Annotated in this window: 48 protein-coding genes; 18 read left to right on the forward strand and 30 right to left on the reverse strand. The window is 66.3% G+C overall.

Annotated elements, in window-relative coordinates:
• Window positions 1-253: 253 nt before the first annotated feature.
• Both cysN and cysD read right to left on the reverse strand, forming a co-directional pair.
• A complete protein-coding gene (gene cysN / locus GGR13_RS00010; protein WP_183211423.1) occupies window positions 254-2,098 on the reverse strand; it encodes a sulfate adenylyltransferase subunit CysN in 1,845 nt (614 codons plus the stop codon).
• Window positions 2,098-3,021, reverse strand: a complete 924-nt coding sequence (gene cysD / locus GGR13_RS00015) for a sulfate adenylyltransferase subunit CysD (RefSeq protein ID WP_221230361.1) — start codon at window positions 3,019-3,021, stop codon at window positions 2,098-2,100. The genes cysN and cysD overlap by 1 nt, the downstream gene beginning before the upstream one ends.
• A 145-nt stretch (window positions 3,022-3,166) precedes the next feature.
• Between cysD and GGR13_RS00020 the strand changes: the two genes are divergently transcribed.
• The gene (locus tag GGR13_RS00020; RefSeq protein WP_183211424.1) at window positions 3,167-4,471 is read left to right on the forward strand and encodes a UDP-glucose dehydrogenase family protein; all 1,305 of its coding nucleotides are present in this window, start codon (window positions 3,167-3,169) and stop codon (window positions 4,469-4,471) included.
• 66 nt (window positions 4,472-4,537) lie between these two features.
• Here the strand turns inward: GGR13_RS00020 and GGR13_RS00025 are convergent, their stop codons facing one another.
• Entirely contained in the window at window positions 4,538-5,212 is a 675-nt protein-coding gene (locus tag GGR13_RS00025; protein WP_183211425.1) for a YiaD family glycine zipper/OmpA-like lipoprotein, read from the reverse strand.
• Between the two features lie 246 nt (window positions 5,213-5,458).
• Between GGR13_RS00025 and GGR13_RS00030 the strand changes: the two genes are divergently transcribed.
• Entirely contained in the window at window positions 5,459-6,370 is a 912-nt protein-coding gene (locus GGR13_RS00030; RefSeq protein WP_183212234.1) for an isopenicillin N synthase family dioxygenase, read from the forward strand.
• Window positions 6,371-6,446: 76 nt separating this feature from the next.
• Here the strand turns inward: GGR13_RS00030 and GGR13_RS00035 are convergent, their stop codons facing one another.
• From GGR13_RS00035 to GGR13_RS00060, 6 genes are all read right to left on the reverse strand, one after another.
• Window positions 6,447-8,330, reverse strand: a complete 1,884-nt coding sequence (locus GGR13_RS00035) for a TadE/TadG family type IV pilus assembly protein (RefSeq protein WP_183211426.1) — start codon at window positions 8,328-8,330, stop codon at window positions 6,447-6,449.
• A gap of 107 nt (window positions 8,331-8,437) precedes the next feature.
• On the reverse strand, window positions 8,438-9,157 hold the full coding sequence (mtgA, locus tag GGR13_RS00040) for a monofunctional biosynthetic peptidoglycan transglycosylase (protein ID WP_183211427.1): 720 nt from the start codon (window positions 9,155-9,157) through the stop codon (window positions 8,438-8,440).
• 32 nt (window positions 9,158-9,189) lie between these two features.
• Window positions 9,190-10,167, reverse strand: a complete 978-nt coding sequence (locus GGR13_RS00045) for a WD40 repeat domain-containing protein (RefSeq protein WP_183211428.1) — start codon at window positions 10,165-10,167, stop codon at window positions 9,190-9,192.
• Window positions 10,164-10,574, reverse strand: a complete 411-nt coding sequence (locus tag GGR13_RS00050) for a PIN domain-containing protein (RefSeq protein ID WP_183211429.1) — start codon at window positions 10,572-10,574, stop codon at window positions 10,164-10,166. Before GGR13_RS00050 ends, GGR13_RS00045 begins: the two co-directional genes overlap by 4 nt.
• Entirely contained in the window at window positions 10,571-10,843 is a 273-nt protein-coding gene (locus tag GGR13_RS00055) for an AbrB/MazE/SpoVT family DNA-binding domain-containing protein (protein ID WP_183211430.1), read from the reverse strand. Before GGR13_RS00055 ends, GGR13_RS00050 begins: the two co-directional genes overlap by 4 nt.
• 43 nt (window positions 10,844-10,886) lie before the next feature.
• Window positions 10,887-12,020 (reverse strand): CobW family GTP-binding protein, encoded by a 1,134-nt coding sequence (locus GGR13_RS00060; protein ID WP_183211431.1) that lies wholly within the window; start codon window positions 12,018-12,020, stop codon window positions 10,887-10,889.
• A 153-nt stretch (window positions 12,021-12,173) separates the two neighbouring features.
• Between GGR13_RS00060 and tolQ the strand changes: the two genes are divergently transcribed.
• Genes tolQ through GGR13_RS00075 form a run of 3 tightly spaced genes read left to right on the forward strand, consistent with a single transcriptional unit; the run spans window position 12,174 to window position 14,278 of the window.
• Window positions 12,174-12,902, forward strand: a complete 729-nt coding sequence (gene tolQ / locus GGR13_RS00065) for a protein TolQ (RefSeq protein WP_183211432.1) — start codon at window positions 12,174-12,176, stop codon at window positions 12,900-12,902.
• Between the two features lie 3 nt (window positions 12,903-12,905).
• The gene (locus GGR13_RS00070) at window positions 12,906-13,373 is read left to right on the forward strand and encodes an ExbD/TolR family protein (protein WP_183211433.1); all 468 of its coding nucleotides are present in this window, start codon (window positions 12,906-12,908) and stop codon (window positions 13,371-13,373) included.
• A 2-nt stretch (window positions 13,374-13,375) separates the two neighbouring features.
• Window positions 13,376-14,278 (forward strand): hypothetical protein, encoded by a 903-nt coding sequence (locus tag GGR13_RS00075; protein WP_183211434.1) that lies wholly within the window; start codon window positions 13,376-13,378, stop codon window positions 14,276-14,278.
• A 150-nt stretch (window positions 14,279-14,428) separates the two neighbouring features.
• Here GGR13_RS00075 and glpK read toward each other — a convergent pair whose 3' ends face one another.
• Together glpK and GGR13_RS00085 are read right to left on the reverse strand one after the other, a co-directional pair.
• On the reverse strand, window positions 14,429-15,928 hold the full coding sequence (gene glpK / locus GGR13_RS00080; protein ID WP_183211435.1) for a glycerol kinase GlpK: 1,500 nt from the start codon (window positions 15,926-15,928) through the stop codon (window positions 14,429-14,431).
• Window positions 15,915-17,750, reverse strand: a complete 1,836-nt coding sequence (locus GGR13_RS00085) for a monovalent cation:proton antiporter-2 (CPA2) family protein (RefSeq protein WP_183211436.1) — start codon at window positions 17,748-17,750, stop codon at window positions 15,915-15,917. Before GGR13_RS00085 ends, glpK begins: the two co-directional genes overlap by 14 nt.
• Before the next feature lie 141 nt (window positions 17,751-17,891).
• Here GGR13_RS00085 and GGR13_RS00090 point away from each other — a divergent pair, with 141 nt between their 5' ends.
• Window positions 17,892-19,778, forward strand: coding sequence for a M20/M25/M40 family metallo-hydrolase (locus GGR13_RS00090; protein ID WP_183211437.1), 1,887 nt, complete (start codon window positions 17,892-17,894; stop codon window positions 19,776-19,778).
• Window positions 19,779-19,855: 77 nt separating this feature from the next.
• On the forward strand, window positions 19,856-20,578 hold the full coding sequence (locus tag GGR13_RS00095) for a DUF1223 domain-containing protein (RefSeq protein WP_183211438.1): 723 nt from the start codon (window positions 19,856-19,858) through the stop codon (window positions 20,576-20,578).
• 69 nt (window positions 20,579-20,647) lie between these two features.
• On the opposite strand, the gene GGR13_RS00100 is transcribed toward GGR13_RS00095, so the two are convergent.
• Window positions 20,648-21,052 (reverse strand): hypothetical protein, encoded by a 405-nt coding sequence (locus GGR13_RS00100; RefSeq protein WP_183211439.1) that lies wholly within the window; start codon window positions 21,050-21,052, stop codon window positions 20,648-20,650.
• A 309-nt stretch (window positions 21,053-21,361) separates the two neighbouring features.
• On the opposite strand from GGR13_RS00100, the gene recA reads away from it, so the two are divergent.
• Window positions 21,362-22,444: a recombinase RecA gene (gene recA / locus GGR13_RS00105; RefSeq protein WP_183212235.1), complete on the forward strand. Its 1,083-nt coding sequence runs from the start codon at window positions 21,362-21,364 to the stop codon at window positions 22,442-22,444.
• 235 nt (window positions 22,445-22,679) lie between these two features.
• Here the strand turns inward: recA and GGR13_RS00110 are convergent, their stop codons facing one another.
• Both GGR13_RS00110 and GGR13_RS00115 read right to left on the reverse strand, forming a co-directional pair.
• Complete coding sequence (locus tag GGR13_RS00110) at window positions 22,680-23,864, reverse strand: FAD-binding domain-containing protein (protein ID WP_221230363.1); 1,185 nt, start codon at window positions 23,862-23,864, stop codon at window positions 22,680-22,682.
• A complete protein-coding gene (locus GGR13_RS00115) occupies window positions 23,861-24,226 on the reverse strand; it encodes a thiol-disulfide oxidoreductase DCC family protein (RefSeq protein WP_183211440.1) in 366 nt (121 codons plus the stop codon). Before GGR13_RS00115 ends, GGR13_RS00110 begins: the two co-directional genes overlap by 4 nt.
• Before the next feature lie 117 nt (window positions 24,227-24,343).
• On the opposite strand from GGR13_RS00115, the gene GGR13_RS00120 reads away from it, so the two are divergent.
• Together GGR13_RS00120 and alaS are read left to right on the forward strand one after the other, a co-directional pair.
• A complete protein-coding gene (locus tag GGR13_RS00120) occupies window positions 24,344-24,529 on the forward strand; it encodes a hypothetical protein (protein ID WP_183211441.1) in 186 nt (61 codons plus the stop codon).
• A 105-nt stretch (window positions 24,530-24,634) separates the two neighbouring features.
• A complete protein-coding gene (alaS, locus tag GGR13_RS00125; RefSeq protein ID WP_183211442.1) occupies window positions 24,635-27,280 on the forward strand; it encodes an alanine--tRNA ligase in 2,646 nt (881 codons plus the stop codon).
• A gap of 302 nt (window positions 27,281-27,582) precedes the next feature.
• Here alaS and GGR13_RS00130 read toward each other — a convergent pair whose 3' ends face one another.
• From GGR13_RS00130 to GGR13_RS00145, 4 genes are all read right to left on the reverse strand, one after another.
• Window positions 27,583-28,224: an IPTL-CTERM sorting domain-containing protein gene (locus GGR13_RS00130; protein WP_183211443.1), complete on the reverse strand. Its 642-nt coding sequence runs from the start codon at window positions 28,222-28,224 to the stop codon at window positions 27,583-27,585.
• A gap of 480 nt (window positions 28,225-28,704) precedes the next feature.
• Window positions 28,705-32,280, reverse strand: coding sequence for a M1 family aminopeptidase (locus GGR13_RS00135; protein ID WP_183211444.1), 3,576 nt, complete (start codon window positions 32,278-32,280; stop codon window positions 28,705-28,707).
• Window positions 32,281-32,296: 16 nt separating this feature from the next.
• Window positions 32,297-33,178 (reverse strand): ABC transporter ATP-binding protein, encoded by an 882-nt coding sequence (locus GGR13_RS00140; RefSeq protein ID WP_183211445.1) that lies wholly within the window; start codon window positions 33,176-33,178, stop codon window positions 32,297-32,299.
• 66 nt (window positions 33,179-33,244) lie between these two features.
• Window positions 33,245-33,652: a hypothetical protein gene (locus tag GGR13_RS00145; RefSeq protein WP_183211446.1), complete on the reverse strand. Its 408-nt coding sequence runs from the start codon at window positions 33,650-33,652 to the stop codon at window positions 33,245-33,247.
• A gap of 153 nt (window positions 33,653-33,805) precedes the next feature.
• Here GGR13_RS00145 and GGR13_RS00150 point away from each other — a divergent pair, with 153 nt between their 5' ends.
• On the forward strand, window positions 33,806-35,545 hold the full coding sequence (locus tag GGR13_RS00150) for a type I secretion system permease/ATPase (protein ID WP_183211447.1): 1,740 nt from the start codon (window positions 33,806-33,808) through the stop codon (window positions 35,543-35,545).
• Entirely contained in the window at window positions 35,542-36,888 is a 1,347-nt protein-coding gene (locus GGR13_RS00155; protein WP_183211448.1) for an HlyD family type I secretion periplasmic adaptor subunit, read from the forward strand. Before GGR13_RS00150 ends, GGR13_RS00155 begins: the two co-directional genes overlap by 4 nt.
• 244 nt (window positions 36,889-37,132) lie before the next feature.
• Here the strand turns inward: GGR13_RS00155 and GGR13_RS00160 are convergent, their stop codons facing one another.
• Complete coding sequence (locus tag GGR13_RS00160) at window positions 37,133-39,268, reverse strand: malate synthase G (protein WP_183211449.1); 2,136 nt, start codon at window positions 39,266-39,268, stop codon at window positions 37,133-37,135.
• Between the two features lie 83 nt (window positions 39,269-39,351).
• Complete coding sequence (locus GGR13_RS00165) at window positions 39,352-40,320, reverse strand: SDR family NAD(P)-dependent oxidoreductase (RefSeq protein ID WP_183211450.1); 969 nt, start codon at window positions 40,318-40,320, stop codon at window positions 39,352-39,354.
• 107 nt (window positions 40,321-40,427) lie between these two features.
• Between GGR13_RS00165 and GGR13_RS00170 the strand changes: the two genes are divergently transcribed.
• Window positions 40,428-41,090 carry a DUF1345 domain-containing protein gene (locus GGR13_RS00170; protein ID WP_183211451.1) on the forward strand — a complete coding sequence of 221 codons (663 nt, stop codon included), beginning with the start codon at window positions 40,428-40,430 and terminating at the stop codon, window positions 41,088-41,090.
• 302 nt (window positions 41,091-41,392) lie between these two features.
• On the forward strand, window positions 41,393-42,913 hold the full coding sequence (locus tag GGR13_RS00175; RefSeq protein ID WP_183211452.1) for a DEAD/DEAH box helicase: 1,521 nt from the start codon (window positions 41,393-41,395) through the stop codon (window positions 42,911-42,913).
• Window positions 42,914-42,967: 54 nt separating this feature from the next.
• Here GGR13_RS00175 and GGR13_RS00180 read toward each other — a convergent pair whose 3' ends face one another.
• Window positions 42,968-43,399 (reverse strand): SufE family protein, encoded by a 432-nt coding sequence (locus GGR13_RS00180; RefSeq protein ID WP_183211453.1) that lies wholly within the window; start codon window positions 43,397-43,399, stop codon window positions 42,968-42,970.
• A 162-nt stretch (window positions 43,400-43,561) separates the two neighbouring features.
• Between GGR13_RS00180 and GGR13_RS00185 the strand changes: the two genes are divergently transcribed.
• Window positions 43,562-45,241, forward strand: a complete 1,680-nt coding sequence (locus tag GGR13_RS00185; RefSeq protein WP_246347618.1) for a sensor histidine kinase — start codon at window positions 43,562-43,564, stop codon at window positions 45,239-45,241.
• Here GGR13_RS00185 and GGR13_RS00190 read toward each other — a convergent pair whose 3' ends face one another.
• Together GGR13_RS00190 and GGR13_RS00195 are read right to left on the reverse strand one after the other, a co-directional pair.
• Window positions 45,242-46,909, reverse strand: coding sequence for an EAL domain-containing protein (locus tag GGR13_RS00190; protein WP_183211454.1), 1,668 nt, complete (start codon window positions 46,907-46,909; stop codon window positions 45,242-45,244). It lies immediately after the preceding gene.
• An 18-nt stretch (window positions 46,910-46,927) separates the two neighbouring features.
• On the reverse strand, window positions 46,928-47,530 hold the full coding sequence (locus tag GGR13_RS00195; protein ID WP_183212238.1) for a GNAT family N-acetyltransferase: 603 nt from the start codon (window positions 47,528-47,530) through the stop codon (window positions 46,928-46,930).
• Between the two features lie 106 nt (window positions 47,531-47,636).
• Between GGR13_RS00195 and pgsA the strand changes: the two genes are divergently transcribed.
• Window positions 47,637-48,269, forward strand: a complete 633-nt coding sequence (pgsA, locus tag GGR13_RS00200) for a CDP-diacylglycerol--glycerol-3-phosphate 3-phosphatidyltransferase (protein WP_425486056.1) — start codon at window positions 47,637-47,639, stop codon at window positions 48,267-48,269.
• Window positions 48,270-48,454: 185 nt separating this feature from the next.
• Here pgsA and GGR13_RS00205 read toward each other — a convergent pair whose 3' ends face one another.
• Entirely contained in the window at window positions 48,455-48,991 is a 537-nt protein-coding gene (locus GGR13_RS00205) for a GNAT family N-acetyltransferase (protein ID WP_183211455.1), read from the reverse strand.
• Entirely contained in the window at window positions 48,988-51,051 is a 2,064-nt protein-coding gene (locus GGR13_RS00210) for a S46 family peptidase (RefSeq protein ID WP_183211456.1), read from the reverse strand. Before GGR13_RS00210 ends, GGR13_RS00205 begins: the two co-directional genes overlap by 4 nt.
• 48 nt (window positions 51,052-51,099) lie before the next feature.
• Here GGR13_RS00210 and GGR13_RS00215 point away from each other — a divergent pair, with 48 nt between their 5' ends.
• The gene (locus GGR13_RS00215; protein WP_183211457.1) at window positions 51,100-51,696 is read left to right on the forward strand and encodes a DNA-3-methyladenine glycosylase I; all 597 of its coding nucleotides are present in this window, start codon (window positions 51,100-51,102) and stop codon (window positions 51,694-51,696) included.
• 59 nt (window positions 51,697-51,755) lie between these two features.
• Here the strand turns inward: GGR13_RS00215 and GGR13_RS00220 are convergent, their stop codons facing one another.
• Window positions 51,756-52,838, reverse strand: coding sequence for a serine hydrolase (locus GGR13_RS00220; RefSeq protein WP_183211458.1), 1,083 nt, complete (start codon window positions 52,836-52,838; stop codon window positions 51,756-51,758).
• 260 nt (window positions 52,839-53,098) lie between these two features.
• Between GGR13_RS00220 and GGR13_RS00225 the strand changes: the two genes are divergently transcribed.
• Window positions 53,099-53,464, forward strand: coding sequence for a hypothetical protein (locus GGR13_RS00225; protein WP_183211459.1), 366 nt, complete (start codon window positions 53,099-53,101; stop codon window positions 53,462-53,464).
• 92 nt (window positions 53,465-53,556) lie between these two features.
• Here GGR13_RS00225 and GGR13_RS00230 read toward each other — a convergent pair whose 3' ends face one another.
• The 4 genes from GGR13_RS00230 to GGR13_RS00245 form a co-directional block, all read right to left on the reverse strand.
• Complete coding sequence (locus GGR13_RS00230; protein WP_183211460.1) at window positions 53,557-54,213, reverse strand: hypothetical protein; 657 nt, start codon at window positions 54,211-54,213, stop codon at window positions 53,557-53,559.
• 181 nt (window positions 54,214-54,394) lie between these two features.
• Window positions 54,395-55,492 carry a serine hydrolase domain-containing protein gene (locus GGR13_RS00235; protein WP_183211461.1) on the reverse strand — a complete coding sequence of 366 codons (1,098 nt, stop codon included), beginning with the start codon at window positions 55,490-55,492 and terminating at the stop codon, window positions 54,395-54,397.
• 65 nt (window positions 55,493-55,557) lie between these two features.
• Window positions 55,558-55,950, reverse strand: coding sequence for a helix-turn-helix domain-containing protein (locus tag GGR13_RS00240; protein ID WP_183211462.1), 393 nt, complete (start codon window positions 55,948-55,950; stop codon window positions 55,558-55,560).
• A gap of 850 nt (window positions 55,951-56,800) precedes the next feature.
• Window positions 56,801-57,664 (reverse strand): LytTR family DNA-binding domain-containing protein, encoded by an 864-nt coding sequence (locus GGR13_RS00245; protein ID WP_183211463.1) that lies wholly within the window; start codon window positions 57,662-57,664, stop codon window positions 56,801-56,803.
• Window positions 57,665-57,671 lie beyond the last annotated feature (7 nt).

Genomic DNA, 57,671 nt, shown 5'->3' on the forward strand with positions numbered 1-57,671 from the left:
GACGCCCTGGTCGCTCAAGGCGTCGCCGGCGGCGTGATCTCGCTGGACGGCCGTGGTGAAACCCAGCTGGCCCGCGCCACCGCCGATGGCGTCCGTGAGCCCCTGAACCGTCGCGCCACGATCAACATCAACTTCTAAGTCCCAAGGGCCAGGGGGACCGGACATCCGGTTCCCCTCGCCTGCGGACTTCGAAATCTGATCCGATCAACCGCCGCCCAGGCTTCCAGCCCGGGCGGCGGTTTTCGTTTAAGGGTCAATCCGCCCTGAGACGTCCGGCCGCACGCAGATGCTCGACGATCTGGCGCGCGGCATCCTCTACCGAGGTCAGGTCCCCACGAATGTGAATGTCCGGATGGGTCGGGGCCTCATAGGGGCTGTCGATGCCGGTGAAATTCGTCAGGGCCCCGCTGCGGGCCTTGGCATACAGACCCTTGACGTCCCGCGCCTCGACCACCGCCAGCGGCGTATCGATGAAGCCTTCGAAGAACTCGCCATCGACCATGCGCTCGCGCGCCATCTGGCGATCGGCCCGGAAGGGCGAGATCAGGGAGACCAGCACGATCAGGCCAGCATCGGTCATCAGCCGCGCCGTCTCTGCGGCGCGACGGATGTTCTCGACCCGGTCGGCATCGGTGAACCCGAGGTCGCGGCTCAGCCCGTGCCGCAGATTGTCCCCATCGATCAGGATAGTATGCCGCCCCTCGGCCGTCAGCAGGGCCTCGACGGCATTGGCGATGGTCGATTTACCGGCACCGGACAGGCCGGTGAACCAGACCACGGCCGGCTTCTGCCCCTTGACCCCGGCCCGCTCGGCCCGATCGACCGTCAGCGCCTGACGATGGATGTTCTGGGATCTGCGCAGGGCAAAGCGGATCATCCCGGCCCCGACCGTCGCCAGGCTCTCGCGGTCGATCAGGATGAACCCGCCCAGAGTCCGGTCCTGATGATAGGGGGCAAAGGCGATGTCCTGTCCCAGCGACAAGTGGCAGACCCCGATCGCATTGGACGCGAGAGTCCGCGCCGCCAGCTTTTCGAGGGTGTTCACATTCACTTCGTGACGGATGTCCGTGATGCGGGCCGAGACCGTCCGGGCACCGATCTTCAGGTCATAGGCGCGACCCGGCAGAAGCGGCGCATCCGCCATCCACACGATGGTGGCCTCGAACTGATCAGCGGCCTCCAGCGGCCGGTCGGCAGCGCTGATCACGTCTCCACGCGCCACATCGACGTGGTCGCTGAGCGCCAGGGTCACAGACTGCCCGGCCACCGCCCGATCGAGATCGCCGTCGAAGGTCGCGATCCGCGCAATACGCGACGTCTGGCCGGACGGCGAAATCCGCACGGCGTCGCCCGGGTGGATGGCCCCCGACACGATCTGGCCCGCATAGCCCCGGAAATCGAGGTCCGGCCGAATGACGGACTGGACCGGCATGTGGAATCCAGCCCCGGTCGTCTCGTGGGCGACATCGACGCTTTCGAGGACGGAAAGCAGACTGTCGCCCCGGTACCAGGGCGCGCTCTCTCCAAGGGTCACGATATTGTCGCCCGTCACACCGGACACGGGCACGGCAATGACCGTCGTCAGGCCGATCGTTTCGGCGAACGCCCGATAGTCCGATACGATGCGCTCGAACGTGGACTGGGACCATTCCACGAGGTCCATCTTGGTCACGGCCAGCACGACCGTCTTCAGGCCCAGCAGAGAGACCAGATAGGAATGCCGGCGCGTCTGGGTCAGCACGCCCTTTCGGGCATCCACCAGCACGATGGCCAGATCCGCCGTCGAGGCCCCCGTGACCATGTTGCGGGTGTACTGCTCGTGGCCCGGCGTGTCGGCGACGATGAATTTGCGGCGGGGCGTCGAGAAATATCGATAGGCCACATCGATGGTGATGCCCTGTTCGCGTTCCGAGGTGAGGCCATCGACCAGCAAGGCGAAGTCCGTGCCACCGCCGGCATTGCCGAGGCTGGCCGAGTCCCGGGTCATGGCCGCAATCTGGTCGTCGGGCACGGCGCCCGCATCGTGCAGCAGACGTCCGATCAGCGTCGACTTGCCATCGTCGACCGAGCCGCAGGTGATGAAACGCAGCTGGTCCATCAGAAATAGCCCTCGGTCTTCTTCTTCTCCATCGAGCCCACCTGATCGGCGTCGATCAGCCGCCCCTGTCGCTCTGACGATCGCGACCCGCGCATCTCTGCGATGATGGCGTCCAGCGTCGTCGCCTCGCTCTCGACCGCACCGGACAGGGGATAGCAGCCGAGGGTCCGGAACCGGACCATCAGAGTCCGGGGCACCTCGCCGGGGTTCAGAGGCATACGGTCATCGTCGACCATGATGAGGGTGCCGGATCGCTCGACGACCGGTCGCGGGGCCGCAAAGTAAAGTGGCACGACCGGAATGTCCTCGGCCGCGATGTAGTCCCAGACATCGGCCTCGGTCCAGTTCGACATCGGGAAGACTCGCAGGCTCTCGCCGGCCGCCACGCGCGCATTGTACAGGCTCCAGAGTTCTGGTCGCTGGCGGCGGGGATCCCAGCGGTGCCCCGCTGCCCGAAACGAGAACACCCGCTCCTTGGCCCGGCTCGCCTCCTCGTCACGACGCGCCCCGCCGATCGCGGCATCGAAGCCGTGCAGGTCCAGCGCCTGACGCAGGCCCTGCGTTTTCCAGACGTCGGTGTGGACGGCCGATCCGTGCTCGAAGGGATTGATCCCCCGGGCGATGCCCTCGGGATTGGTGTGGACGATCAGTTCCATTCCGCTTTCGACCGCCATCCGGTCACGCAGCGCATACATGTCGCGGAATTTCCACGTGGTATCGATGTGCATCAGCGGAAACGGCGGCGGCGCCGGATAGAAGGCCTTGCGAGCCAGATGCAGCAGCACGGCCGAGTCCTTACCGATCGAATACAGAAGGACAGGCTTCGCGCATTCCGCCGCCATCTCTCGAAAGATGTGCAGACTCTCCGCCTCGAGGCGCTGCAGATGGCTCAGGCGATCGGGCGTGGACGGTGCGGCATTCATGCCGCTCCGTCGCATGGCCACGCGGCCTTTCACAAGAGAGGGGTGCTTCGCCCACGGTTTAGCTTTGAACGTCACGTCCGGCACCGGACTGGCCAAAGAGGCACGCGGCGGCTAATCCGGCGCTTCGCTTGCAAGAGGATCACCCATGCGCGTCGCCATGATCGGAACCGGCTATGTCGGCCTGGTATCCGGGGCCTGTTTCGCCGATTTCGGCCATGAGGTGACCTGCGTCGACAAGGACGCCGACAAGATCGCGCGCCTGCATGACGGCATCATGCCGATCTACGAGCCCGGCCTCGAGGATCTGGTCGCCGCCAATGTCCGCGACGGGCGCCTCAGCTTCGCGACCGAAAGCCAGGAGGCCGTGGCCGCAGCCGATGCTGTCTTCATCGCCGTCGGCACACCGTCGCGGCGCGGCGATGGCCATGCCGACCTGTCCTATGTCTATGCCGTCGCGGAAGAGATCGCGGGCATGCTGGACGGCTTCACGGTCGTCGTGACGAAATCCACCGTGCCCGTCGGCACCGGGGACGAGATCGAGCGGATCATCCGCGCCCTGCGTCCCGACGCCGATTTCGCGGTCGTCTCCAATCCCGAGTTCCTGCGCGAGGGTGCGGCCATCAGCGATTTCAAGCGGCCGGACCGTGTCGTGGTCGGGACCGAGGACGAACGCGCGCGGGTCGTCATGACCGAGCTTTACCGCCCCCTGAACCTGAACGAGACGCCGATCCTGTTCACGGGCCGGCGGACGTCCGAACTGATCAAATATGCGGCCAATGCCTTCCTCGCGCTGAAGATCACCTTCATCAACGAGATGGCCGATCTGTGCGAAGCCGTCGGCGCCGATGTGCAGCAGGTCGCGCGCGGCATCGGTCTGGACAAGAGGATCGGCTCGAAATTCCTGCACGCCGGGCCCGGCTACGGCGGGTCGTGCTTCCCGAAGGATACCCTGGCCCTGGTCCGCACCGCCTCGGACGCCGGATCGCCGGTCCGCCTGGTCGAGACGACCGTGTCCATCAACGACGCGCGCAAGAAGGCCATGGCCGATCGGGTGGTCAAGGCGCTGGACGGGGACCTGACCGGCAAGACCGTCGCCCTGCTGGGCCTGACGTTCAAGCCCAACACCGATGACATGCGAGATGCCCCGTCGCTCGATGTGGCGCCGGCGCTGATGGCGGCCGGGGCCACGGTTCAGGCCTTCGACCCCGAGGGCATGAAGGAAGCGGCGCATCTGCTACCCGGCGTGGTGTTCAAGGACGGACCCTATGATGCGGTCGCCGGGGCCGATGTCGTCGTCATCCTGACCGAGTGGGACCAGTTCCGGGCCCTGGATCTGGATCGGGTCAAGCTGCTGCTGAAGCGGCCGGTGATGGTCGATCTGCGCAACGTCTATCGCCCGGACGACATGCGCGCCCGCGGGTTCCGCTACGCCTCGATCGGCCGCGCCTGAAGGCACGGAAAAGGGCGGCACCGGAATGCCGCCCTTCGTCGTCTGGTCGGGTGTCGCTCGACCCGATCAGCCCGTGAACGGACGGATCAGGATTTCGACGCGACGGTTCTGGGCGCGGCCCTCCACCGTGGCGTTGGAGGCGACCGGCTCGTTGGCACTGCGCCCGGCGACGAACAGGCGTTCACGGATGACGCCCTCACGGATCAGGGCGTCCGCAACGGATATGGCCCGGCGCTCGGACAGCGGCTGGTTGATCGCATCCCCACCGGACGAGTCGGTGTGGCCGACGATGTCGACGACCGAACGATCGTACTGACGCAGCACCCCGGCAACATCCGCCAGCGTCGCCTCGAAGCGCGGTTCGATGTTCGACTGGTTGGTCGCGAAGGTCACGTCCGACGGCATCCGAAGGACCAGATTGTCGCCCTGACGGGCGACGCCAACACCCGAACCCGACAGTTCGGCTTCCATGGCCCGCTGCTGACGGTCCATGTAGGAGCCGACGGCGGCACCGCCGAGCGCACCGACACCCGCACCGATGAGGGCGTTGCGACGACCCTGCTCACCGTTCGAGGTGTTGGTCAGATAGCCCAGAAGCGCACCACCCAGACCACCGGCAATCGCACCTGTGGCGGTGTTGTTGCGGGTCGGAGTGGACGAATAGGGGTCGTAAGTCTGGCAGGCGCTGACACCCAGCATTGCGGCGAGGGCGACACCGGTGATGGCGGAATTCTTGCGCATGGTCGTGAATCCTTTGGTCGTGTTTGGTCCCGAGCGCGGAACGTAGGTCAATGGTGAAGGTTCCGATATGACCCGGACCTGAACGAACATGGATCGTTGCGTTCAGCCGCCGATATGCCCAATTCTCTGCCTAGGCGGATATGAAAGCCGCTCGAGTATTCCAAGGACGCATTCCCAGTGACCGACACCCTGACGACCTCACCTTCCCAGACGCCAGCCGCTGCAGGCGGGATCACACCGGTCTCGATGGTGCGCTACGAGAGCGACTTCCAGGGATTCAGCGATGATCTGGGCCGGTCCTTCACGCGGTACGGCTTTGCCGTTGTCTCTGATCACGGGCTCGATGAAGCGGTGATCACGGCCGCCATCGACGACGCCAAGGCCTTCTTCGCCCTGCCGGAAGACGTCAAGCGTGCCTATCATCAACCGGGAACCGGCGGTGCGCGTGGTCTGACGCCCTTTGGCACCGAGGCAGCAAAGGACGCCAAGGCCGTCGATCTCAAGGAGTTCTGGCACACCGGACGCGAACTGCCCGCCGGACATGCCTACGGCCGCTACATGCGGGCCAACCTCTGGCCGACTGAAGTTCCCGGGTTTCAGGATCACCTGTACGGGATGTTCGAGGCGCTCGACGCGCTGGGTCGACGGATCCTGAAGGCCATCGCCCGCTACATGGATCTCGGCGACGACTATTTCGAGGACAAGGTCGAACTGGGCAACAGTGTCCTGAGGATGCTGCACTACCCGCCCGTTCCGGCCGACGCTCCGGGCGTCCGGGCCGGAGCCCACGAGGATATCAACGTCATCACCCTGCTGCTGGGGGCCGAAGAGGCCGGCCTTCAGCTCAAGGACGCCAACGGGGAATGGCTGGACATTGCTCCCCCGCCCGGCGCTCTGGTCGTCAACATCGGCGACATGCTGCAGCGGCTGACCAATCACGTGCTGCCGTCCACCACGCACCGGGTGGTCAATCCGGCACCGGAGCGGCGCGGCTTTGCGCGCTACTCGACGCCGTTCTTCCTGCATTTCAACCCGGACTTCGTGATCCGGACACTGCCGTCGACGATCACACCGGACAATCCCGACCGCTACGCCGGACGCGACATCATGGCCGAGGACTTCCTGACCGAGCGCCTCAAGGAAATCCGCCTGCTCTGAAGCAGGCCTCGGGCCGATCCGGGATCGATGAAGGGGCCGACACAGGTGTGTCGGCCCCTTTCTTCGTTCGAAGCGCCTATTTCGAGATCCGCAACCGGGTGATGTCGCGACCGATGGCGGCAAAATCGTCGGCAAGATCCGAACCGCTCGTCGAGATGAAGGCGTTGCTGGGCGATGATGCGCAGTCGCGAAGCGCCAGGGCGGCGGCTCCATCTGCGGCGATCTGGAAGCCAACCGTATAGATGATGATCCCGCGCGCCTTCATGGCCGTACACAGGGCTGCCGTCTGCACATACGGCGTTCCGTTGGTAGCGTTGCAGCTTTGAATCCGGTCGTTCCCGCCGAAGGACGCATTGGTCGCAAGGACGCCAGAGCAGTAGTTGGTGTTGAACTCGCCGTCGGTCATCATGATCACGGTCTTGATGGTCTGAACCGTCGAATAGGGGTTTGCCGCGTTGCTGCTCCACAGGCTGTTGAAGCTCGGCGACAAGGCGTACCAGCCCCATGCAAGGCCGATGTGTCCGGCCGTCGAGCCTGCAGCCTCGAGATCGTAGATGAGGTCCGTCAGGGTCGACTTGACGCTGGTCAGCGGCTGGATCTGGGCATCCGGGCATAGGTTGGTGCCCGCCGGGTTAGAGTAGAGCCGGCCGGTGCGGGACGTCGCGGGCGAGGCATCGGTATAGGCCTCGGATCCAATCCTTTCGGTCGAGCAGGTCGTGATCGGGAAGGTCTTGTACAGGCTGCTCTGCGTCGAGCGGAAGTAGCGCGTCGGACAGCCGTTCCGGCCACAGATGACCGAACCACCGGACGTATAGGCGGGATAACTTGCCCCGTTCACGCCGATCGAGAAGGTGTTGGTGGTCACATTTCCAATCTGGAACCAGGTATTGTTGATGTTGGTCATGCCACCGACACCGCTGATAAAGGCCCCCTGACGAAAACCGTTGTCTGGGTCGTTCACGGCCAGACCGTGATTGTTGGACGTGATCACGATCGAGCAGTCCGACACCCGGCATTTGGTCACGGTGCCACCGCTGGTATAGGCCGTGTAGCTCGTTCCGTTGGTGCTTCGCAGCTGGAAGGTGTTCGCTGTCTTGTTCGCGACGCGGAAGGCCTTGTCATTGATCTGGCTCATCCCGCCGACACCCCGGACCCAGACATAGTCGTCGTTGGCAAAACCGTGCGCGGTGGCGGTGATCACGACGGGATTGGCCCGCGTCGCGCCTGTGATCGTCTTGGCCGTGCCGACAGCCCAGGAGGCATCGGTGATCGGAGTTGCGCCGAGGGTCGAGCCGCGCGCCGCGGTCGCGTCCGAGCCCAGATTGACCCCTACCGAATAGGGGATGATGGCCATACGCGTCGTGTAGGGAGTCTGGACGTCCTGGACGACAAGCTCGACGAGGTCAGCGGACGCTGTCTTCAGGGCGGCGAGACGCGACCCCGCCATCGACCCCGTCACGTCCAGGACCAGCGAGACCTCGATGTTCTTGGACGACCGGTTGACCTCGGAATGGGAGGCCACAGGCAAGGTGTCATCGAGGATCTGTCCATAGGGCGGCAGGACGATGTTCGCGACCAGAGCCCTCACATCGACCGTCGCATCGGCAATCACGACGCTGTCATTGTCGAGGGTAAACGTCACCAGGTCTTCGCGCAGGGTGATCTGGGGATAGGCGGCGAGATTGGCTCTCAGCGCGGCGAGCCCAACGCGCGTGAGGTCCTCATCCGTCACATACTGTGACCGCGCGGCTGCCAGGCCTGCGGCATCCAGCGCATCCTGCAGATTCGCCCGGACCGTCGAGGCGCGGTGGAGGTCGACACCGCCGACGGTCAGCATGATCAGACACGGCATGACGATCGCAAAGATGATCGCCACATTGCCCCGGCGCGAAGCGGCAAAGCGCTGCCCGAAACGAACGAAGGCCTGCCCGATCTCGAGAGTCCGCCAGAACGTCGCCATACTTTTCCATGCCTACAAATGCGGGCCGCACGACCCGCAATGGCAAAGGCTACGGGCTCACGGTTAGGGAAGCCCGAAAGGAAACAGTTAACCGGCGTTAGCCACGGTCAGCCTGTGACGCAGCGGGCAAGACCCTCGTTGGCCACGACGCGCGCGGCCGCCTGCACGCGTCCGGCCCGGCGACGAACGTAGGGACCCGGGCTTGAGGCATTGTACCGCCTCGGGCTGGGCAGGATGGCCGCCAGCCGCGCGGCTTCCCGGGGGGTCAGGTCGGCGGCGGACTTGTCGAACCAGTGCCGGGAGGCGGCCTCGGCGCCGTAGACGCCGGGAGCCCATTCCGCGACATTCAGATAGACCTCGACGATCCGGCGCTTGGTCCAGACGGCCTCGATCAGGACCGTATATCCGGCCTCGAAACCCTTTCGAACCCAGTCGCGGCCTGGCCAGAGGAAGACATTCTTGGCGGTCTGCTGGCTGATGGTTGAGCCACCGCGCACCCGCCCGCCCTGTTTGTTGGCCTCGAGCGCCTGCTCGATGGCCTTGAAGTCGAATCCGCCATGGGAACAGAAGGTCGAGTCCTCGGACGCGATCACGGCCCGGACGAGGCTGGGCGAAATGGCATCGAGATTGCGCCAGCGGTAATCGAGGCCCTGCCCCTTGATCGCCTGCTGCGCCATCAGGATCGTCATGGGGGGCGGCACCACCGCGTGGACCAGAACACCGACGATGGGCACGGCCGCGAGGATCAGCAACACCAGGAGGAACAGCCGACCCCGCCGCTTGCGCGGGCGTGCGGCGGGTGCGGGATCGGGAGACGGCCTGGCCATGGGTCAGGATTAGGCAGCGGAAGCCCTTGTGGTCAATCCAGCCCGACGACCCCGGCCATGCCGTCGTCATCGGCCCAGGCGACCCGGCGGCCGTCCGGGCTCAGCGCAAGGGCGGCGATCGGCGCACCCTTTTCGGCCTTGAGGAAATTCAGTCCCTGCCCCGCCGGATCGGCCAGCCAGACGCGGCCGTCGTTCAGCCCCGCGGCGAGCACGCCATGGGCCGGGCGGGCTGCGACCAGGGCGATCAGACTGCCCTCGTCATAACCGATCTCCGTCGCCTCACGGCCCATCGGGCCATTGGCCCCGATGAAAGGCCACAGCACCGCCCCCTGCGCACCCGACGTCGCCAGCAACTGGCCCTTGTTCAGGAAGGCCATGGACCGGACCTTGGACGGATAGCCGCCCATGCGCAGGTTCTTGGCATCCTTCAGCCGCCAGCCATGCAGTTGCTGGTCCTGCATGGTGGTCACCACAAAGGCTCCGTCCGGGCTGAAAAGAACCCCCGTGTGCGACCCCGCCCAGGCCAGTTTCGTCGGCTTCTGGTCCTTGATCCGCGCCAGCCAGAGCGCGGCCCCGCCATAGGTCGAGGTGGCAATGCGGCGACCCTTGGGATCGAAGGCCACGCCGGAAACGGTGCGCTCGTGCTGGAAGTCCCGGCGGAAATCGGCATCGGTGGCATCGATGACCGACAGGGTCCGGCCGTGGGAAAAGGCGATCAGCCGGGTCTCGGGCGAGGCATCAATGGCGTCAATCCATTGGCCGCGCTCGGACGTCGCCAGAAGGCCGGCCTGATCGCGGCGGCTCCAGATCACCTTGCCGTCGTCCCCGCCCGTGACGATCCCGTCGCCGGACGGATGGGGCGTGGCGCAGAGGATGGCGCCCTCATGGACCTCGCTGAAGACACCGTCCTCGAACCGGACCGAACCATCGCCGAGGGTGAAGACCGCGCCGGTGTCATCGAACAGGGCCGCTGTAACCTGGGCGTCGAAGGTGAAGGTCGTCGACGTCATGTGTCCGTTGTCCCGGCCAGTCGGGCGTTCTGGCCCAGGGTTTTCAATCTTTTCACAGCCCCACGATCGAAAGACACGAGAAGCTCTGCATCCTGGTCCCGGGCCTGGAACGCAATCACGCCGTCGGCAAAATCCCCTCCCGCATCCATGATCTCGAGGCCCGCTTCCACGGCCCCGCGATCAAACTCTGCCTTGTCGACCTCGATCAGTATCCGAAGCTTCTCAGCGATCTCTGCCCTTGGGACCTTGTAACGTCTTCCCAGCACCCAGACGAACTCGCACAGGGCCGTAATCGAAAGGATCAGCCTCTCGGCGCCTTCGAGTTCAAGCCGAGCGATCTCGGACTGGGCAGGGTCGTCTGTAACGAAGAAACGAATGAGGACGTTGGTGTCGAACGCCGTCCTCACTCGTCTTCGAGTCCCGCCATGCCTGCGGCCGCCCCGGCATCGGCAATGGCGTCATTCAATTCCTCGATCGTGAGGACTGGCTGCCCCGGGCGCTTCAGGGAGCCATACAGCTCGGAGATATCGCGGCTGCGCCGGGGCGCGACCAGCTCGACACGTCCCCCGGGACGCATATCCACCTCGACCTTGTCGCCGGGACGCAGGCCAAGGTGGCGCATCACTTCGCTGCGAAGCGTGAGCTGGTTCTTGGCCGTGACTGTCAACAAGGTCATCGCTGTTCTCCCGGGACGAGTGTAAGGCAAATATGCCTTACCTTCAAGCCGCACAGGCCTCGAACCCGGCCCTCAGCTGGGCCTCGTCCAGTTCGCGGCCGATGAAGACGGCGCGGCTCCAGCGGCGTTCGTCGGGGCCCCAGGAGCGCTGGAGGTCCCCTTCGAGGATCATGTGCACGGCCTGGAAGACCAGGCGACGGTCCTCGCCCTGGACGTCGATGATGCCCTTGGCGCGCAGGATGTTCTGCCCCTGCTGACCCAGGAGCTGGTCGAGCCAGGCGGTGAATTTCACGCCGTTCATCGGCCGGTCGAGGCTGAGCGAGATGCCCTTGATGTCGTCGGCGTGGTCATGGCCCCGCGGTCCGATTCCAGGCTCCGAAACGGTGTCTGGATTGTCTGGATTGCCGTGATCGTGGTGGTGGTGATCGTGGCTGTGACCATGGTCATGGTGGTCATGGTGGTCATGGCCGCAGTGTTCGTCGTGAACGTGACCGGCCTCGCCGTGTGCCGGGTTGGCGAACTCGGGATGGATGTCGAGGATGCGCTCCAGATCAAAGCCGCCCAGCCCCAGCACCTGGTCCAGCGGCACGTTCGCCCGTTCGGCGCGGGTGATGGGGGCCAGAGGGTTCAGCGCGCGCAGCCGCCGTTCGACCGCGACCAGTTCGGCCTCGGTCGCCAGGTCGGTCTTGTTCAGGATGATGCGGTCGGCGAAGGCGACCTGCTCGCGGGCTTCCCGACTATCGTCCAGCCGGGCCATGACATGTCGGGCATCGACCAGGGTGGTCACGCTGTCGAGCCGGGTCTTGGCCTTGACGTCGTCGTCGACGAAGAAGGTCTGGGCCACGGGACCGGGATCGGCCAGGCCGGTCGTTTCGACGATGATGGCATCGAAGGCCGGCTTGCCGGGACGCTGGCGCTTCATCAGACCGGCGACGACGCGGATCAGGTCGCCCCGCACCGTGCAGCAGACGCAGCCGTTGTTCATCTCGAACACGTCCTCGTCGGCGCCGACGACCAGGTCGTTGTCGATGCCGATCTCGCCGAACTCGTTGACGATCACGGCGTACCGCTTGCCGTGATCCTCGGTCAGGATCCGGTTCAGCAATGTGGTCTTCCCCGCACCCAGATAGCCGGTGAGGACGGTGACGGGGATCTTGGCGGCAACAGTATCGGTCATGGGCCGCTAGATGGCGGCTCGACGGTGCAAAGTGAAGGGCTGGCAGGCGTGACGGACGCGCATTCCGCCGCTAGACCCACCTCACGCCATACAAACGCCGCGACCGCTCGTTCGAACGGGAGGTAAGCTGCTCTGCCCAAAGGATTCGCCTGAATGACCATCGCCGCCCACACATCGATGATGGACCCGGTCGCCCTGTTCATGGCCGCGGACTGGGTGGTCAAGAGCGTGATGATCGGACTGGTCATCGCGTCGCTGTGGTCCTGGGCCGTGATCATCGACAAGGCCGTCCGCTTCACCGCCATGAACCGCGAGGCGGACCGGTTCGAGGCCGCGATCAGTTCGGGCCGATCGCTTGAAGAGGTCGCCCAGGCCGCGGGCCCCAACCCGGTCCACGCCCTGCCCCGGATGCTGGTCCTCGCGCTGCAGGACTGGCGCGAGACGCGGCGGTCGGGACCGCTGACCGATACCCAGAGCCAGCTGCTGGTCTCGCGCATCGATCGTTCGCTGGACTCCATCATCGCCCGGGAAGGCCAGCGGATCGAGGAGGGTCTGGGTGTGCTGTCCGTGGTGGCGACGTCGTCGCCCTTCATCGGCCTGTTCGGCACGGTCTGGGGGATCATGAATGCCTTCGGCGCGATCGCCAGCGCCGGCAACACCAATCTGACCACTGTGGCCCCGGCCATTGCCGAGGCCCTGTTCGCCACGGCCATCGGCCTGATCGCGGCCATTCCGGCCTATATGGCCTATAACAAATTCTCGATCGACGCGGGCAAGTTCACCGGGCGGCTGGAGAGTTTTGCCGATGACCTGCAGGCGGCCGTCGCACGGCGGCTCGGCACTCCGACGACGCCCGCCGCGCCTGCCAGCCGGGAGCCCTGAGCCATGGCGATGGGTGGAGGCGGCGGAGGCGGTCATGTGCGAGGCCGTCGGCGGGCGCGCAAGCGACCGCTGAGCGAGATCAATGTCACGCCACTGGTGGACGTCATGCTGGTGCTGCTGATCATCTTCATGATCTCGGCTCCGCTACTGACCGTCGGCGTCCCGGTCGAACTGCCCAAGACCGATGCCAGCGCGATCGAGACCGACAACGAACCGATCACCGTGTCGATCGACCAGGCCGGGGCCATCTTCCTGGACCAGGACGAGGTCGCCTATGACGCCCTGATCGCGCGGGTGACAACCGTCGCCAGCGGAGGACGCGGGGCCGCCACCGAACGGGCCGTGTTCGTTCGCGCCGACGGCCGGGCTCCCTATCAGGCCGTGGCGCGGGTGATGGCGCGGCTGTCGGCGGGCGGCTTCACCAAGCTGAACCTGATCACCGACACGGCTGCGACGGATACGGCAGGCTGATCGTGAAACGTCCCAGCCCGGCCATCCTCGGATCGATCGCGCTGCATGCCGGCGTGGTCGGGATCGCCCTGGTGTCCTGGCCACGGACCGAGCCGGAAATCCCGCCCTCGATCGCATCCGTGCCGGTCACGATTGTTTCCAGTGTGGAGATCGCGGCAGCCCCTGCGGACAATCCCTCGGAAGAGGTCGTCGAGGACGACGCCGCCACCGCGCCGGTGAGTGCGCCGGAAGCACAGCCCGAGCCGACGCCTGCCCCGCCCGCACCGACCCCGGTGCCTCCAAGACCGACGCCGCCGCCACCGACGCCACGGCCGGTGACCAAGGCTCCGGCCCCGAGACCCGCTCCGACCCCAGCCCCTGCGCCGAAGAAGGCGACGCCGACCCCGCCTCGTCCGGCACCGACGCCCCCTCGTGCCGCGCCGACCCCGGCTCCGACACCGCCGCGCGCAACCCCGCCCCGGACGACGCCTGCGCCTGCGCGCCCGGCAGCGAAGAGCGACGCACCGCCGCTGGATCTCGACGCCCTCGCCGGCCCCAGCCGCCCGTCGACCAATCGCGGCCCCCGCCCCGCGACCGGTCAGCAGGGTGCCGGCCGGGCACCCCAGGCGACGGGCCCCGAAATCCAGGCCATCCTGCGTCAGGTCATTCCAAACTGGACCGTCAACTGCGACATTCCCGGTGCCCGGGAGCTCCGCGTCCGCGTGAGCCTGACGCTTTCAGCGGATGGGCGTATCACCGACGGACCGACGCTTATCTCTCCGCAATCTAGCCCGGTCTACAGGGCGACGGCCGACAATGCCCTGCGCGCCATTCGGCAGACGGCCCCCTTCAATGTACCGGCAGGCTTCGAAGGCGCAGTCTTCAATCCGACCTTTAATGTTGAAACTGCCTGCGCAAACCAGTGAGCGCATTAGGCATTCCCGCTCCGCTCATCCCGGCGAAAGCCGGGACCCAGTGCTTTCGCAGGGCAAGGTGCATGGGATGAGGTCAACACGGACCGGTATCTACCGATCGCCCAAAGGACTGGGTCCCGGCTTTCGCCGGGATGAGCGGAACTAAATGGGTCGGAAGGCCCGGGTGGCTTCCACCGCAGATTTCCAGCCGGACAGATCCCGAGTTCTCGCCGCTGTATCCATTTTGGGGTGGCATGTGACGCTCGGCTTCCAGAGCGCGGCGATGTCATCGAGCGACTGGAACAGGCCCGACCCCAGCCCCGCGAGACAGGCTGCGCCAAAGGCCGTGGTCTCGGTCAGGACGGGGCGGACCACCTCCACGTCCAGCACATCGGACAGCCGCTGTAGGAACAGGGCATTGTCGGCCATCCCGCCGTCGACCTTCAGCCTTCCGCAGGCGATGCCGTCTGCGGCCATGGCATCCAGCAGGTCGCGGGTCTGGTAGACGGCGCTGTCCAGACCGGCGCGCGCGATCTCGGCACGGCCACTGGCCCGTGACAGACCCACCAGCGAGCCCCGGGCGTCCGGGTCCCACCAGGGAGCCCCCAGCCCCGTGAAGGCCGGGACCAGATAGACCCCGCCGGTATCCGTCACCGAGGCGGCCAGCGCCTCGACCTCCGACGATTTCGAGAACAGCCCCAGCCCGTCGCGCAGCCACTGGATCGTCGAGCCCGCCGACAGGATCGACCCCTCCAGGCCATAGGTGACCTGGCCGTCCAGCTGGTAGGCGATGGTCGACAGCAGCCGGTTCGACGACCGGACCAGTTCGGTGCCCGTGTTCTGGATCAGGAAGGCCCCGGTGCCATAGGTGCTCTTGACGTCGCCAGGCTGGAAGACGGCCTGTCCGATCGTGGCGGCCTGCTGATCCCCTGCCACGCCCCGGATGGGCAGGGCCTCGCCCAGCAGTCCCGGCTCCGTGGTGCCGAAGTCGGCGGCGCAGTCCAGCACCTCGGGCAGCATGGCCATGGGAACGTTGAACAGGGCACACAGGCCTGCGTCCCAGCGGCCGTGCCGCATGTCATACAGGGCCGTGCGGCTGGCATTGGTGGCATCGGTGACGTGGCGCGCGCCGCCAGTCAGCCGCCAGATCAGGAAGGTGTCGATCGTCCCCGCCAGCAGATGTCCGGCGGCCGCAGCCTGACGTGCGCCGGCGACGTGATCGAGGATCCAGGCCAGTTTGGTGGCCGAGAAATAGGGATCGAGGCGCAGGCCGGTCTTCTCGATCACCTCCGCCTCATGCCCCGCCTCGGTCAGGGCGCGGCAGACGTCGGCCGTGCGGCGGTCCTGCCAGACGATGGCATTGTGGATCGGCGCGCCCGTCCGGCGATCCCAGACGACCGTCGTCTCGCGCTGGTTGGTCAGGCCGATGGCGGCGATCGCGCGGCCCTTGGCCCGACAGGCAGAGACCGTGTTGCGCGCGGTCGACAGGGTGGTGGCCCAGATCACCTCGGCGTCGTGCTCGACCCAGCCGGACTGCGGATAGATCTGCTTGAACGCCTGCTGGTCCGAGGCGATCGCTTCGCCCGCCAGGGTAAAGGCGATGGCGCGACTGGAACTGGTGCCCTGGTCGATGGCGAGAAGAACGGGATCAGACGCGGTCACGGGTCTCCTCCAGCACGTCGGCGGCCTCCTCGTTCAGCGGGCGGCTCTCGCGACGCGGTTTGACATAGGGGGCCGGCTGCGGCGTGACCATGTTCCCGCGCATCAGGTTGCGACCGGCCTGGAGGCCGCCGGACACCTGCAGCGTCAGCCGCTCCTCGTCGCGCCGGCGCACGTCCTCGATGGTCTCGCGGGCGTCGGCAGCGTTGAAGCCGAGGTCGACCAGCACCTGTTCACCGAAGACCAGCGCGCTCTCGAAGGTCTCGCGGATATGGTATTCGACGCCCGCCTCGATCAGCCGGATCGAATGCCCCCGGTCATAGGCGCGGACGAAGAGCTTGGTCAGCGGGAACTCGGACTTCATCAGCTCGACGATGCGGTCGGCCACCTCAGGCTTGTCCACGCAGACCAGTACCGTCTCGGCATCCGCTGCACCCGAGGCCCGCAGCACGTCCAGCCGCGAGCCGTCACCGTAATAGACCTTGAACCCGAAATTGCCGGCGGCCTGGATCATCTCGACGTCGTTCTCGATGATCGAGACGTCGACGTCGCGGGCCAGAAGCGGCTGGGCCACGACCTGGGCAAAGCGACCGAAGCCGATGATCAGCACCCGCTCGCGCAGGTTCCGGGCATGATCGACGCCCTCCATCGACACATCCTCGCGGGGCTTGAACCGGTCGGCCAGCAGCATCCGCAGCGGCGTCAGGGCCATCGACACGATGACCACCGCCGACAGGATGGCCCCCATGCGGGGCTCGAACAGGCCAGCTGTCAGAGCCGCGCCATACAGGACGAAGGCGAATTCGCCGCCCTCGCCCATCAGGGCCGCACGTTTCAGCGCCTCGCCATGGGCGGCCTTGATCCGGGCAATGCCATAGACCCCGGCCATCTTGGCTCCCATGAAGGCGGCGACCCCGCCCAGCACGAGCGGCCAGTCGGCAATGACCACCTGCAGGTCCAGCGACATGCCGACGCTGAGGAAGAACAGCCCCAGCAGGATGCCGCGGAAGGGCTCGACGTCGGCCTCCAGCTGGTGCCGGAAGGTCGACTCCGACAGCAGGACGCCGGCGAGGAAGGCCCCCATGGCCATCGACAGCCCGCCCAGGTCCATGGCCCAGGCCGCGCCGAGGACGACCAGCAGGGCCCCGGCCGTCATGACCTCGCGTCCGCCATACTGGGCCAGGATGCGGAAGACCGGGTTCAGCACCCATTTGCCGATCGCATACACCGCCGCCACCGCGGCAACCGCGAACCCGACCGTCAGCCAGATTGGCTGGGGATCCTCGATCGCGGTTCCATAGATGCCGCCAAGCACGGCCACGAGCGCCAGGAGGGGCACGATGGCCAGGTCCTCGAACAGCAGGATGGAGACGACCCGCTGGCCATCGGTCTCGTTGTTCTCGTTCCGCTCCTCCAGCAGTTGCATGACGATCGCCGTGGAGGACAGGGCAAAGCCGGCACCGGCAATGACCGCCGCCGGACCGGGCAGGCCGAACAGCAGGGCGACGCCTGTCAGCAGGGCTCCGCAGGTCACGACCTGCAGCAGGCCAAGGCCGAAGATCTCGCGGCGCAGGCTCCACAGCCGGGCGGGCCGCATCTCCAGCCCGATGATGAACAGGAACATGACGACGCCCAGTTCGGCGACATGCAGCACCGACTCGGCATCCTCGATCACGCCAAGGCCGAACGGGCCGATCACCAGTCCCGCCGCCAGATAGCCGAGCACGGCCCCCAGGCCGAACCGCTTGAACAGCGGCACAGCCACGACGGCAGCGGCCAGCAGGGCCACCGCGTGCCCCAGACCCATCCCAATCGGCTCTGCCATGACCGTCCCCCTGATCGTTCGTCCGGATAGTGGCGATTAAGGCGCGCGATTGCGAGGCCTCGGCTGACGGGGCGAGCCGGGAAACGCGTGACTCCGGCGCAAAGGCTTATAAGCTCCGCCCAGGTACATCGGGGGATCACCATGCGGCTCGGCCTGTTCTTCGGTTCGCTGATCCTTGCGCTGCTGATCGGCGTGCTGGCGCTGCAGGTGCCGGCCCCGCGCGGGGCCGATGCGGCACCGGAGGCCTTTTCGACCGAGCGGGCCATGGCCGACATCCGCCAGATCGCCCGCGCACCCCACCCGGTCGGCGACCCCGAACATGCCCGCGTCCAGGCCTATCTGGTGCAGCGGATGACGCAGCTGGGGCTGGCCCCGACGCTGCAGTCCGGCCCCCTGTCGCCCGAGGCGGTCGCGCGGCTGGCCCGGTGGCGCGACGCCCCGCCGGTTCCTGGCGAGCGGGCCGTGAATATCGTCGGCATTCTGGCCGGTCGCGATCCGGCTGCACCCGCCGTCATGATGATGGCCCACTATGACAGCGCCTGGGGCTCGCCCGGGGCCGCCGATGACGCGACCGGAGTCGCCGCCATTCTGGAAGCTGTCCGCGCCATCAAGGCCCGCGGACCGCTCGAGCGGACACTGGTTGTGCTGATCACCGATGCCGAGGAGCTGAATCTGGACGGCGCACGCCTGTTCTTCAGCGAGCATCCGATGCGCGACCGGATCGGCATGGTCGTCAATCTGGAGGCAAGGGGCGGCGGGGGCCGGGCCACCATGTTCGAGACGGGCATCGACAATGCCGGGACCATCCCCCTGTTTGCCCGGGCCATGCGCCGTGCCGACGGCGGGACGACGTCGACCTCGCTGGCCGGCTATGTCTATGCCCTGACGCCCAACGGTACCGACTTCACCATTCCGCGCGAGCGCGGCATCGGCGGGGTCAATTTCGCCTTCATCGGCCGCCCCTCCCAGTACCATTCCCCCACCTCCACCCCCGAGGCGCTGGACCCCGGCAGCGTCCAGTCGATCGGATCGCAGGCGCTGGAGGTCACCGACACCCTGCTGCGCGTGCAGACACTGCCCGAGGCCGGGCCGAACCGGGTCTATGCGGACATCCTCGGCCGGGTCGTGATCGGCCATGCCACAGGCACGGGCTGGCTGCTGGTGGGGCTGACGGTCCTTCTGGCCGGGTTCGCCGTCTGGCGCTCGGGGACGGCCAGCCGGTCCGGACTGGCCGACATGGGACGCGGGATGCTGGGCGGGCTTTGGCTGGTCGCCAGCGGACTGGTGCTGATCCAGGCGGTGCGGGTGCTGGCCGGGCCGCTGACCCGGCGGGTCGACTCGGCGGATGCCTATTACACCCTGTTGCGGCGGCTGCCGTGGATGGAGGGGGCGACGATCCTCGCCGTCGTCGCGGTGGCGCTGGTCCTGCTGGCAGGCCGGGAGGGAATCGGTCGCCGGGTCGTGGCGGGCGTGATCGCAGGGGCCGCGCTTCTGGCCATGGTGCTGGGCGGGTTCGATGCCGTCGTGCTGGTCGCTGCCGTGATCGCCATCGGCCTGACCCTGTGGTCACAGGGCACGGCCCGCACCCCCTGGGGTCAGTGGCTGGGGCTGGTCGCCCTGATTGGCCTGCTGGCGCTTGCGGGTCAGGCCCTGGCCCCGGAGGCCGGGTTCCTGTTCGTGTGGATGGCGCTGCTGGCCGCCTTCGCTGCTGCGCTGACGGCCGTGGTCGATTCCCGGATGGAGCGGCCGGTCGCCCTGGTCCCGGCGGCGATCGCGACCGTCATCGGCGGGGCCTGGCTGGTCGGTCTGGCGCACGGCGTCTTCCTCGGCATCGGCATGGACTTTCCGGGGGCCCTGATCGTCATCGGCCTGCTGGTTCTGCTGCTCGCGCGCCCCCTTGGCCCGCGCGGCCAGCCCCGGGCCCTGGCGGCCGGGGCCGCGGCCTGCCTGATCCTGGCGTGCGGCCTGTCCGTCAGCGGCCGGATCGCCGAGCCCATGCCGGTCCCGGCCCCGGGTGGCCCGAGCTGACCCCGTCCGCACCGGCCGCGTAACCGCACGGGCACATTCGACGAAGGCTGCTCCGTCACGTTCGGAGAGACCGACCCATGATCCGCCTGATCGTCCTGCTATCGGCCCTGGCCGTCGCCATCGGGGTGTCCGCCTCGATCCGGCTGCCACCAGCCACGCCAGCGCCCGCCGCGGCCCGCAGCGACCTGACCGTTGTCGAGCTGTTCACCAGCCAGGGCTGCTCGTCCTGCCCGCCGGCCAACGCCAATCTGGGCATCCTGGCCCAGCGTCAGGACATCCTCGCCCTCAGCTGGGGCGTGACCTACTGGGACCAGCTGGGGTGGAAGGACACCTTTGCCTCGGACGCCTACACCCGCCGGCAGCGCGACTATCAGCGCGGCCTGGGCACCGACAACGTCTGGACACCCCAGGTCGTGGTCGACGGCCGCCGCCATGTCGTCGGCCAGCGGATGGCCCAGATCGAGGCCCTGATTGCCCGGCATGACCCCTTCACCGGTCCTCAGATCGTCATCCGCAATGGCGGCGTCGGCCTGGCCGGAGGCCGCGCCCCGGTCGCCCCCGCCGACGTCTGGCTGGTGCGTTATGAGCCGCGCCCGATCGAGGTGCCGGTGGCCCGCGGAGAGAACGGCGGCAGCACCCTGCCCCACGCCAATGTGGTGCGCGAGCTCGTGCGGCTGGGCGACTGGTCCGGCACGACCCGAGGCTTCCGCCTGCCTGCGGCTGCACGTCCCGACCTGAAGACGGCCGTCCTGATCCAGGCCCCGAACGGCGGGCCCATCCTCAACGCCGCGCGCGGCTGACAAGGACGGGTCCAGCCATGCCGGAGCCGCTGGCGCGGCCGTGATCGTCCGGCTGCCGCCCCGCCGCGTTCAGGAAACAGGGTTTGCCAGGGCGATCTGCAGACCGGCGCAGTCCTTCCGGCGCGAGGCCGCGACAAGTGCTTCGTATTCACCTCGCATGCGCGCCAGATCATCAACGTTGTTGCCTCGCATCAGGAAGAACAGCGCTGGCCAGAACACCACCAGCCCCACGCCCGCAGACCAGATGTCTTCATTGGCCCGCCGTCGCTGGTCTCCCGTCAGAGTGTGAACCTCACGGCTGATGGTTCGAAGATCCTCTTCAATCCCGGCACAGCTATAGCTCGCATACTGGGCGGGCGAGATGTATTGCGAACGAACGTAGTCAGGGTTCGATGCACACCCGGACACCATAAGAGCAGCGACAAGACCTATAGTAAAAGCTTTATTCATACTGATCCCTTCCCAATACAGCATTCACGCTATCCCTACATGAGCCGTACAGGTTAAGTCCGACTTTTCTCTCGTCCTTAACTTGTTTGGTGACGAGCCTCCTAACCAAACGTCGTTCTTTGACGCGGCGGTATCGTGCGTTATCGCAGTCGATACGACAAAAACGGTCGCATCCTCTGCCTGGCACTGAAGGTCCGGGGGAGAACATCTTGTGAACGAGAACAAACCATGCACATAGTGCGTCTCACAGGGAGCGGGTCACAGCCATTTGGCTGAAGGCGGGCCTCTCCTTCCGGTACCGAAACAGGAATCATGGCAAAGGAGAGTGGCAAGGTGGCAGCACAGGCGAATCTGAAATTGGTAGGCAAGGACGACGGCGACAAGCAGCGCGCCCTGGAAGCCGCGATCGCGCAGATCGATCGCGCTTTCGGCAAGGGTTCCGTCATGAAGCTCGGCAAGGGCGGGGTGGCGGACATCATTCCGTCGGTCTCGACCGGCTCGCTGGGTCTGGACATGGCCCTGGGCATCGGCGGCCTGCCGCGCGGACGGGTGATCGAGGTGTTCGGTCCCGAAAGCTCGGGCAAGACGACACTGGCCCTGCACACCGTGGCCGAGATCCAGAAGGCCGGCGGGACTGCCGCCTTCGTCGACGCCGAACATGCGCTGGATCCCGGCTATGCCCAGAAGCTGGGCGTCAATCTTGACGACCTTCTGGTGTCGCAGCCCGATACGGGCGAGCAGGCGCTGGAGATCGTCGACACCCTGGTGCGGTCCGGGGCCGTGGACATTGTGGTGGTCGACTCGGTCGCCGCCCTGACGCCGCGCGCCGAGATCGAGGGCGAGATGGGCGACAGCCTGCCCGGCCTGCAGGCCCGCCTGATGAGCCAGGCGCTGCGCAAGCTGACGGCCTCGATCTCCAAGTCCAACTGCATCGTCCTGTTCATCAACCAGATCCGTCACAAGATCGGCGTGATGTACGGCTCGCCCGAGACGACGACGGGCGGCAATGCGCTGAAATTCTATGCCTCGGTTCGCCTCGACATCCGCCGCACCGGCGCGATCAAGGACCGCGATGAAGTCGTCGGCAACACCACCCGCGTCAAGGTCGTCAAGAACAAGGTGGCCCCGCCGTTCCGCGAGGTGATCTTCGACATCATGTACGGTGAAGGCATCTCGAAACTGGGCGAGATCATCGACCTGGGCGTCAAGGCCGGGATCATCGAGAAGTCCGGCTCCTGGTTCAGCTATGACTCGACCCGCATCGGCCAGGGCCGCGAGAATGTGCGCAACTTCCTGAAGGCCAACCCCGACATGGCCGATGCCATCGAGGACAAGGTCCGCAAGTCCACCGCCAAGATCGCCGACGAGCTTCTGGGCACGCCTGAGCCCGACGAAGGTCAGGACCTCGAGGGCTGATCGACAATCCTCCCCCGGAGCGAAGCGAACGGGGGAGGGGGACCGCGAAGCGGTGGAGGGGCAATCCCCGCCATGGTCGCTGCCCCCTCCCCCCCTGCGGCTCGGCTGGGGAACACAGACACTCCGTCTGGCTGGTCCCTGCGACCCGCCGCCGACCCCGCAGGGTTCGGGCCGGATGGAGTTGGACCGCCCGGGGCAACCCGGGCGGTCTTTTTTCGTCAGGACAGCCGCAACATCAGACGGGCAGACCCAGGGTCCGCAGCGCGCTCTCCGACCTTTCGCGGAAGGGGAAGAAGCCGCGACTGGCCAGTGGCCAGAGTCCGTCGTCCCAGGGCCGCCGTACCATGACCAGATCCAGCCCGGCCGCCGTGATCACGGGCCCGGCCCGGGTCAGCTCTGAGGCTGTGGGCCCGACCGGCACATAGGGCGTGACGATACCGCGCGCGCCGGCCGCGGTTGCCGCCTCGACAAGCGCCTCACCGGTCAGGCCCGCCAGCCTCTGGGCCGGATGGCCGTACCGAACCCCTGCCCGCTGCTCGGCATCGGCCATCGCCCCGGCCAGAAAGGCCTGCGGATGTTCGCCCAGCCGTTCGGCCCCGGGCTCCAGCGCCGAGACGACACCCCGGATCTCCCATGGGCCGATGGTGTCCCCGGGCGTCAGGTCCTCGGGCGTGATCAGCAGCAGATAGGGCCCGTCCGGCGTCTCGCGGCGAGCGGGCGGCAGGGGACCAGCCGCCGGGACCGGGATCTCCTGAAGGGCCCGCGCCTCGGTCGCCAGCCCCTTGGGCCGGAACCGGCCCTCGGTGAAGCGCGAGATGTTCTCGGCCGTCGCCAGATAGGTCTTGCCGGCCGTCTGCAGCCCCGCGACCCAGCGCCAGGACAGGGTGTTCGAGGCCGGATCGGCATCCAGCAGGTGACGCAGAAAGAAATCCGCCCCCAGCGACCAGGGCAGGCCCAGGGTGAAGATCCAGATCGAAGCGAACCACATCCGGGCGTGATTGTGCAGCCAGCCCGTCTCGACCAGTTCCCGCGCCCAGTCGTCGAAGCCTTCGATACCGGTCCGGCCCTCCTCTGCCGCGCGCACGGCCTCGGCCATCGGATCATGCTGCGCCCGCTCGATCTCGAACCGGGTCCAGACCTCGGGCCGCATTTCGAGCCAGCCCTTCCAGTAGGTACGCCACAGCACCTCCTGGATGAATTTGTCGGCCCCGCGTGCGCCATGGGCCTCGATTGCGGCCCGTACGGCCTCGTCCTCGGTGACCAGCCGTCGCCGGATCCAGGGCGACAGGGCCGAGACCGAGATGTTCCGGCCCGGACCGAAGTCCGTGTTGCGGTTAGCCGAATAGGCCCGACCCATCCGCGGCGCGAATGCCTGCATCTGTTCCAGCCCGGCGGCACGGGTGGGGTCCCAAGCCGTCACCGGGCCATCGCCTCACGCCGGAACATCGCCCGCTGCAGCCCCGGTCGGACCTTGAGGAACATCCGGTACAGTCGCTCCAGAGCCGCCAGCACCAGCCCATTGCGCGCGATCAGGCCCAGGGGCCGCAGCAGCGGAATGGCGCGCCACATCGCCGCAAAGGCGGCCGCCCCCGACAGCATCTTCCCGTCCTCGCGGGCATGAAACCGGGCCAGCAGGGCATCGCGGTCCATCGGACAGGCGCTCTCTCCGGACGACACATCCACGAAGTCGATCGCCTCGCGCCGGTCCAGCCGCCGCATCAGGGCGATCTCGCGCCGACACAGCGGACAGCCCCCGTCAAACCAGACTGTAACCTTTGTCATCTGCGCGTCTTAGGACATCCCGGACTGGCGCGCGCTGCGTCATACGGTATCCAGCCCCTGACCGCGGCACCAATCGCGTGGTTGTTCATTACGCCGACACCTGAACCGGAGCCCACCATGACCAATGCCGTAGAGACCCTGTCCCTGTTCAATCTGGCCGAGACCGATGACGGCTTTCTGCTGGAAATCGGCGGCAGCGGAGGCAGCACCCTGACCCTGGCCGCCAGCGCCGAGCAGATCGACGCCATCATCGAGGCGCTGGACGCCCTGCTGTCAGACGACGACGACGCCATCGAGGACTGATCGGCGCAGGCCGGGCGGGGCACGCGTGCGGGGTGATGCGTTCGCGCGCAAACCTCTGTATGAGGCGCGTTCCCCGCCGTCCCCGATCGCCGAAACCGAACAGCCATGTCCAGTCTGAAACAGATCCGCTCGACCTTCCTCGACTTTTTCGCGGCCGACGATCACGCCAAGGTCCACTCGGCCCCCCTGGTGCCGCAGAACGACCCGACGCTGATGTTCGTCAATGCGGGCATGGTGCCGTTCAAGGACTATTTCACCGGCGCGGCGACGCCCCCCTACCCGCGCGCCACAAGCTCGCAGAAATGTGTTCGTGCTGGCGGCAAGCACAACGATCTGGACAACGTCGGCTATACAGCCCGCCACCTGACCTTCTTCGAGATGCTGGGGAATTTCTCCTTCGGCGACTATTTCAAGGAACACGCCATCGAGAAGGCGTGGACGCTGGTCACGAGGGACTACGGGCTGGACCCCAAGCGTCTGCTGGTTACCGTCTATATCGACGACGATGAGGCCGCCGCGATCTGGAAGAAGGTCACCGGCTTCTCTGACGACCGGATCATCCGCATCGCCGGCTCGGACAATTTCTGGGCCATGGGCGACAGCGGTCCCTGCGGTCCCTGCACCGAGATCTTCTGGGACTATGGCGATCACATCCCCGGCGGCCCTCCCGGATCTCCGGACGAGGACGGCGACCGGTTCGTGGAGATCTGGAACAACGTCTTCATGCAGTTCGAGAAGGAGAACGACGAGATCGTTCGCAGCCTTCCCAAGCCCTCGGTCGACACCGGCATGGGCCTGGAACGGATGACCAGCGTGCTGCAGGGCAAGAATTCGGTGTTCGACACCGACCTGTTCCAGACCCTGATCGAGGCCTCCGAGGACGCCACCTCGACGAAGGCCGAAGGCGACCGCGCCGCCAGCCACCGGGTCATCGCCGATCACCTGCGTTCGACCTCCTTCCTGATCGCCGATGGGGTGACGCCGTCGAACGAGGGCCGCGGCTATGTCCTGCGCCGCATCATGCGCCGGGCCATGCGTCACGCCCACCTGCTGGGGGCCGCCGATCCCCTGATGCACCGTCTGGTGCCGACGCTGGTGGCCGAGATGGGCGAGGCCTATCCCGAACTGGCCCGCGCCCAGGCCACGATCGAGGACACGCTGAAGCAGGAGGAGATCCGTTTCCGCACGACCCTTGGCCGCGGCATGGGGCTGCTGGAAGACGCGACGCGCGATCTGGCCGACGGCGGCGTCATCCCCGGCCAGACCGCCTTCACCCTGTACGACACCTATGGCTTCCCGCTCGACCTGACCCAGGACGAGGCCCGTCGTCGCGGTTTCTCGGTGGATACCGAGGCCTTTGATGCCGCGATGGAAGAGCAGAAGAAGCGCGGCAAGGCCAACTGGAAGGGCTCGGGCCAGTCGGCCTCGACCAGCGAATGGCTGGCGCTGAAGGACCGTCTCGGGCCGACCGTCTTCACCGGCTATGACGCCGTGGACGGGTCCGGCGAGGTCCTGGCGATCCTGATGGACGGCCAGCCCGCGGACGCCGTCGAGACCGGCCAGACGGCCGAGGTCCTGTTCGACCAGACGCCCTTCTATGGCGAAGGCGGCGGTCAGGCCGGCGACCGGGGCGAGATCGAATGGGACACCGGCACCGCTCGTGTCCTCGATGTCCAGAAGCCGACCGGCGACCTCTATGCCCACACGGTCGAGGTCACGTCCGGCACCCTGTCGATCGGCACCCGGGCGCAGCTCCGCGCCGGGGCTGACGCCCGGCTAACGACCCGCGCCAACCATTCTGCGGCCCACCTGGTGCATGCGGCACTGAAGAATGTGCTCGGCCCGCACGTGGCCCAGAAGGGCCAGCTGGTCGATGCCGAGCGCATGCGTTTCGACTTCAGCCACAATGCCCCGGTGACCGAGGCCCAGATCGAGGCCATCGAGGCCGAGGTCAATGCCGTGATCCGCCAGAACCTGCCCGCCACGACCCAGCTGATGGGTCCGGAAGAAGCCATTGCGGCCGGCGCCGTCGCCCTGTTCGGCGAGAAATATGGCGATGAGGTGCGGGTGCTGACCCTGGGTCGCTCGCTGGTGGACGAGAAACCCTATTCGGTCGAGCTCTGCGGCGGCACCCATGTCGCCCGTACCGGCGACATCGCCCTGTTCAAGATCACCGGCGAGACCGGCATCGCTGCGGGCATCCGTCGCGTCGAGGCCGTGACCGGCGAGGCCGCGCGCCAGTTCCTGCTGGCGCAGGCGGGCGTGGCCAAGGCGCTCGCCCAGAGCTTCAAGGTCCAGCCGCTGGACGTGCCCGCTCGCGTCGAGGCCCTGGTGGCTGAACGCAAGACGCTGGAGAAACAGGTCGCTGATCTGAAGAAGCAGCTGGCCCTGGGCGGCGGTTCGTCAGCCTCGGCGGCACCGGAAGAGATCAACGGCATCAAGCTGATCGCCCGTGTCCTCGACGGGGTCGATGGCAAGGGCCTGCGCGGCGTGGCCGAGGATTTCCGCAAACAGGTCGGGTCGGGCGTCGTGGCCCTGATCGGCGTGACGGACGGCAAGGCTGCGGTCACCGTGGCCGCCACCAGCGACGTCACCGACCGCGTGAACGCGGCCGACCTCGCCCGCGCCGCCGTCATCGCGATGGGCGGTCAGGGTGCGGGCGGCAAGGCCGACTTCGCCCAGGGCGGGGCCCCGGACGGCTCGCTGGCCGAGGCCGGACTGGCTGCCGTGCGGGCTGCGCTGGCGGGTTGATTGGCGACCGCAGGGACGTCTGTCGCTGACATCCCTGCGGTCCTGATCCCGGCGCCGATTTGCCGGTCAGATCGTCTGTGAGCGGCGTGGACTCTTTCCGGCTAAGGTACCGAATGGCAGCTCTAGGCCACTGGAAACGCCGGAATCGACTCTGCTGGCAACCTGGCTGAGCCAAGTCGTATGTGGCTTGTAGCTGGGGGAAACCGGACGTTGCGAATGTCTGCGGGGGTGGTGATCAGACATGCAAACGGCCCCGCCATTGCCAGCGGGGCCGTAACGATCTTGTTTTGAAGCGAAAGCCGTCAGCCGGCCATTTGCCGACGCTGGATATACAGCGCTGCGCCTCCGGCGAGGATCGTGCCAAACAGGATCATCGCCCATTCCGAGAGGGTGGGAATCGGCGCTGGCGCTCCGGCGTCGAGCACGACATTGTCGATCCGTTGAATATACGGGCCGGAATCATGGACCGTCTCGAAGTAAACTCGCACAGTTTGTCCAGCGTAGGCGCTCAAGTCGTAAGGGCCTCTTGTTTGGACGCTGTCCACGGGCTGATCGCCAGTGCGGGTGTATAGCGTCGTCAGCACGGCGTTGGCCGTGCTTCGAATTTGAAGAGAGCTGCGATCGAGGGGGCCGCCCCCGCTGCTGGAAGTGCCAAGGGAAAGAGTGAGGGCGCCGGGCCCCGCAGGTAGCGTTACGGTTTGGTACAAGCCGCAAGTTGATGGTCCAAACGCGCTTGATCGCGCATGTCCACCTGTGACGCCGGGCACCACGTCGCTAGACCACGAGTATGTGCAGTTTGCCCCTGCATCTAGCGTCCAGCCGGTCAGGTCCGTATTGAAAGAACCATTGGTGATAATGTCGGCCGCATTGGCCGCTTGTGGAAACGCGATCAATGCCGCGGCACCAAAAGTCGCAATGGTTAAGCCGATAAATCTACGAACCATGTTTCCCCCGGAACAAAAAACCACGGCACTGGCCGTCGCTTAAGTGTCGGTAACTGCGGTACCTTTCAGACGCAAGTGCCGCAGAAGATTTTCGTGCCGAGCATCAGCTAACGAGAGAATACGGCCAGGCTTGGCTATCTGACCGGCGCAAGTTTTTCGCTTAAGGCTGTCCGCTGGAACCGATGGTTTATTCGCCCAAGGCTGCCGTGGACCCGGCTTGGGAAGAGCTAGGAGCGGACCTGAAAACCGACGCCTCCGAACGTCCGCTACGGGTCGAGATCGGACATGACCTGGCAGGCGGAAAGCGGACATTCGGCGCATCGCCCGAAAGCGGACCTTCCGAACTGCCGAGTGGGCGAGCGCCATCCCGTTCCGGAGTGGGTTGGCCGGCATCCCCCACACTCCAGAACGGCGTTACGGGGTTTGCTGTTAAGCCATCACGGTCCGGGTCGGCTCAGGGTCATTCAATCATGACGCCGGTCAGTCCAGCGCCTTCACATTGTCGTCCGAGTTGCGGTCGATCCATTTGTTGTAGGGATCGACGCCGGCGAAGGCGGGCTTCTCGTCCGTCACGAAGCGGAACACCTGGGTGCCGCTGCGCAGTTGGCGACGCTGGAAGGCCATGACGCTGGTTTCGTCGAAGGCCTTCTTGCCGGGCTCGGCGCTGAACAGGCCGATGTCGAAGGTCTCGTTCAGCGGGCTTTCGGTCTCCTCGCCCTTTCCGTCAGCATAGAGTTTGCGCGCCTCGACCGTGATGGCGACGTCCCACTTGCCGTTGGGCAGGCGACGGGTGGTCGTGTCGGTGACCTTCACGTCATACAGGGTGATCCGCTCCATCAGGTCGGTGATCAGCGCCTGTTTTTCCGCCGGGGCATTGGCCCGCAGCGCCGCCACCAGATCCAGCGAACGCGGATAGGGCGCGCCCTTGAAGGCATGGGCCGCGATCAGCGAGCGCAGGGCGGTGTTGACGGCCGCCTCACCAAGCTGGTCCCGCAGCAGATACATGACCGATCCGCCCTTCTGGTAGTGGATATAGCCCTGGTTTTCGACCCGATAGAGCGGCAGCTCTTCCAGCCGTTCCGTTCCGCGCGAGCGCAGATAGTTGTCCAGCTCGTACTTCAGGAACCGGCGGATATTGTCCGGGCCATAGGTCTTCTCCATGACCATCAGGGCCGAGTACTGGGCCAGGGTTTCCGACAGGCTGGTCGAGCCCTGCATGTCGGCCCCGACGATCTGGTGCGCCCACCACTGGTGCCCGAGTTCGTGGGCGGTGACATAGGTAACGTAGTCGATCTTTTCGGGATTGCGGAAGTCGGCGATGAATCCGAGGTTTTCGGAATAGGGCATGGTGTTCGCAAAGGCCTGGGCGAACTGGCCATAGGGGAACTCGATGATCCGGGCCTGGCGGAACTGATAGGGCCCGAACGCAGGCTGGTAGTAGTCCAGACCGGCCTTCAACGCCGCGATCATCCGCGGGACGTTCCGCTCGTGGCCGGGCTGGTAATAGACGGCCAGATCAATGCCCTTGTAGGTCTCCTGTTCGACCTCATAGGCCGCCGACTGCACCGAGAAGAAATGCAGGATCGGAGCCTCGGTGACGAAACGGGCCGTCCGGCGGTCGCCGGTCGTGACGTCCGAAACCTTGTAGCCCGGCGCGATCGGGGTCTGGTCGGCCACCGTGGTGACCGTGATGTCGGCCGTGACCCAGTCGGCTCCGATATAGTTCTTGCCCTGGGCGGTCGTGTCCTCGAGCTTTGCCATCCGCAGCTCGGCGGGCAGGCCGAATTTGCGCCGCTTGGTCCGGTCGCTCAGCAGGCCGTCACGGCTCATGCCGATCTGGGGCGCGAAGGCCGAGTTGTTCAGGAAGGTACCGTTGTCGACCAGATTGGTCGTGGCACCGCTGTTCGGGAAGCCCTTCTGGGTCAGCTCGGTCTCGAAGGTCACGGTGCGTCGCTCGCCCGGGGCCATGGGCGTGGCGAAACGATAGATGCGGTAATCGAACCGTTCCCACTCGCGGGCCATCTCGGCACCCTGCACGTCCAGCCGGGTCATCTGCAGGTCACTGTCGAGCCAGCGCAGGTGCATCTCGCCCAGCGGAGCCCCCGTCCGGTTCTCGATCAGATAGCTGCCCCTGGTGACCAGTCGCGGCGTGTGCGGGTCGAGATCGAGGTCCAGCTTGACGCTGACGATCGACGGCTGGGGTGTGTCCTCGAACCGAAGCAGGGTCTTTTCGTAGTCTGCCTGCAGCGTCTCGTTCCAGTCGCGGGTGCGATAGTCGTTCCAGACGTTGGTGTTGACGAAGATGAACCCACCCAGCCCGATGAAGGCCAGCAGCGAAACCGCTGCAAGCGCACCTGCCGGGCCCATCAGACGGCGCGGCAACCGCTTCAGCCGGGGCAGGAAGCGCGTTTCGGTGCCCCGTCGCCAAAGGCCATAGGTGATGACCATCAGGATGACGGCAAAGGCGGTCCAGTAGGCCGTCAGCCAGTTGGCGGCCGTCCCGAAATCGCCGCGGCCGTTCATGTCCGAAAGCGGCACGGCCGGCGTCGATCCGTAGCGGTACAGGATGTGGTCGAAGCCGAGATTGGCCAGCACCAGGGTCGTGATCAGATAGACGACCATGATCGCCCAGCCGACGAACTTGTTCGGCGACATCGCCTGGATGAAGATCGCGAGGATGGCCAGCAGGGCGTAGCTGATCGCCTCGGGGAGCACATACCAGAACAGGTATTTGTCGAGCTCCAGCCCGACCTCGCCCTTGTAGAGCTGAACGGCAATGCCGGACAGGGTGGCGATGACCAGAGTCGCGACCAGCACCAGCGTCAGGCCCAGAACCTTGGGCACCAGGAAGGTCCAGTCGGGGGTCGAGGTCGCATCGACGATCTCGTGGGTACGACGCTCCTTGTCGCGCCAGACCAGCTCGCCGGCATAGTAGATGGCGACGATGATCGAGACGATGCCGAAGGCTCCGCTCAGGAGCTGGATGACCGAACGGGTCACCAGCAGGGTCGGAGCCCCGAAGATCTCGCCCGCGAACAGCAGCGCTCCGACGGCATTGAACGCCCCCAGCACCATCAGCACGGCAAAGGCCGGGCTCTTGAAGATCAGGGCCATCTCGAATCCGGTCCGCTTGCGCAGCTGGGTCCAGCCGGCGGCGAGGCCATAGCTCGGTGCCGGCAGCGGGCCGGTCGAGACAGGGGTGGCGGCATCCTTCTCGGCCAGGGCGCGCAGCTTCTCGGTCTTGCGCAGCTTGGCACCGCGTGTGGCCGGGCGGTACAGCAGATAGGCAGCCGCCAGGAACAGGACACCGACCCCGGTCCAGATCAGGCGATTGTAAAGCAGTACGCCTTCCATTGCCGGCATCAGCGTGTTGCGCTCGGCAGGGGTCCAGTAGCGGGTCACCTCACCGAAGGCCGACAGGCCGAACGGCTCCAGCCAGGCCAGGATGTCGCGAAACTCGGGTCGGTCCAGCGACGACGTGAGCGTCAGATAGACGATGAAGAAGGCCACCACACCGACATAGGTCGCCATCATCGAGCGGGTGACCGTCGCCAGGGCAAAGAAGATCGCCGAGGTCAGGAAGACCGCCGGCAGGCCCAGCACCAGATAGGCAAAGGCATAGTGGTCGGGCCGGAACGCGCCGATCGTCTCGCGGTCCACCCAGGGCATCAGGGTGCCCAGCACCGTCCCGATGGACACGCTGAAGAAACACAGGGCCACGGCCGCAAACGCTCCGAGGAACCGCCCGTACAGATAGTCGAACTTCGTCAGCTGGCTGGCCTGGATCATGGGCCCGAAGCCGGACGTCGCATCACGCGCCACGACATTGGCCACGATGGCGGTCGTCGCCAGCATGAAGAAGACGGCCATGATCATGTGGGTGATGGCCAGGGAGAACGGCGAGTTCAGGTTCGTATTGCCCCCGCCCCCGATCGAGATGTTCTCGCCGGCGGCCACCAGGCCAAAGCCCAGCAGGCCGAACAGGATGGCGATGACCCAGAAGGCCGGCTGGCGCAGCTGGTAGCGGAATTCGAAGGCGGCGACCTTGGCGAACATGGTGCTGTTCCCCGGATCAGGCCGCGACGCGGCGCGAGGCGCTCAGCGTCGAGAAATAGACGTCTTCCAGGCCGCCGGAGACCGGCTCGAACCCTTCGCCCGGACGGCGATCGGACAGGACGTGGATGACCGTTCGGCCCGCGAACAGACGGGTGGAGATGACCTCGAACCGGGCGCGGTGATCCTCCAGCGCCTCCTTGTCGATGGCCTTGCGCCAGACCCGGCCCTCCATCCGCTGCATCAGGTCGGCGGGCGCCCCTTCCAGCTGGATCTTGCCGGCGGCCAGCACCGCCATGCGGGGGCAGAGGTCGGCCACGTCCTCGACGATGTGGGTCGACAGGATGATCACCACCTGCTCGCCGATCTCGGCCAGCAGGTTCAGGAAGCGGTTGCGTTCCTCGGGATCGAGGCCCGCCGTCGGCTCATCGACGATGATCAGCTTCGGATTGCCGATCAGGGCCTGGGCGATCCCGAACCGCTGGCGCATGCCGCCCGAGAAGCCCGCCAGGGCCTTCTTGCGCACGGGCCAGAGATTGACCTGGTTCAGCAGGCTGTCGACCGTGTCCTTGCGATCCTTGCCCGAGGCAATGCCCTTGAGCACCGCCATGTGATCCAGCATGTCGTAGGCCGACACGCGCGGATAGACGCCGAAATCCTGGGGCAGATAGCCAAGGGTCCGGCGCAGCTTCTCGGGCTCCTTGATGACGTCGATGCCATCGAAATCGATCGCGCCCGAGGTCGGGGTCTGCAGGGTCGCGATCGAGCGCATCAGCGTCGACTTGCCCGCACCATTGGGGCCCAGCAGGCCGAACATGCCGCGCGGCACCTCCAGGCTGACATCGTCCAGCGCCCGGGTGCCATTTCCATAGACGTGGACGAGATTCTTGATCGACAGCATGACAGCCCCCTGCGTAAGTCAAGGAACCTTGTCAGTGGCGACTGCCCACCGCAAGTTACCGATCGTTTAGAACTCGACGGCCCGTTCGCCCCTCAGTCGGCCGTCCATGCTTTCGAAGGTGTCGAGCCCGGTCTTCCGGAACCGCGCGAGCACCCGGTCGCCGGGGCCCAGCAGTTCGAAACCGCCGACGACGGGTCGCCAGATCGACCCCTCCCTCAGCGACGGCACGGCGCAGCGTTCGACGCTCGCCTGATGGCCCACACCCGCTTTCAGGGCGCTGAGGGCAATCCGGCAGACCGTGTCGCCGTCTCGGATCGACCACAGGCCATAGATGTCGTCGACCGCCGCCACCGTCCTGACCGCAGGTGTTTGGGACGGCATGGGCGTATCCTCGGCTGTGCATGCGATCGCCGGACTGGCCATCGCTAGGATGGCGACGACCACGGCGCGCGGGTGTTTCAGTCCAGATGTCATCGTCTCGCTCCGGCCCGCCCCCCGCCTGACTATCCGCCGGCCGGCCCGCGCCCGCAAGCGCTGGCCTTCGACTAACGGTCCGCTAAGGATCGCGGTCTATCTAGGCGGGGTTGAAAAGGCTAAACTGCACGCTCAACGGAGCTGTCCTCGCACGTGTTCGGCAATCTGCTTCCAACCCGACCGGGTACCGAACCCCTTGCCGAGGCGTTTCGCGCCTGTCGGGTGCATTTCGTCTGGGCCGCTGTGTTCAGTGCCCTCGTCAACATCCTGTACCTCGCACCGACCCTGTACATGATGCAGGTCTACGACCGCGTCGTGCCGACCGGCGGCATGGTCACACTGACACTCATCACCGCCGTCGTGGTGTTCGCGCTGGGGACGCTCGCCGGGCTGGACTGGCTGAGGACCCGGCTGCTGGTACGCGCGGGGTTGAGGCTGGACCGCAAGCTGGCTTCGAAGGTCATGGCGCGGGTCGTGGACCTGCAGTCACGCCAGCCCGCCACCCAGGCGATGCGCGAGTTCGACAATGTCCGCGGTGCGGTGTCCGGACAGGGCGCACTGGCCATCTTCGATGTGCCGTGGACACCGCTGTATCTGATCTGCTGCTTCCTGCTGCACCCCTGGCTGGGCGTTCTGACCCTGGTCGGGGCGACGATCCTGTTCGGCCTCGCAGTCCTGAACGAGCGGGATAGCCGGCCGCGCCTCAAGCGTGCCATCCAGTCGACCAATGCCGCCTATGCAGCCCAGGAAGGCGTCGCCGGCCAAACCGAAGTGGTCCGTGCCCTGGGCATGAAGCGGTCCAGCATCGCCCGCCAGATCGCCCAGCGCGAAGCTGCGACCGAACAGTATGCCGACGCCCAGTTCACGGGCGGCAAATACACCGGCGTGATCAAATTCCTCCGTCTTGTGCTGCAATCCCTTGCCCTGGGGCTCGGAGCCTATCTGGCGGTGAAGAGCGAGATTTCGCCGGGTGCCATCATCGCCACCTCAGTCCTGCTGAGCCGGACCGTTGCCCCCATCGAGCTGCTGGTCGGGGCCTGGCCCTCGCTGACGCAGGCGGTGTCCAGCTGGAAGACCCTGACCGACCTGTTTGCCGATACGGCGGCAGTCGATCGCCCGCGCACCGCCCTGCCCGCCCCGGTCGGCAAGCTGGCCGTCGAACAGGTCAGCGTGCGGTTCCCCGAAACCGAAGCCCCCCAGCTGCGAGGCGTGTCCCTGACGCTCAATCCCGGACAGACGCTGGGCATCGTCGGGCCTTCGGGGTCGGGCAAGACGACTCTGGCGCGGGTCATCGCCGGCGCCCTGACCCCCACGACCGGAGCCATCCGTATCGACGGGGCCGACTATGCGGCACGCGATTCCGACGATCTGGCCCGCCACATCGGTTACCTGCCCCAGAACCCCAGCCTCTTCGCGGGTTCGGTCAAGGACAACATCTCAAGGTTTGCAGGCTCCGTTGGCGTGTCGCCGGCCGAGATCGACGCGCGCGCGGTCGCGGCCGCACAGGCTGCGGGGGCCCACGAGATTATCCTGAAACTGCCGCGCGCCTATGACACGGTGCTGGGCCCGTTCGGAGCCGGGGTTTCAGCCGGCCAGGCCCAGCGCATCGCCCTGGCCCGGGCTCTTTATGGTGATCCGGCCCTGCTGGTTCTGGACGAACCCAACTCCAACCTCGACGGAGATGGTGAAACCGCCCTGATGAGCGCGATCCTGAGCGCGGCTGCGCGCGGGGCCGCCGTCGTCATCGTCGCCCACCGGGCCGGCGTCCTGTCGCGCGTCGACCGCCTGCTGATGTTGCGCGACGGCGTCGTCCACGAGCAGGGCCCGCGCGAGGACGTCCTGGCCAAGGTGCGCGCCAATCCTGCGCCGGCCCCCGTCGGGCGGCCCTCATGACCGATCTTTCGGCCCCCGCCAGCGCCCAGCCGGGACCTTCGGAAAAGCTGGACTCGCCAAGGGGTGAACTGCGGCTTGGCGCCGTGATCATCGGCCTGTTCTTTGTCCTGTTCCTCGGCTGGGCCGCGATTGCGCCGCTTGACGCCGGAGCCTTCGCCCAGGGCTCGATCGCCGTGTCCGGCAACCGTCAGGCCGTCCAGCATCGTGAAGGCGGCACGGTCACGTCCCTGAGCGTGGCCGAGGGCGACCGGGTCCGTCAGGGTCAGGTTCTGATCGAACTGTCGTCCGGCGAACTGCGCGCCACCGAGCGCGGCGTGACCGGCCAGGTCTTTGCCCTGCTGGCTCAGCGGTCGCGGATGATCGCCGAACGCGACGGCCTGCGCAGCATCCCGGTTCCGCCCGAGTTCGCCGACCTGTCCCCCGAGGACCAGCTGCTGGCCGACGAGGCCCTGCGCCTGCAACGGCTCCAGTTCGGGGCCCGGGGCACCAGCCGCGCGACAGAGACCGGCGTGCTGGGCCAGCGCACGGCCCAGCTGAACCAGCAGATCATCGGGCTCGAGCGCCAGATCGCCGCCAACATCGAACAGCGTCGCCTGATCGAGGAAGAAACCAACGGCATGCGCGAACTGGCCGCCAAGGGTTTCGCTCCCCAGAACCGCGTGCGTGCGCTGGAACGCAACGCCGCGGCCCTCGACGGCGAGCAGGGCTCCCTGCGCGCCGAGGTCGCCCGCATCCGCGACGCGATCGGCCAGACCCGGCTGGAGACGGTCGGCGTCTCGACCAAACTCTACGAGGACGTCGCCGAGCAGCTGCGCACCGTCGAGATCCAGCTGAACGAGCTCCAGCCGCAACTGGCCCAGCTGCGCCGCCAGATCGCCAGCAGCCGGATCGTCGCCCCCGCCACCGGCCAGGTGCTGGGTCTTTCGGTGTTCACCGAGGGTGGTGTGATCCAGCCAGGCCAGACCCTGATGGAGATCGTGCCGGACAATGCGTCCCAGGTGATCGTCGCCTCGATCAATCCGGCCGATATCGACAACCTGCAGGTCGGGCTCGAGACTGAGGTCAAGTTCCCCGGCTTGCGCGAACGCAACCCGCCGATCCTGCGCGGCGAGGTCACCCGCGTCGCGGCCGACGCCATCACGCCCGAAGGTGCCGAACAGAGCCAGTTTCGCGTCGAGATCGTCGTGCCGCCGTCCGAGCTGGAAAAGCTGGGCCGCTCCGCCGACGCCATCCGGCCGGGCATGCCGGTCGAGATCGTCATCGTCCTGAAGAAGCGGACCGCCCTCGACTATCTGATCGAACCCCTCACCCGCAGCCTCTGGCGCACGGGGTCGGAGCAGTAGGCATCATCCGAGAGGTGGCCAACTCTTCCTTCTCCCCTTGCGGGAGAAGGTGCCCCGGAGGGGCGGATGAGGGGTCAGGCGGGACCATGAGACCTGCTGAAACCTGGCATTCAATCGCCGTGCAACCCCTCATCCGTCACGCTTCGCGTGCCACCTTCTCCCGCAAGGGGAGAAGGAAGGTCGCAGCGCCACCCCTCGGCTGATCGCATGCGATCAGCCTCGACCCGCAAGGGGAGAGGGAAACTCAGCCGCCCTTCACCTTCTGCCGGAACGCATGCAGCAGCGGCTCGGTGTAGCCGTTGGGCTGGGCAATCCCCTCGAACACCAGCGCCCGCGCGGCCTGGTAGGCGAGCGATCGCTCGGGATCCGTCGCCATCGGGCGGTACAGGGCATCACCCGCATTCTGGGCATCGACCTTGGCGGCCATGCGCAGGAAGGCGGCATCGACCTGTTCGCCGGTGCAGACCCCGTGCAGCAGCCAGTTGGCGATGTGCTGGGACGAGATCCGCAGCGTCGCGCGGTCCTCCATCAGGCCGATGTCGTGGATGTCCGGCACCTTGGAACAGCCGACCCCCTGATCCACCCAGCGCACCACATAGCCGAGGATGCCCTGGGCGTTGTTGTCCAGTTCCGCCCTGACCTCCTCGGCCGACCAGTTGGCCCCGTGCGCCAGCGGCGGCGTCAGCAGGTCGACCAGCCCCGGCGTCGGGCGGCTGGCGACGTCCTTCTGGACGGCGAACACATCGACGGCGTGGTAGTGCAACGCATGCAGGGTCGCCGCCGTCGGGCTGGGCGTCCAGGCGGTATTGGCACCGGTCCGGGGGTGGCCGATCTTCTGCTCCAGCATGTCGGCCATGCGATCGGGCGCGGCCCACATGCCCTTGCCGATCTGGGCCCGGCCCGACAGGCCACAGGCCAGGCCGATGGCGACATTGCGGGCCTCATAGGCGGCGATCCAGGCCGAGCCCTTGACCTCGGCCTTGCGGATCATCGGTCCGGCCTGCATCGCCGTGTGGATCTCGTCGCCGGTCCGGTCGAGGAAGCCGGTGTTGATGAAGACGATCCGGTCCTTCACGGCATGGATACAGGCCGTGAGATTGGCCGAGGTCCGGCGCTCCTCGTCCATGACCCCGACCTTGATCGTGTGCCGCGCCAGACCCAGCAGGTCCTCGACCGCGTCGAACAGGCGGTTGGTGAAGGCCGCCTCCTCCGGGCCATGCATCTTGGGCTTGACGATATAGACCGAGCCGGTCGCCGAATTGGTGAAACCGCCCAGACCTTTCAGGTCGTACATCGCGATCAGTGACGTCGCGATCGCATCCAGAATGCCCTCCGGCCCCTCGCTGCCATCCGCCAGCCGGATCGCCGGATTGGTCATCAGGTGACCGACGTTGCGGACGAACAGCAGGCTTCGGCCCTTCAGCGTCACCGCCCCGCCGCCGGGTGCGGTCCATGTGCTGTCCGGCTCCAGCGTGCGGGTCAGGGTCTGGCCGCCCTTACTGAACCGGGCCTCCAGATCGCCGCGCATCAGGCCGAGCCAGTTGCGATAGGCCGCGACCTTGTCCTCGGCATCGACGGCCGCAACGGAGTCTTCCAGATCGCAGATCGTCGACAGGGCCGACTCCAGCAGCACATCCGACAGTCCCGCCGGATCGGTCGCCCCGATCGCGCTCGTCCGGTCGATGACCAGTTCGATGTGCAGGCCATTGTTGACCAGCAGGATGGACGACGGCGCAGCGGGCTCGCCGCGATAGCCGGCCAGCTGGCCGGGATCCTTCAGGGCGGGGTGAAGCGCGCCATCGACGATCGCATAGCCGGTGGCGCTGTCATGGGAACCCTCGGCCAGCGGCACGGCCTCGTCCAGGAAGGCCTTCGCCCTTGCGATCACCCGGCCGCCGCGCACCGTGTCATAGGGGCCCGCCACCGGCGCCTCGCCCAGGGCATCGGTGCCGTAGAACGCATCATACAGACTGCCCCACCGCGCATTGGCGGCGTTCAGCAGGAAGCGGGCATTGAGGATCGGCACGACCAGCTGCGGCCCTGCCATCGTGGCCAATTCGGCATCGACGCCCGTCGTGGCGATCTGGAACGGCGCAGGCTCGTCGACCAGATAGCCGATCTCCCGCAGGAAGCTTTCGGTCGCCACCGGATCATGCGGCTGGCCCCGGCGCGCTCCGTGCCAGTCGTCCAGCCGCACCTGCAGGGCGTCGCGCGTGGCCAGCAGAGCCCGGTTCTCCGGCGCGAACCGCTCGAACACCGCAGCCGTTCCAGCCCAGAAGGCGTCCGCCCCGATGCCCAGACCCGGCAGAACCTCGTCCTCGAGGAAGGTCGCGAGTTCGGGCGCAACGCCCAGTCCGGCGCGGTCGAGATAGTCGGTCATGCGAAACGTCCTTGGGGAGGCAGGCCTGCCTGTAACATTCCGTGATGACGTGGGGGAAGTCGAGAGACGATTGCCGCTGATCGTCAGTTCACGCCCCGAAAGCCCCGCCACCAGGTCGCGAACCGCTCCAGTCCCTCGTCGATCGCGACCCGGGGACGATAGCCCGTCAGGGAATTCAGCTTGGAGACATCGGCAAAGGTCGCCGTCACGTCGCCCGGTTGCATCGGCATCAGGACCTTGATCGCCTGGCGTCCCAGCACCCGCTCCAGCGTCGAGATCATAGTAAAGAGGCCGACGGGGGACGAGTCCCCGATGTTGTAGACCTCGTGCCGGGAAACCGGAGGATGCTCCAGCACCCCCAGCACCCCGTCGACGATGTCGTCGATATAGGTGAAGTCCCGCGCCATCCGTCCCTCGCCGAAGACCTCGATCGATTCGCCGGACATGATCGCTTCGGTGAAGCTGAAATAGGCCATATCGGGCCGCCCCCACGGCCCATAGACCGTGAAGAACCTCAGGCCCGACTGGGGCAGGCCATACAGGGTGGCGTAGCTCTGGCTCATCAGTTCGCACGAGCGTTTGGTGGCGGCATAGAGCGACACAGGCCGGTCCGCCGGTTCGTCCTCGCGGAACCCGGCCCCGTTCAGCGGCTGATCGCCATAGACCGAGCTCGACGACGCATAGACCAGGTGTTTCACCCCGGCATGGCGACAGGCTTCCAGCACCGACAGATGACCCAGCAGGTTGGATCGCTCATAGGTGAAGGGGTGGTCGATCGAATAGCGGACGCCCGCCTGGGCCGCCAGGTGCACGACCCGGTCCGCCCCGCTGTCGGCGACGAGCGCCCGCATGGCTTCATGGTCGGCGATGTCCAGCCGGACCATGGTGAACCGCTCGCGGCCCTCGAGCCGCGCAGCCCGGGCCTCCTTGAGGCCTGGCTCGTAATAGGCGTTGAAACTGTCGATACCGACCACGGTCTCGCCGCGCTCCAGAAGGCGCTCGGCGACATGCATGCCGATAAATCCGGCCGCGCCGGTGACGATGACGGTCATGCTGGCCTTTGGTCCCTATAGCGCTCGAAGACCTAGCCGATCGCGGCGGGTGCGTCAGCGTGAAAAGCCGGTCTGGTCGTCCGTGACGCAACAGGCCACGATGAAGCATGGACCTGCACAAGCCTTTTCGCGCCGTTCGTCTGCATGGCATCCTGCTGATCGGGCTGGGTGCGAGTGTCATCGTCGGGCTGTCGACATCGGGCGACTGGCGCTGGCCGATGCGCGCGGCGGTCGGCTGGGATGTCGGTGTCGCGGTCTTCCTCGGTCTCACTGTCCTGAAGCTGATCCGCACGCGGTCAGCCGACGATATTCGCCGACGCGCGGCCGATCTGGACCAGGCCGGAGCAGCCATCCTGCCCATCGCCCTGACCGCGGCCCTGGCAAGCGTGGTCATCGTCGTCGGCGAGGCCGTGACGGCGGTCCAGACCGAGGCTGCGACCACTGCCATCCTGACCCTGACGACGGTCGCGCTGTCCTGGGCCTTCATCCACCTGATCTTTGCCCTGCATTACGCGCACGAATTCTATGGTTCGCGGCAGGACGGAGCCGATACAGGCGGGCTGCTGTTTCCCGGAGAGGACGCGCCGGATTACTGGGATTTCCTGCATTTCTCGCTGATCATCGGGGTGGCCTGCCAGACGGCCGACGTACAGATCGTCTCGCGACCACTGAGACGGCTTTCGACCCTGCACAGTGCCCTGGCCTTCCTCTTCAACACCGTCATCCTTGCCCTGGCGGTGAACTCGGCCGTCAGTCTCATGGGCTCCTGAGCCTGCCCAGACCTGCAACACTTTCGCGCTTGCCTTGACTTTGCCATAACAACGGCGCATCAGCGCGGCGTCGCGAAATTGCGATGCCCGGTGCGCTCCAGCGCGTGTGGGTCTTCCTCCCAATGAAGACCTGACTGTAGCAGCGGCCGATCCTCATGCTTCATATGCTGCCCGGACACGCGGGGTAGCGCCCGATCCACCCCGCCGGCTTCATCCAGAGGCTCGTTCGGGACTGGCGGTGCGCGACCTTTTCGGCGTCATGCCCGGGTCGATGCGCGTCGCCGCACGCGAAAGAAACCGTTTTGACCACCACATTTGAATCCTTCGGCCTGAACAAGGCCCTGCTGCAGGCTCTCGCCACCGAGGGCTACACCATCCCCACACCGATCCAGGCTCAGGCCATTCCCGACGTCATGAAGGGCAAGGACCTGCTGGGCATCGCCCAGACCGGTACCGGCAAGACCGCCGCCTTCGCCCTGCCGATCCTGCATCGCCTGGCCGAGAACCGCGTCGCCCCCCTGCCCCGCACGACCCGCTGCCTGATCCTGTCGCCGACTCGCGAACTGGCCAGCCAGATCGCCGAAAGCTTCAAGGCCTATGGCAAACACCTCGGCTTCAAGGTCGCGGTGGTGTTCGGCGGCGTGAAATACGGCCCGCAGGAACGCGCCATCCAGGCCGGCCTCGACGTCCTGGTCGCCACCCCGGGCCGGCTGCTGGATCACATGCAGCAGAAGACCCTGGACCTGTCCTCGACCGAGATCTTCGTCCTCGACGAGGCCGACCAGATGCTGGACCTCGGCTTCGTCAAGCCGATCCGCCAGATCGTCAGCCGCATTCCGGCCAAGCGCCAGAACCTGTTCTTCTCGGCGACGATGCCCAGCGAGATCGGCAAGCTGGCCGGTGAACTGCTGAAAGACCCCGTCAAGGTGTCGGTGACGCCCCAGGCCACCACGGTCGAGCGCATCAACCAGACGGTCATCCACATCGAACAGGGCCGCAAGCGCGCCCTGCTGACCGAGATGTTCGCCGACGACAATTTCACCCGTTGCCTGGTGTTCACCAAGACCAAGCACGGTGCCGACAAGGTCGCGGCCTATCTGGAAGCCGGTGGCGTCCAGGCCGGTGCGATCCACGGCAACAAGTCCCAGCCCCAGCGTGAACGCACCCTGGCCGCCTTCAAGGCCGGCAAGCTGCGGGTGCTGGTCGCCACCGACATCGCTGCCCGCGGTATCGACGTGGACGGCGTCTCGCACGTCGTGAATTTCGAACTGCCCTTCGTGCCGGAAGCCTATGTCCACCGCATCGGCCGGACGGCCCGCGCGGGTGCCGAGGGCTCGGCCATCAGCTTCGTCGCCGGTGACGAGATGAAGCTGCTGAAGGACATCGAGAAGACGACCCGCCAGAAGATCCCGGCCACCGATCGTCGCAATGACAAGTCGCTGGGCCTGCTGGACCAGTCGATCATGGCCGCCGGCGTCGGCACCAAGGCGACCATGCCCGACCGCGAGGACACCCGCGGCCGCAACGGACCGCGCAACCCGCGTCGCGACGGCATCAAGCCTGCGCACGGCGGTCAGCCGCATCGCCAACGCAAGCCCAACCCGAACCGCGAAGGCGGTCGCGATGGCAGTGCTCCGCGCGTGCATCATGATCGTCCGCTGGCCTCGACCCAGCCGTTCGATCCGCTGGCCGCTGACCGGGCCCGCTCTGCCGCCCACGCCGCACGGCCCAAGCCCGAGGCCAAGCCGGATGGCGAGATCAGCCGCCGCCCCCGCGGACGCCGCCCGTCCAACGGCGGTCGCGGCTACGCCGCCAAGGCCTAGGCCACACGACAACAGCCCGCCCGGTTCACACCGGGCGGGCTTTTTCTTGCCAGACTAGGCCCCGGCCATCGCCTCCTGCCGGATGCGGCCAACCATGGCGTTGAGGCCGTTGGCGCGCTGGCGGGTCAGCGCCTGGGGGAGGCCCAGACGGTCCAGCGCGGCCCGTGCATCCAGGCCCAGGATCTCGTCGGGCGTCCGGTCCGAGAACAGCATCAGCAGCAGCGCCACATTACCCTTGGAGATCGCGCTGTCGGAGTCGGCCAGGAACCGGATTCGTCCCCCATCCAGCCGCCGGGTCGCCAGCCAGACCTGTGCGGCACAACCCGGCACCTTGTTGGCCTCGATCCGGTCGGCCTCGGGCAACGGGACCAGGTCCTTGCCAAGGTCGATCACATATTCGATCCGTTGCTCCCAGTCCTCCAGCAGGTCGAAATTTTCCGCCAGCTCGGCCAGGGTCTCTTCGATGGTCGCGGGCGTTTCGGTCATGGGGCGCAGATAGTCCCCTGCGCCATCCCCGACAACCGCATGCCTGTCCCCGGACTGCGGCTATCCGTCCCCCGCAACCAGTCGCCTCTGACGGGAGCGCCCTCGCGCAGACACATCCGGCAGCGTAGCCTGTTTAACCAAGTGTTTCGTCCGGACCCGTCCTTGACCACCGCCCCTGCCACCCCTTCCATTCGTCCCCCCGACGACCAGTCGACGCTCGTCGCCTGGCATGGGGGCTGGGCCGTGGCCACGACCCTGCTGGCCCTGGGCAGCAGCATCCTCGGTGCGCGCATCGGTGGCCCCCTGGCCTTCGCCATGATCGCCATGATCCTGCCTGGCCTGGCCGGCCTGGCCCTGAAGGGGCGCGATGGCGTGGCCGAGCGCGGTCTGTTGATGGGGTTCTGGAGCCTGATGGCCGTCGCGTCCTCTGCTCTGTCCGGCGGGCTGACCGGGTCGCTGACCGGGTTCGTCTTCATGCCGGTGGCAGCGGGACTTATGCTGGGCGGAAAGCGGTTCGCCCAGGCCGGTGCGCTGGGCTGTGCACTGGCCACCGTGGTCGGGCTGGTGTCGCTGATCATGGCCGGGACGGGCCCCGTGTTTCCCGGGCTCGCGGCCGTATCCGCCGTCCTGACGGCGGGTGCCATGGCCATCGCGGTGAGCGTTGCCTGGCGTCTGCGCGACATGAAGGTGGCCGAGGCCGACGCGCGGACCCGGCGGACACTGGACGTTCTGAAATCCCAGCCAGCGCTGACCCTTGTGCTCGATCCATCCGGACGGGTGACCAACGCCTATGGCAAGGCGCCGACGGCCCTGCCGGTGGCAGCCCTGCTATCAGACGGACTGGTCGCTGCTGTCCACGCTCCGGACCGGCCCGAACTGCTGTCGGCCATCGAGAAGGCCCTCGCCTTCGGGACGCGCAACCTGACCATCACGCCCCGGCTGGCGCTCGATCGCCGCATCGACCTGACCCTCAGACGGGTCGACGATTCCGACGGACGGGTGCGAATCCTCGGGCTGGCCATCGATGCGACCGCCAGCCACGCCCGCGAACTGGGGCTGGAAGCCGCACGGGCTGAAGCCGAGGCCCAGAATGCCGGCAAGAGCCGGTTCCTGGCCAACATGTCCCATGAGTTGCGCACGCCCCTGAATGCCGTGATCGGCTTTTCGGACATCATGCGCCAGCGGATCTTCGGCCCCCTGCCCGACCGCTATGCCGACTATGCGACCTCGATCCATGAGGCCGGAGGCCATCTGCTGGATCTGATCAACGATGTGCTGGACGTGTCCAAGATCGAGGCCGAGCGCTACGAGCTGTCGCTGGAACGTTTCGATGCCCGCGACGTGATCTCGTCCGCCATCGCCCTGGTGCGGCTGCAGGCGACCGAAAAGGGTGTGGCCCTGTCCGGGATGATGCCGGGCGGGCCGCTGATGATCCATGCCGATCGCCGCGCGCTGAAGCAGATCACGTTGAACCTGCTCTCCAATGCCATCAAATTCACCCAGGCGGGTGGCTCCGTCACGGTCACGCTTGAGGCCCACGACGGGCTGCTCGAGCTGATCGTCGCCGACACCGGCGTCGGGATCGCCGCAGAGGACCTGCGCAGGCTTGGTCGTCCGTTCGAGCAGGCCGGGGGCGTCGATCAGCGATCGCAGGGCACCGGTCTTGGCCTGTCGCTGGTGCGGGCCCTGGCGGAACTGCATGGGGGCAGGATGACGATCGACAGCACGCTTGGCGAAGGGGCGGCCGTGACCCTTCGCCTGCCTGTCCTCGCCAAGGTGCCCCAGCCGCCGCCCGAAGGGGGCGCCGAGATCATCCCCCTGCACGCCCGCACGGACGTCTGATCAGCCGGACCGCGCCTTCAGCGGGGCGGAACCGTCGGACAGCGATTCGTTCAGATAGACTTCGGCATCGCCTGCGGGCAGGGCCGGCGCATAGCCGAAGCCCTGGCCATAATGGCACTGGGCATCCAGCAGCAGGGCCGCGAGACTGGCGTTCTCGACCCCTTCGGCGACGACCTCCAGATTCAGGTCGCGCCCGAGGTTGACGACCGATTTGACGATCTTGGCCGAGCCCTCGTCCTTGTCCATCGTGAGCACGAAATAGCGATCGATCTTCAGCGTATCGAAGGGCAGGCGCGCCAGATAGGACAGCGAGGAGAAGCCGGTCCCGAAGTCGTCCAGCGCCAGCGACGCCCCAACGTCCTTGAGCTTTTGCAGGATCACCGCTGCCTTTTCGGTATCGCGCATGATGTCACCCTCAGTGACCTCAAGCTTCAGCGCCCCGTGCGGCAGGCCGGTTTCCTGAATGATGCGCGCGACGTCTTCGACCAGATGCGGGCGTTCGATCTCTCCGACCGAGAGATTGACGCTGCAGAACAGGTGTCCCGCCTGCGGATGCCGCTTGAGCCAGTCACCGAGCTGGCGTGATGACCGGGTCATCATCATCAGCCCGAGATCGTTCATCAGGCCCATTTCCTGGGTCAGTCCCAGGAACTCGTCGGGCGGGACCAGCCCGCGTTTGGGGTGACGCCAGCGTGCCAGGGCCTCGAAACCGGCGACGGCACCGGTATTCAGATTGACGATCGGCTGGAAGAAGGGCTCGATTTCCCCACGCACGAAAGCGTTCCGCAGGTCGCCTTCCAGCGCAAGCCGCGAGAGGCTGTCGCTCTCGAGGGCCTTGCCATAGACGGCGGTGCCGCTGCGTCCGAGCGCCTTGGCCGAACCGATCGCCAGTTCGGCGCGGCGCAGCAGTTCGGACGCGTCCGGACTGTCCGGCCCGCCCTCGAACGCGACAGAACCGACCGATACCGTGGGATAGATGTCGAAGCCCGCAACGCGCAGCGGCTGCTCCAGGGCATCACGAAGACGCTGGCCGTTGCCGCCCGCGCCACGCGGCAGGATGATGGCGAACTCGTCTTCGCCCACCCGCGCGGGCCACGCGCTGTCCGAGAATGCGGCGGCAAGTCGAGACCCCAGCGCCGCCAGCACCAGATCGGCCCGCTCATGGCCGAGTGCCTCGTTCAGGCGATTGAGCCGGTCCACATCGGCAACGACCATCTCCATATCGCCCTGACACGCCGCCGCCTCTGCGGCCCGGGCCAGAAAGGTGCGCCGGTCCAGCAAACCGGTCAGGGCATCCTTGTCGGCCCCTGCGAATTTCGTTTCGAGAGCGACCAGCCCCGCTGCACGCAGCCCGTCCTCCAGCCAGACGCCGCGCCAGAGGCTGGTCTCGGTTCCGCGCATCCGCAGGCGTATGGCAATCTCGGTGCCTTCGGCCTGAGGCTTCAGAAGTGCCTCTGCAAGCGCGCGATCCTGCGGCAGGGTCAGCGCCACAAACCCGGCGCCGGAACATTCGGGGGCGAGTGGCCCCAGGCCCAGCGGACGCGTGGCCCCGGTAAAGCGCAGACTGTCCTCGCCCGGCGACCAGCTCCACAGCGCCGACTCGGCAGCTGCCAGCGCCTCGATGGCCGTGGTCGCGTCCCAGCTCAGGATTCGGGATCGCGCATTCACGACGGGGGGCGTCCTTTCTCAGGTCGGCGAAACGTCGCCGTGTTCGGCATCTTCTGGCAAGAGCCCGAACAGGAGATGGTCTGCCCAGCGCCCGTTAATTTTGAGATAAGCCTTTGCCAATCCTTCGTTTCGGAACCCGGCTTTTTCGAGAACCCGCCGCGACGCAAGGTTGGTGGGAAGGCAGGACGCCTCGATCCGGTGCAGCTTCAGTGATGTGAAGGCGAACCGGGTACAGGCCCGCACGGCGGCTGTCGCATGCCCCTGACCCGAGACCGACTGACCGATCCAGTAGCCGAGCGTCGCCGTCTCGGCCACGCCGCGCCTGACGTTGGACAGGGTTATGGCCCCTTTCAGGTTCCGACCCGTTCCATCAAAGATGAAGAAGGGCCAGGCATGACCCAGCTCCATTTCGCGGGCATAGATGCCCAGCCGCCGGCGATAGGCTGCCCGGCTCAGGTCGTCGTCCGGCCAGGCCGGTTCCCACGGCTGAAGATAATCGCGCGACCGCTCCCGCATGTCAGCCCACTGGGCATAGTCGCCAGCACGCGGCGGACGCAGCAGGGTGCCATGGCCCTCCACCACGGGACCCGTTGCATCCGTCATCCAGTCCAGAAGCGCCATTGCCGCGCAGATTAGCCTGATGGAACCGCGCATGGCGAGCCGCTTTGCGAAGACAGGCGCGCCGGCATCCGCTAGTCCGGTGTGCGACACCGACCCGGAGATGCCCGTGACCGCCGCCTATCTCAGAACCATACCCAATATCCTGACCGGCCTGAGACTGCTGGCCGGGGTGGTTATGTTCCTGATCCTGGCCGGAGCGACGGGCGGTGTTCCGGTCCTGTCTTCCTATCTCAGCCCCGAAGACCAGTTCGCCCTGTACCGCGCCGCCTTCTGGATCTTCGTGATCGCGGCCTCGACCGACTGGGTCGACGGCTTCCTGGCCCGGCGCTGGGAGGCCACCAGCCGGTGGGGTGCGATTCTGGATCCCATCGCCGACAAGATCCTGGTGACCGGTGCCATCCTCGGCGTCGTCACCAGTGGCTCGGTGCCCCAGATCGCCATCCCCTGCGGCCTGATCCTGTTCCGCGAGTTCGCCGTCTCGGCCCTGCGCGAGACCGTCGCCGGCAAGGTCAAGCTGGAGGTCACCGTCCTGGCCAAATGGAAGACGACGCTGCAACTGGTGGCCCTCGGCGCCCAGCTGCTGGCGCGCAACTGGGACGGTTTCGGCTGGGAGTTCGAACACCTGGTCTGGTTCCAGCTGTTCGCCGACATCCTGATCTGGCTCGCGGCGGTCGTGACGCTGTGGACCGGCTGGCAGTATTTCGACAAGGCCCGCCGCAAGATGGCATCGCCCCACTGATCCCGCTCATCCCGGCGAAAGCGGGCTCCACCTCCCCTTCCGCTCATCCCGGCGCAAGCCGGGACCCAGAGCTTTTCAGACGCAGGTACCTGGATCGGGGTCCCTCTGTCTCCAGATCGACTGGCTAACCCAAAGCACTGGGTCCCGGCTTGCGCCGGGATGAGCGGAAGGGTGGGATGAGCGGATCAGGGGGCGATCAGCCCCTTTTCCATCACCACGAACACCAGATCCAGCCGGCGCGGCAGGCCGAATTTCTCGTCGTCGACCGGGAACGGCTCCTCTGCCCCCGTCAGCGCATAGCCGCGCCGCTGGTACCAGGCGATCAGCTCGTGGCGGGACTTGATCACGGTCATGCGCATCCGAGTCGCGCCGAAACGGGTCCGGGCTGTGTCCTCGGCCTCGGCCATCAGGCGCCGGCCCAGCCCGCCGGCCTGCAGGGTCGGATCGATCGACAGCATGCCGAGATAAGCGACGCCTGCCCCCTCATCGACCAGGCGAACGCAGCCGATCAGACGCTCCCCTTCGTGGGCCATCAGCATCACCTGGGCGGGATCGCCGATGATGCCCGAAAGCTCCTCGGCGTCGGTTCTCTGGCCGTCGAGGATATCCGCCTCATGGCTCCAGCCCTGTCGCGCACTGTCGCCGCGATAGGCGCTCTCGATCAGCCGATGCAGGGCCGGGACATCGGCATGTCCCGCGACCCGGAAGGCGAGGTCGGTCACCGGACGCCCAGTTCCTCGACCAGCCCCTGCATGCCGTAGACATCGCGCAGGGCCACGGTCACGGCACCGGTGGTGACGATGACGCTGCGATTGACGTCGCGGTCATAGCCATAGGCATTCCGCTGACTCAGCACGGTCGAGTCGAAATTGGCCCCCACGATCTCGAAGGCCGGCGTCACGACCGGCGATCCGGACGAGCCCCCGATCGTGTCGGACGACACGGCCATGTTCAGCACGGTGTCAGAATCGATCCGGTCCCGGGCGGCCAGCAGTTTTGGAGCGACATTGAATGGCGCCGAGCCCGTCGCCCGATCCCACAGTCCGCCAAAGGTCGTGAAGGCCCCGAACCGCTGTCCGGGCACATCCGTGCCCTCGATCCGCCCATAGGTCAGGCGCAATGTCCCGGTCGCATCCGGATAGACACTGTCGCCATAGGCCGCGAACCGTGCGGCTGCGAGGCGCTCCGACGCCCGGTCGGTCGGGGCCTGGACCCGCGCCTCCCAGTCGGAGCGGACCGCGCGGGTGTCGTCCTGCATCGCCAGGGCCAGCCTGATCATCGGATCGTCCGACGCCTGGATGGCCTCGAGCCCGCCCTCCCACAGGGCCCGGCGCAACGCCGGGTCGGACAGGGTCGAGCCGGACGCCAGTCGGGCCGACATCGCCTCCGGGCTTTCCTGACCCAGCAGGGCGCGCACACGGGCATCGTCCACAGTCAGCCATTCGCGCGTCTTGGACAGCCACCACTCCAGCCGCACCTGTTCCAGCGCCGGATACACTGGACGCTCTGCGAACAGGCCGGACTGCACTGCGGCCAGCCGGCTGTCGGCAAATTCGGGCAGGCGCTCGGCCGAGGGTTTTGTCCGCTCCTGTGCCCCGCGCACCAGTGTGCGGGCATAGCTGAACAGGGCCGATCCGCCGCCCGCCTGGCCTTCCAGCAGGGCATAGGCCGGATAGAGTTCACGCTGGACCGGCTGCACGGCCGCCAGCGCGCCCCAGGGATCGGCCGCCGCTGCCGCGATCGTCGCATCGGCCGCGACCCGGGCCTTGAAGTCGACCTCGGCCTCGGCCCGGCGCGCCATGAAGGCGGGATCGACCAGGGCCCGCATCCGGCCCAGCCCGCGCTTATAGGTGTTCTCAAGCCCGACGATCGGGTCCATGGCGATGAAGGCGTTCTCCTCGCTCTCGGCCGCGAACCGCAGCAGCCGCCCGCGCAGCTCGCTGGCCAGCAGCTGGTCCATCGGCAGGACGACGTCGCGGACCGTGAACAGCTGGTCCTGCGTCAACAGCCGCTGCGTCGCACCCGGACTGCCGGACACGAAGACCGGCGAACCCTCGACCGGCTTGTCGGCCTTCCAGGTGAAATGGTTCGGCGTCTCGACCGGCTGGCCGTTCTCGTAAAGCCGGATGAAGGCCGCATCGATGGCAAAGCGGGGGAAGCTGAAATTGTCGAGGTCACCACCGAACGTCGCCGCCCGATCCTCGGGGGCCCAGGCCAGGCGCACATCTGTGTAGCGGCGGAATTTGTAGAGCTTGAACTGCCCGCCCCGGTACAGGGTCACGACCTGGCAGCGGACGGTGGCGTCCCCGGCGCAGCCCTCCTGCTCGATCCGGCCGGCCTCGGCGTCACGGGCGCGGGTGAACGCCTGACCCTCAAGCCCTTGTCCCGCCGCCTGCATCCGGGCGGTGACATCGGTAATGTCGGTCAGAATCTCGGCCGACCCGCCGGGGCATTTCAGCTCTTCCTCGCGCGTGCGGGGGGTAAAGCCGGTGGCGGCATAGTTGACCGCCTGGGTCGACAGATTGGCCACGCAGGTCGCGACGCAGTGGTTGTTGGTCATGACCAGACCGGAGGTCGACACCAGCCCCGCCGAACAGCCGCCGAACTTGACCGAGGCCAGCCGCACCCGGTCCAGAAACGCCTGATCGATCGAGGTGCCCAGCGTCGCATTGGCCCGCGCGATGGGGAAATTGTCGAAGGTCCACATCCCCTCCTCGGCGTGCGCCGATCCGGCGGCGAGGGTCAGGGCGAGGGCGGCGAGGGTCAGGGTCTGGTTGCGCATGCGCCTCTTCTATCGTCTGGATGCGCACGAGAGAAGGACAGGAATCCGATGACGATCGCCGCCCGTCGCTGCACCTGGTGCGGCACCGATCCGCTGTATGTCGCCTATCACGACACCGAATGGGGCGTGCCCGAATACGACCCCCGCGCCCTGTGGGAGAAGCTGGTGCTGGACGGCTTCCAGGCGGGCCTCGCCTGGATCACCATCCTGAGGAAGCGCGAGACCCTGCGCGCTGCCTTCGACGGTTTCGACCCGGAAATCGTCGCCCGCTATGACGACACCGACCGCGCCCGGCTGATGGCCGATCCCGGTATCATCCGCTCCCGCGCCAAGATCGAGGCTGCCATCAGCGGGGCACAGATCTGGCTCGACATGCGCGACAACGGCGAGGATTTTTCCGCCTGGCTGTGGTCCTTCGTCGACGGCCAGCCGATCCAGACCCGCCCCGCCACTTTCGCCGACGTCCCGGCCCAGACCCCGGCCTGGGTCGCCATGGCGAAAGCGCTCAAAGCCCGCGGCTTCAACTTCTGCGGCCCCGTGATCGTCTATGCCTTCATGCAGGCCACCGGCATGGTCAACGACCATGTGCAGGACTGTTCCCGGTGTGACGCGGTGGCGGGGCTGGGTGCCGGGATCGGCGTCTGACGTCAGGACTGGCGAGCAGGACTGCGTTCGACCCAGAGCAAACATCGGACCCTTTGGCCTTACTCGGCCGCGCCGCACGCCGTTGCCACGATCTGGGCCGTTGTGCGCAGAATGTCTGCAAAGGCGTCTTTGTCGGAAGCCGAGATGTGACTAATCATCGTCAAATCGTTGTCCGGCGCAGCGTAGGCAAAACTCAGATAGCCTTCGACGTCGCCGGTATGGCCGACGAACCGCAAGCCCTCTCGCGTCGTTCGAACCTCCGCGCCTGCGCCGGCCTGCTGCCTCGGATTGCCGGTCTGCACGGGATCCTCGACCATCGCCCGCCCGGTCTCGTTCAGAGGGCCGGGATCGACAAACAGCGCACGCAGATACTTTCGCGTGTCCGACAACGTCGCCGTTATGCCGGAGTCGGGACCTGTGTTTTCGGCAGAGTCCCACCAATCACGCCTGCCGACATAACCATGCAGCAGCCCTCCCGGCGCGACGGTATTGTATTGCGTCTCTCGCAGATCGAGCGGCGTGATAACCTCGGCCTGAACCAGTTCGGCAAATGACGTGTCGGTCGCACGCTCTGCCACCAGAGCAACCAGATGATAGCCGGAGTTCGAATACGAATACGCTGTGCCGGGTACGCCTGTTGCCGGCCTGCCCCTGATGGCTGTCAGGACGCGGGCTGGTGTGATGGGGGCCCGCCAGTCCCAGCGCCTGATGTCCGGAAGACTGTAGTAGTCGGCAACGCCACCGGTGTGGTTGAGCAACTGGCGAAGCGTCGCCTCACGATTGGACACCCCTACGGCGTCGTCGGGACGCAGGTAGCGCGAGGCCGGGGCGTCGAGATCGAGCGTCCCACGCGCCGCGAGGCGGTGAATGACGGCCGCCGTGTAAAGCTTGCCGACGCTGCCCAGTCGTAGCGACATACCTGTGTCCGGTGCCAGAGCGGCTGCCCGATCAGCGATGCCAATCGCTTCCGAAAAGGAAATCCCGCATCCCTGAACATCAAGGAACACAGCCGCATTCGCTTTTGCCGCTCCGGCGACCGCCACAGCCCGAAGTCTGTCTTCGAACTGGTCCTGCGCACCTGCGCTCGTACCGTTGAGCGTCAGGAAGCCGACCAGCACGACTGATGCGACACGTTTCAGCACGTTTACGCCCCTTTTCAATCCGCAACCGGTACCACAAACCAGGGCACACCTCGCGATCCGACATTGACCGCCAGGCGGCAGGTCCGTCTGCGCAAGCGGGTCAGACGATTTCGTCGGCAGGCGCCTGGATCTCGGCTCGCCACCCCGTCGCAAGCGAGGACGGCCCAAAGTCGGAAGCAGCACCTGTTTGGACTGAGGCATCTCGGCGTGTTGATTTGTGAGGATCACCATGTTGATGTTCGCGAAACGGGGGCAACATCATGAGCGGGGCCGAAACTGTCGTGGCAGCCTCCATTCGCGCAGAGAAGCGTCTGGTCGAGGCATTGAGGGATGCCGGCGCGTTTTCTGCAGAGGCTGCGATCGCCCTCCAGCACGGTCGATTCATGCAGCAGGGGGCACTTCGCCGTCTGCTCCGTCACGGCGCGATCCATGAAGTTCAACACGCGCGTTATTGGCTGAATGAATCCGCCTATCAGACCCTGCGAAAACATCGGCGGGGACGGATCGGCCTGATTGTTCTTGGCCTGTTGGCTGCGCTCATCATTGCGAGCATCGGCGTCGCAAGGGCAGAAGCGCAAATCGCCCTGTCGCCATCGAAGATCACCCCTTCATCAAGAGCGATCTGAACAGGCGCCGGATCATCAGAATAGAGTGGGTGAGGCCTGGCCGGTCATGTCCGATCTCGACCCAAAACAGACCCTGCAGGTTGTCTCGAACCTCAGTTTCGGAGCCTGGCGTCCTGACGATCAGGGCCCTGGGGTCCATTTGCCCATCCAGTGAGCAAATACATCTGGTTGGCCAGATCATAGACCGGCCCCTCTGTGACGCCCCATCGATTGATGAAGCGGTAGCCGTCAGGCCCCGCCACTTCGATCAAGTAAATGACACCATCAGGACCAGAAAGGCACGAGTCTGGCTCCAGGGTGAGGATGTCCGTCGAGGCCAGCGCGGCCCTGAGGGGTGCGACTTCCGAAGAAGCCAAAACCCGTGTCTGCTTGCTTCCAGCACTCGGTTTGACCTGTCCTTCGTCCCGAAATGCCGTCAGGCGAGGTTGCGGCCCGTAGACATCATCAATGCGAACGACGATGGGCGCGCTGGATGATGGAAGGAAAGTGAACCGTATCGTCGTAGCCGATGTCCTGGCATTCGATTTGCGGAACAGCGAAGGCTCGTCTGCGCGTCTGAGCGGACCGCCAAACCAGCTATCGAACTCCGGGTCCAGAGGCCCCGAATGGTCGGCTCCAGGCCATGAGCATGGATAGTCATCCCGGCTGAGTGCCGGGTCGAAAAGTGCCCTTCGCTGAGATGCCAGCATCCCTGCAAGAAGAGCGCCTGCAATCAACACCGCGGCCAGCACGATGACAATGCCGCGCACGGCTCGCCTCCGGACGTTCCAGCTTTCAGACTGTGAGTGGGTTCTCGGTAGCGCAAGCCGACGTCTGCTTCCCACCCATGGCGGCGGTTCGGAAGGTCCGCTGTTGTGCGGCGGGGCGAAAGTCCGGTTTTGGGCCTGATGCCAATGTAGTGTTCCGACCCAAAGGGACTTTATTGGCAGCCTACCGTTGATTGAACGACGCCAGAGCGTGTTCAGCGATCAGCGTGTCGGCGAGAACGTGCGGGTTTCGCACGTTGTAATTCTCGGTCGTTACCACCACTACGGCATCGAGATCCGGCACGATCACCACCTTGTTGCCGCCTGTACCAGCCATAGCCCAAGCGGCATGCGGCTGACCGTTTACGGTGTAGGTCGGCAGCCAAGTCAGATAGCCGTAGTCTCCGCGCTGCGGATCGACCGATGCCTGCGGGGTCGTCATTGCGACAGCGAACGCCTCGGGAATCACCCGCTGGCCTTCCCACTGCCCTCGGTTGAGCAGCAGTTGGCCCAATGCCAGTAGGTCGCGACTGCGAAGCCCCAGACCGCCGCCGCCCTGCGGAAGGCCCGTTGGTGAGAACTGCCACTGCTCGCCCTCTATGCCCAACGGTGCGAATAGGGTCCGGCGCGCAAAGACGTCCAGAGGCTCACCCGATGCGGACTGCACGACAGCACCCAGCGTTGTGGACCCCGCGGTGCAATAACTGAAGGCGCGGCCATAGGGCTGGTCGGCGGGCCTGGGAATCCAAGCCGGAAATCCTCTGATCGGTAGGTCGAAGGTGAACTTTACCCAATCTTCTATCAGGTACATCCGCTCTTCATTGCCGCGGGAAAACTGGTTGTCGTCGTCGCACTCCAGCAAAGAACTCATGGTGAGCAGATCTTCGACTGTGATTGCGGACTTGCGCAAATCGGGATTATCGAAGGGGCCGTGAGAGGCGATGAACGGCATCACCGGTTCATCAACGCTGGCGATATCGCCCTCGGCGATTGCTGCCCCCACTAGCATGGCGGTCACTGTCTTGGTCGCCGATCGGGTATTGCGGCGCGACTCACGGCCAGCATCGTCGAAATAGGTCTCATGAACCAGTCGGCCGTGACGGGCGATCAGCACGCTGGTGACCTTTTGGAAGGTTCCGGCTCGAACGGCGGCGTCCATGGTGGCAAGCCGATCGGTCGAGACGCCCTGGCTCTCTGGCGACGCCACAGGCCAAATCGTCTGGGCTGAAATCGGAGTCGCGACGGCGAGCAGGGTACAGGCGGTGATGAGTAGGCGATGCATGGATGTCTCCTTAAGCCGCGCTGCGTCGCACGCCTCTAGGCGGCCGTCTTGAACAGGTGAAACCGTTACCGAAAAAGCGCCCTGTAACGCGCCGGTGTCAGGCCGTAGATGCTGGTGAAATCGCGGGTCATATGGCTTTGATCGGCATAGCCCGCATCTGCCGCCAAGGAGGCCAGATCAGACCCGCGTGCCATCATGCCCGCAGCGCGGTCTGCGCGAGCCTGCCGGATGGCCGCGGCGGGGGACTGGCGATAGTGACGTCGATAGCGCCGCGCCAGCGAGACCGGATGGACCCCGACCTCGGCGGCTATACTCTGAACCTCAATGCCGGGCTGGGCGGCCATGTCATCAATGAGTTCTTGTGCTCGCTGCAGCCATTCCGGGGCCGGATCCTCATTTAGTTCGTCGGGCGACAGGACCGTAGCCGCAAGGTCAAGCGCCAGACCTTCAATGATCATCTCATCGCCCACGGCAAATCGCGCCGTTGCCCCAACCAGCCGCCTGACAGCAACTTCCGCCGCGCCTCTCAAACGCAGCGGATCGCCACAACGCGCGCCTGCGGGCGGCATGAAACTGACGGACAGGAATCGGCCGCCAGCCACATCAAAACAATCCCGATGCTCAACTCCCGCTGGGTTCCAAACTAAGGCTCCCGGACCAAACGTCTGATTTCGAGGGGTCAGGGGGTCGTAGGCCAGACTGCGGTACCCGCTGTCCAGCGCCAGCACAAAATGGGCGTCTTCATGCGAATGGGCGTGAACCTGTTCGGGTGGCAAGGTCGCGATCCGAAGGTCGACCTTATAGCCGTGAGCCATGACGCCGCGTGTTTGCACGCCGAAGAATTCGCCAGAGGCAAGTGACGGACTGGCCATGGCGTGGGTTCACTCTGAATTCAGCCTTTGACCGCAGTGCTTAGGCGAGGGTCTGGCTTCACCGCGTTTTCTGACAAGGACGACTCTGAAGCAAGGCCATTGCTCGAGGTGGGGCCGCCAACGCCGTATCTGCGCCCGTGGTTATGCAATGCCCGAGGTCGCGCCCAGACCTGACGAACTCGAAGCGGCGGTCCACCACGTTATCGCCGAACTCGGGACTAGACGTTCATCGTCGGCACTGGATGTCGCTGTCTAGGCTCCAAGCCCAGGTGAGGGCCGGGCGTCAGGGGAAACTGGGGTTTCCGCATTAGGCAGCGTCCGCTTTCCACCCTTAGCCGACGCTCGACGAGTCTGGTTCGTGCGCGCGACTTTCAGGGCTCTCGTTCTCTTGAATAGCACCGCCTGACGAGAGCCCAGGGCCTTTTCGGCCCCTGCCTCACCGCATTCGGTCCCCATGGTCTTGCGACTTCAGACGGCCCAGGGCTTCGGGGTAGCGTCGCGAGACCGGCGCACGGATGGTGCCCAGTTCCACGGTCCAGTCCCCCGACCCGTCGGGCGAGAGGCCCGTCACGCGTGAGGCATTGACCAGCCAGGAGCGATGGGCGCGGACGAAGTTGAAGCCTGTCAGCTCGGCCTCGATGGCGGCGAGGGTTGCGCGCATCAGGGGTCGGCGCCCGTCGGCCAGCCAGAACTCGACATAGTTCCCGGCCGACGCCACAGCCAGGATGTCATCGACCGGGGCACGAATGATCCGTCCGCCATCGCGGATGTCGAAACTGACGGGACGAAGGGGGCCTTCCGCACTGATCCTCAGCCGGGCACTGAGCCAGAACACCGCGACGAACGCGGCATAGCTCAGCACGTCTTTCCTGAACTCGTAGAGATATCCGCTCGCGACCGAGCCGAAGTCATACGGGCTGGCCTGGATGACCTGATAGGCCCAGGTCCGGAGCATCACAAAACCGGCAATATGCAGCAGCGTATAGGCCGCTGCCGCCGCCAGGTGGATCAGGGCGAACCGGACGGCCAGCCGCCATCCCCTTTGCCAGGCATCGGTCGGCGGCGCCGCCCGGGTCGTCAGCCAGGGCAGCCACAAGAGGGACAGGACGACGACGGCGCTCGAGACTTCCCAGACCCAGGGCTCCCATGACGCGACAACCGGATTGTCATTCAACTCGGTGAGGGCATTCACCGTCATGACGGCCACGGCAACGGCCGCGATCACGACCCAGCCCAGCGCCAGATCGCGTGTGTCGGCCCGACGCAGCCGCGCCAGCAGACCCGTGGGCTCGCCGTCCATCCCGAAA

The organism is Brevundimonas variabilis (assembly GCF_014199945.1).
Taxonomy (GTDB): Bacteria; Pseudomonadota; Alphaproteobacteria; order Caulobacterales; family Caulobacteraceae; genus Brevundimonas; species Brevundimonas variabilis.

Bases quoted from the DNA above. Each gene is read 5' to 3' on its own strand.
- cysN (WP_183211423.1), bottom strand. From the start codon at position 2,098: ATGGACCAGCTGCGTTTCATCACCTGCGGCTCGGTCGACGATGGCAAG.
- cysD (WP_221230361.1), bottom strand. From the start codon at position 3,021: ATGAATGCCGCACCGTCCACGCCCGATCGCCTGAGCCATCTGCAGCGC.
- GGR13_RS00020 (WP_183211424.1), top strand. From the start codon at position 3,167: ATGCGCGTCGCCATGATCGGAACCGGCTATGTCGGCCTGGTATCCGGG.
- GGR13_RS00025 (WP_183211425.1), bottom strand. From the start codon at position 5,212: ATGCGCAAGAATTCCGCCATCACCGGTGTCGCCCTCGCCGCAATGCTG.
- GGR13_RS00030 (WP_183212234.1), top strand. From the start codon at position 5,459: ATGGTGCGCTACGAGAGCGACTTCCAGGGATTCAGCGATGATCTGGGC.
- GGR13_RS00035 (WP_183211426.1), bottom strand. From the start codon at position 8,330: ATGGCGACGTTCTGGCGGACTCTCGAGATCGGGCAGGCCTTCGTTCGT.
- mtgA (WP_183211427.1), bottom strand. From the start codon at position 9,157: ATGGCCAGGCCGTCTCCCGATCCCGCACCCGCCGCACGCCCGCGCAAG.
- GGR13_RS00045 (WP_183211428.1), bottom strand. From the start codon at position 10,167: ATGACGTCGACGACCTTCACCTTCGACGCCCAGGTTACAGCGGCCCTG.
- GGR13_RS00055 (WP_183211430.1), bottom strand. From the start codon at position 10,843: ATGACCTTGTTGACAGTCACGGCCAAGAACCAGCTCACGCTTCGCAGC.
- GGR13_RS00060 (WP_183211431.1), bottom strand. From the start codon at position 12,020: ATGACCGATACTGTTGCCGCCAAGATCCCCGTCACCGTCCTCACCGGC.
- tolQ (WP_183211432.1), top strand. From the start codon at position 12,174: ATGACCATCGCCGCCCACACATCGATGATGGACCCGGTCGCCCTGTTC.
- GGR13_RS00070 (WP_183211433.1), top strand. From the start codon at position 12,906: ATGGCGATGGGTGGAGGCGGCGGAGGCGGTCATGTGCGAGGCCGTCGG.
- GGR13_RS00085 (WP_183211436.1), bottom strand. From the start codon at position 17,750: ATGGCAGAGCCGATTGGGATGGGTCTGGGGCACGCGGTGGCCCTGCTG.
- GGR13_RS00090 (WP_183211437.1), top strand. From the start codon at position 17,892: ATGCGGCTCGGCCTGTTCTTCGGTTCGCTGATCCTTGCGCTGCTGATC.
- GGR13_RS00095 (WP_183211438.1), top strand. From the start codon at position 19,856: ATGATCCGCCTGATCGTCCTGCTATCGGCCCTGGCCGTCGCCATCGGG.
- GGR13_RS00100 (WP_183211439.1), bottom strand. From the start codon at position 21,052: ATGCTGTATTGGGAAGGGATCAGTATGAATAAAGCTTTTACTATAGGT.
- GGR13_RS00115 (WP_183211440.1), bottom strand. From the start codon at position 24,226: ATGACAAAGGTTACAGTCTGGTTTGACGGGGGCTGTCCGCTGTGTCGG.
- GGR13_RS00120 (WP_183211441.1), top strand. From the start codon at position 24,344: ATGACCAATGCCGTAGAGACCCTGTCCCTGTTCAATCTGGCCGAGACC.
- alaS (WP_183211442.1), top strand. From the start codon at position 24,635: ATGTCCAGTCTGAAACAGATCCGCTCGACCTTCCTCGACTTTTTCGCG.
- GGR13_RS00130 (WP_183211443.1), bottom strand. From the start codon at position 28,224: ATGGTTCGTAGATTTATCGGCTTAACCATTGCGACTTTTGGTGCCGCG.
- GGR13_RS00135 (WP_183211444.1), bottom strand. From the start codon at position 32,280: ATGTTCGCCAAGGTCGCCGCCTTCGAATTCCGCTACCAGCTGCGCCAG.
- GGR13_RS00140 (WP_183211445.1), bottom strand. From the start codon at position 33,178: ATGCTGTCGATCAAGAATCTCGTCCACGTCTATGGAAATGGCACCCGG.
- GGR13_RS00145 (WP_183211446.1), bottom strand. From the start codon at position 33,652: ATGACATCTGGACTGAAACACCCGCGCGCCGTGGTCGTCGCCATCCTA.
- GGR13_RS00155 (WP_183211448.1), top strand. From the start codon at position 35,542: ATGACCGATCTTTCGGCCCCCGCCAGCGCCCAGCCGGGACCTTCGGAA.
- GGR13_RS00160 (WP_183211449.1), bottom strand. From the start codon at position 39,268: ATGACCGACTATCTCGACCGCGCCGGACTGGGCGTTGCGCCCGAACTC.
- GGR13_RS00165 (WP_183211450.1), bottom strand. From the start codon at position 40,320: ATGACCGTCATCGTCACCGGCGCGGCCGGATTTATCGGCATGCATGTC.
- GGR13_RS00170 (WP_183211451.1), top strand. From the start codon at position 40,428: ATGGACCTGCACAAGCCTTTTCGCGCCGTTCGTCTGCATGGCATCCTG.
- GGR13_RS00180 (WP_183211453.1), bottom strand. From the start codon at position 43,399: ATGACCGAAACGCCCGCGACCATCGAAGAGACCCTGGCCGAGCTGGCG.
- GGR13_RS00195 (WP_183212238.1), bottom strand. From the start codon at position 47,530: ATGGCGCTTCTGGACTGGATGACGGATGCAACGGGTCCCGTGGTGGAG.
- GGR13_RS00210 (WP_183211456.1), bottom strand. From the start codon at position 51,051: ATGCGCAACCAGACCCTGACCCTCGCCGCCCTCGCCCTGACCCTCGCC.
- GGR13_RS00215 (WP_183211457.1), top strand. From the start codon at position 51,100: ATGACGATCGCCGCCCGTCGCTGCACCTGGTGCGGCACCGATCCGCTG.
- GGR13_RS00225 (WP_183211459.1), top strand. From the start codon at position 53,099: ATGAGCGGGGCCGAAACTGTCGTGGCAGCCTCCATTCGCGCAGAGAAG.
- GGR13_RS00235 (WP_183211461.1), bottom strand. From the start codon at position 55,492: ATGCATCGCCTACTCATCACCGCCTGTACCCTGCTCGCCGTCGCGACT.
- GGR13_RS00240 (WP_183211462.1), bottom strand. From the start codon at position 55,950: ATGATCATTGAAGGTCTGGCGCTTGACCTTGCGGCTACGGTCCTGTCG.
- GGR13_RS00245 (WP_183211463.1), bottom strand. From the start codon at position 57,664: ATGGACGGCGAGCCCACGGGTCTGCTGGCGCGGCTGCGTCGGGCCGAC.